Below are 57,671 nucleotides of genomic sequence, written 5' to 3' on the forward strand. Positions count from 1 at the left end.
ACGCCTCGACGACCGACACCCCCTCCGGACGCGCCGCGACGCAGCCGGAGGTGGACATCGATGACTGGACCTACTGAGCGGACCGTCGGCTGGACGGCCGCCGCGCGCACGATGCTCGACCTCGACCCGGAGAGAAACTCATGACCGCAGAGAACGCCCTCCTCACGTGGCTGGAGGAGAACCGCAACCGGGTCGGTGTCAGTCTGAAGGCCTCCCAGCTGCGACTGCTGGCTCGCGCGAAGACCTACTCGCCCGCCGAGATCGAGACGAAGCTGCCCGGCCCGGCCAAGCAGTTCGCCGCCGAGCTCGCCTCGGTGCTCCGCCCCTTCTCGGAGACGACGGAGGCCGGCGACGCCGCGCCCGAGCCGCAGCCGAGTACACCCTCGACCCCAGCGGTTCCCCCGCCTCCTGCGGCCGCGGCGTTCTCGGAGCGCCCTGCCGCGGCTGCGGAGGCGGCCGAGGAGTACTCGTTCGGCACGTACTTCCCCCGAACGCTCGCGACGGACCTCCCCGAGGCCGAGGTGCTGCAGGCCGAGGGCTTGCTCAAGCTCGCCTGGCGGGACAGGTCGGAGCACGACGTCGTGAGGTACCGCATCGTGTCCTCGCACGCCGGTCCGCCGTACCACCCGGATCGCGCCGATCCCGTTGCCGTGACGCGGACGCCGACGGTGGTGGACCAGGCCCCGTTCCTTCGCGCGGTCCGCTTCTACACGGTGTGGGCCTACGAGGGCCGCACCCTCGAGGAGGCGCTGGAGTCGAGCCCGCGTCAGGTCGCGCGAGCCACGGCCGTCGCGCAGGTGGCCGTCGAGCTGAAGCAGACCTCGCACGGTGCGGTGATCGCGAAGTGGACCGCTCCGGAGGGCGTGGAGGAGGTCCGGCTCTACCGGATGCTTCCGCACGAGGCGCCCTACGCCGGCACGGACCTGCAGTACCGGATCCAGGACTCCGACACCCTCCTGCGGGGCTTCGTCGACCGTGAGGTCGAACCCGGCCGGACGTACGTCTACCGGCTCGTCGCCGTCGCGCGGGATCAGCACGGCAACCTGCTGCGCTCCGAGCCGGAGGAGCTCACGATCGAGGTCCCGGCGCAGCTGCGCGCGATCGACGACCTGGGAGCACGGTTCCGCGACCTGGAGACCGGCGTGCGGGTGGTCGATCTCTCGTGGTCCACGCCCGGCAACGGCGAGGTCCGTCTGTACATGACGGACAGGGAGCCCGACGCCCGTGCCCTGGACGGGGAGTGGGAGGACCGCCCCGAGCTCCTGACCCAGATGGGCCTGTCCCCGGACGCGGTCCAGGCCTATCCGTTCGGGCCGACCGAGAGTGGCCTGACGGAGATGCGGGGCGTCGACTGGCGTCCCGGGAGCACTCGTCTCTACTTCACCCCGACCGTGAGCCTCAACGGCATGCTGCGGGTCGGGCGCTCCCGCTCGCTGGTGAACTCCCTCCCTCCCACCGGAGCCGAGCTGACCGAGCGCGTCTCGCGTCAGGTGGTCCGGTTCGAGTGGCCTCCGGGGGCGGCGTCGGTGAGCTTCACGCAGGGCCCGGTCGGGGGCATCCCTCCGAACCCGGCCGCCGGCGCGGCCTACGAGGTCAGCGCGGCGCAGTACGCCGAGCAGGGCGGCTTCACGTTCCCGCAGCGCCTCGCGCCGCGCGGGTGCCAGGTCTACCTCTGGGGCGTTGCTCACGACGCCGGCCAACAGTTCCCCAGCACGGTCGTCCGTCTGCAGTACCCCGGCCTCGCCGTCGCTCACTACCGGCTCGCGCTTCGTCGCGCCGCCGTGTGGAAGCCGGGATCGGTCACCGTGACGGTCTGGACCGAGGACGAGGTGCTGCCGCCGGCGCGCTTCCTCCTGGTGCACAACCCCGACCGTCTTCCGCTGTTCGACCACGACAGCGGGCCGAACGGATCGAGCATCCCGGTCCGTCTCGCGGTCGAGGACGGCGCAGCACCGCAGCCGATGTTGGAGACGCGAGCACCGATCCGGCGGGACGACCAGCCGACAGCCTGGGTCGGCGAGATCGGGAAGCGCACGGGCTGGTTCCGTCTGTTCGCTAGCACGCCTCCCAACCACCCGCCCCTGGCTCTGCTCGATCCACCGGCCAGCCAGCTCCGTCTCGCATGACGACTCGGACTGCTGCCCTCCTCTACACCTCGGCGGACGCCGAAGGAGCCCGAGGCGGGGGATTCAAGGTCACGTCCTCGCGCGGCGACCTCGAGGAGGGCGAGCTCGACGAGCTCGCCCGGTACCGGCCGGTGGCCGGCGGCCTCGACGACGAACCGCTGCCGCAGTTCGCCACCCCGGAGCAGGTGGCGGCGGGCCCGCGAGCGCTCGACTACCGGGCCGCCCTCGACGGCGTCGCGTGGTGGCACGTCGCTCCAGCGGGCTCCGACGCCACGGGACGCGGCTCCAACCAGGTGATGCACGTGGCGTTCGCCTCGGGACCCCTGCGCCATCGTCCCGTCGAGCTCTGGCGGTCGTCCGACTGGATGACGCCGTTCGGCAGCGACCAGGTCGCGGCGGCCTCCCTCGGGTCGGCGCTCCTGCCGACGGCGCAGGCCGGCCTCAGCCGCGAGGCCGTCCTCGACGGACTCGCCGGTGGTCGCGCCGACGCCCTCGAGACCCTCCTCGTGGTGGTGGACGTCGTCGTGCGTGCACTCGAGACCGGTGAGCTCGTGCTGCTGGCCGTGGACGACGCCGACGACGCCGCCTGGTGGGTGGCCGCGGTGACGCACCTCCTGCCGCTCGCGAGCGCGCAGCGCGTGACGTTCTCGATCCCCGCCGACGCGTCCCAGGGCGCCGGGCCGCTGATCCAGGTGCTGCGCGACGACGCGATCCTTCTGGGGTGTGTGGTCCGCTCCTCGCTGAACCTCGACGAGGTGCCCGCCGACGTCGTGCTGGTGGACACCGCCGCACCCGTGGTGCTCGGTCTCGGTGGTGAGGACCACCAGGTGGGTGCCCGGCGGGTCGTGGCGACGGAGATGTCGGCGCTCGCCCTGGAGCTCCTCGTGGACCCGGACCTCGCCGGCGCGGCGATGGACTGGGTCGACCAGACGCTCGCCCCTGCGGTCGAGCCGCGCTGGGCCCTGGCGGCGTCGCTGCTGCGCGATCCGGAGCGCTACGCCGATGCTGCCGCGGGGGCTGCTCGACTCCTCGTGATGCACGCCCCGCCGGCCGTCCCGGCAGAGCTGGCCGAGGTCGGGCGTCAGGCCCTGGATGTGCTCGTGTCCAACCGTGACGCCGAGCAGCTCTGGGCGCTCTACGCCCAGCTGGCCCCCACGAACGCCTTCCGCCCGTCGGTCGCTCTGGCCTATGTCCGACGCGCCCTGGTCGAGCCGTCGTGGCTGAACCGTTCCGTGGTCCCTGCCCCGGACGGTCCTCTTGAGGTCCCGGACGGGCGTGAGCTGCTCGAGGGGCTCGCCGACAGGAGTCGGGCCGATGCCGGCGCCGTTCCCCAGCTGGCGGTGCTGAATGCCGTCGCCCTGCTCGCCGAGGTGGGGGCGGTTCGACCTCAGGCGCCGGCGACGGTCGAGGACCACGCGGCCCTGGAGCTCCTTGCCGACATCGTGAGGCCGCTCATCGCCGTCGATGTCTCGTCGCCGGCCTGGGATCTTCTGCACGACGCCCCCGCCCCGGTCGTGCTCCGCCGCACGCTGGCGACGCTCGCTGTCGAGCTCGTGCAGGCCGACGCCGCCGTGAGCGCATGCCCACTCGGCGAGCGGCTCGACGAGCGGGTGACCACGTGGTTGCTGCCCGATCTCCGTGACGTCCTGGCCACCCCGGATCTCGAGGATCAGCTGGTGGCCGAGCGGCTGGTTCGGGCATCGCCGACGTTCCCGCCCCGCAGCGTCGAGCTCGCGCACGCCTTCGAGGCCGCCGTGCTGGACCGCGAGCGTGGGGGTGCCCGCGCCGCGGTGCTCGACCGCTTCGGCGAGCTGGACGCACCGGTGGCAGCGTCGATCCTGATGCGGCGCTCCCTGTACCGGCGGCACTGGCTGACGGACAGGGCGTACGTCACGTTCCTGCTGACGGCACCGTGGGACACGACGGTCGAGACGCTGTGTCGCGGCATCGAGGGCCGCACGGTGAGCGTCGTTCGTGACGCCGCCTTCCTCCGGTTGAGGTCACGTCAACGCCTCTGGCTGCAGGGCGATCCGAGCGTCGAGCTCGTGTCCACCGTCACCACCGTCCTTCGCAGCGCACCGACGATCGTCTCGGCCGCCGACCAGCAGCTCCTTGCCCTCCTGCAGGCGGTCCACTGCTGGGCCGAGATCGGGTGGGCCGGGCGCTCCCTCGAGATCGGGACGGACGGGGCGATGATGCAGGTGCTCGACAGTCGGACGTCGATCGCCGTCCAGGATGAGCTGGTCAGGGTGTGCGGCGCCGTCCCGGTGCTGGTCGCCTATCTCAGCGCGCTGTGGCACATCCCGCCGACGCCGAGGATCGGGATCGTGGTTCAGGGTGACGACGGCGAGCAGCCGATGCTCGAGGTGCTCGCCCGCCGGACGCTGGCGGAGGCGGACGACCTGTCGGCCCTGATCGCGAGCGTCCAGGCAAGGTTTCGCCCCAGGATCGCAGGAGCTGCCGTCGACGAGGCGCTGCAGCAGCTGGCTCCGCGCGGCGCGCGGCTGGCGCAGGGCGGACAGAAGCTGGTCGAGGGGGTTCGCGGCCTGTTCGGCCGCCAACGCTCGGAGTACGAGGAGAAGAGCTGACGATGGTGTATCACGAGCTGGTGGCGGGGACCGGGGCCGATCTCTCGGCCGGTGCGCTGGAGATCCGGCTGCAGGTGACGCAGTCCCTCGCCTCGACCACACGTGTCGAGGTCCGGTCGACCGACGGCGGGGAGGCGGCCGGCCTGATCCGGCACCTCCCGCTGGTCGTGGCCTTCGCGCACCTGGAGCAGGGCGTGCGGGTGTCCGCGTCGAGCAGCAGCGGGTTCCCGGCCGGGGCCGAGGTGACGATCAGCATCCGCGTGGAGGCGCCCGGTCGACGCAGCGACGAGGTCGTCGCGGAACGTCTGCAGGTCGGTGGTCAGCGCGAGGCTGCTCTCGTCGACATCGCGACGACGGACGGCGGTCTGCGGATCAGCCTGCCCCGGGCGGATGCCGCTCTGGGGTCGGTGGCGGACCACGCGCGCGGCGTGGCCCGCTCGTCCGGGCTTCCGTTCGTCCGACCGACGCGCGTCGTGGTCGACGCCTCCGCCTCGATGGGCGTCTACGCCCGCGACGGCCGGCTCGCCACCGCGGCCGCGATGGTGCAGGGGGTTCTGGCGTCCGCCGACGTCGACGTGACCTGGGTGCTCGCAGGACGCGAGATCTCGGCCGTCGCCGCCGAGCCCGGTGTCGACCTGCCCGATCGCCTCGCCTCGGCCGTGGCCACCTCCGCCCTCGTCGGGAGCTCCAGCCTCGAGCAGGCGCTGACGGCCGACCCGACGTCGTGGGTCATCACGGACCTTCCCCCGGCCGGGTGGGAGGCCGACACCGGTGGTCGTGTCCTGACGCTCGCCGATGCGCTCGACTCCCGGCCGGGAGTCCACCACCTTCCGCCCACGCCCGCGGGCCCGGAGGGCACCGATCGCCGTCGCGACGCCGTCCTCGCCCTGCTCGCCGACCAGTCCGCCCGAGGAGAGGTCCGATGACCGCCAAGTGCCCGCAGTGCTTCCACGACAGCCAGCCCGGGCTCGGCGCGTACCAGTGCGCACGCGCCTGCACCCGAGTGCACAACCCGGGCTCCTCGAAGGTGCTCGGTTACGACGTGTACCTTCCGCCGGGCCTGCGGTGGTCGCCTCCGCAGGACAGGAAGCGGGCGGGTGAGCGGCCGGAGTGCCCCCGCTGCAAGGGCCCCGCTCGACCGGCATGCCAGACCTGCAACTTCGCCTTCCCCGATCGCTGGCTCGAGGGCTCGACCGCGTGCATCGCCCTCGCCGGCCCGCGGTCGACCGGCAAGTCCGTCTACATCGCCGTCCTGGTCAAGGAGCTCACGCGACTGGCGATCTCGCTCGGCGGGATGCTGCAGGCGCAGAACGAGTACACCCAGCGCCAGTACGAGTACTACGAGCACCAGCTGTTCAAGGAGCGCCACCTCATCCCGGCCACGAGGCCGATGGGTCCGAGGGACGGGGTGCACGCCCCGCTGATCTACTCCCTCGGTGTCATCGCGGGCAGGGAGCGCTTCGTCGCCATCCGCGACGTCGCGGGCGAGGACCTGGAGCAGGCCGCGGTGTCACGCCCGGAGTGGTTGACGTTCCTCGGGCGGGCCGACGGGATCGTCCACCTCGTCGATCCTTTCGCGGTCCCCGAGGTCCGCGACAAGCTGCACGGCATCGTGCCGACCACCGGACTCGCGGGGGCGGCCGTTCCGCCGGTCAACGTGCTGCTCAACGTGCTGGGTGCGGTGTCCGCCACGCCTCCCGGGGAGCGGCCGCGCTACGCGCTGACCCTGTCCAAGTTCGACGTCATGCACCGCCTCGCCGAGGTCGAGGACACCACGTGGCGCCGGATCATGACGAACCCCGGCTCGGCGATGTCCTGGGACGTCCCGCCGGAGGGGATCGCCTCCGTGTCCGGCAAGGGCCTCACCTGGAACATGCAGGGGGCGGACCTGATCGGTCAGGAGATCGCGGGAGTCCTGGGGCTGCTCGGGGAGACGAAGCTGCTCGGCGCCCTCCAGAACGCCCCCGGCGGCGCGCCGGAGTACCGGCTGTTCGCCGTCTCGGCGATGGGCGCCGCCCCGGAGGCAGCGCGGCCCAACCCGCGCGGCATCACGCCCTTCCGAGTGCTCGACCCGGTCACCTGGATCCTGGAGAAGGCCTGGGCCTGAGCGGGACGGTCAGGGGGTGGCGGCCAGGGCGGCGTCGATAAGCGGCTCGTCCGGGCACTGCCCGAGCACACGCTGCATCGCCTCCTGCTCGGCCTGCGTGACGCGGAGGCCGTAGGCGACCTTCACGCTGACCTGGCGAGCGACGTAGGTGCACCGGAACTCCCGGTGCGGCGGGAGCCAGGTCGCGGCGTCACCCGCGCCCTTCTGCTGGTTGGTCGGGCCGTCGACGGCGAGCAGGTTGAGGGGGTCGTTGCCGAACTGGTGCCGGGTGGCCTCGTCCCACTGCTGTGCGCCCATCGCCCAGGCGTTGCCCATCGCCACCACGTGGTCGATCTGCACCTCGGAGGAGGTACCGGACCCGCGCACGAAGGCGATCTCGACGCCGGTGTAGGGATCGAGAAGACGTCCGGACTCGACGACGCACCCCTGGGTCCCGTCGCGCAGGACGACGTCCACGAGGTCGCGGCGCAGGACGTCGTTGCGGACGTCGCATCCGTTGCGATCGTGATCGACCGACCGGTAGGCGAAGAGGTCTCGGTCGTAGCCGGTCATCGGCGCCCTCCCCGCGACCTCCAGCGACGCGACGGCGGACAGCGCACTGGCGGGGTCCGGAGCCGGGTTCGGTTCCGGGGCGGGCTCGGGCGTCGGGGGAGCGACGACCTCGGGCGCGGCGTCGGGCGACGTCGTCTCCGCCGGCGACTCCGACAGCGAGGGATCGGGGACCGCTTCGGGAGTGGTGGGGGCGACGTCCGGCGTCGCGGGCTCCGCGACGGTGGACGACGGCGCGGAGGGCGCCGTGTCGACGTCGTCGCCGGGCAGCGCGACGGCGATGAGGGCACCGACGGCGGTCGCGCCGGCGATCGCGGCGGCTGACCGTCGCCACCACGTGTGGCGGGGAGCGGGCGGCGGGGAGGTGGGCTCATGCTTGGAAGTCATCGCACCATCAGGGATCGAGTTGAGGGGCCGGCTCGGTCGTCGTCATCGAAGCGTTCTCGCCCCCAGACGGGGGAGCCCACGCTGGGCCAGTGACAGGTAGTCGGAAGGTTCGAGCAGCTTCTTGGGGTCGAGGTCCTGACGGAGCTCGGCGACGAGGTACTCGAGCGCTCGGCCCTGCCAGAGGCCGTTGTGGACGAACGCCTCGACGGCGCGGTGACCGAAGGGGTGCGTCTCCTGGTGCCGGTAGGGGAGGTCCTCCTTCAGCAGCGCTCCGTCGAACACTCGCGTCCGCCGATCCATCAGGTCACCCGGAGGTCGACCCGCGTAGACGTAGAGCTTGAAGTTGTGCGATCCCTCGACGAGGAAGAACTCCCCGCAGTCGACGACGATGACGGCGGTGTGGCGATCGGTCGGGTAACGGCTGATGTCGGCCTTGTAGCCGCCGAGCTGGCGATTCACGGAGTCGCGGGCGTTGTCCCCCATGATGAGGCGGGTCTCGAGCACGACCTCCGACTCGTACAGACCGAGCAGGAACGTCTTCCGCGCGGGGAACATCCGCTGCAGGTCGTAGCGACCCTCAGATTCCCCGAAGCGTTCCACGGCATCGAGGAAGACCTTGAGGTCCTCGATGCTGAGCCAGCGCCGCATCGTCCGCACGCACTCGGAGGGGAGCGGTTGCCACCACCGGGCCCAGCGCGGCGTGTGTTCGAGCCTCGGGTCGCCTGCGACGTCGAGGATCGTCCTGAGCCACCGATCCGACGGACGGGTCGAGGTGCGGCTGGTCATCGCCTGGACGACGAGATGCCCGAACTGCAGCCCGTCCATGCCGGCGGCGTGGACGAGCGCCGTGTCGGAGAAGTCGTCGAGGAAGTCGAGGTCCTCGGGTCGAGCAGGATCGACGGTCCGGATCCGTTCGAGGTAGATGGCCTGGCGCAGGAGCTGTCCGAAGCGGCCGTCGGTCGCGCCCAGCAGGCCGTGGCTTCGGAGCCACTCGTCTAGCGAGACGTCCCGGGCTATCACCTCGCCGGCGACGGTCGACGGTCCGCGCTCGTCGGTCATCACGTCGCCCCGACGCCGGAACGCGGTGAGGAGGTCGGCGCCGCTGGGCTTGCCTGCAGGGACAGGAAGCGCGCCGACAGCGGCCCGAACGATCGCACCGAGCTCGGCGAACAGCCCCACCTCCCACTCGTCGAGGAGGTCGAAGTACGTCAGGTGCAGGTGTGCCAGAGCGATCGTGAGGAGTCGTCGGGGTCGATCGTGGGTCGGTGTCACCATCTCCCGGACGAGGGCGCCCCGCATCGTTCGGGCGGCCAGCTCGCCGTCGTGCTGCCAGACGTCGACCAGGGCGCGGGCAGTCTGCCGCTCGTGGAGTCGTGCGCGGAGGCCGTCGATCTCGCCTCGTTCGAGGAGGGACCTCACCTCGGCGACCCGCTCGTCGAACCCCCGGCCCGTCCCGGCGGTGCGGGCGACCTGGCGCGCTCCCGTCGTCAGGACACCCCAGCCGGCCGGCGTTCGCGCCGGCCACGCGGGAAGGTCACGAAGCGCTGGGGTGGCGAGCCTCACCCGTCCTCCTCGGCACCGGCCACCCGGGCGAGGTCGTCGGCGCTGGGCTGCTGGACGGTGAAGCGGATCTCGATCCGACGGTTCGCCGCCTGCTCCTCGGGGGTGTTCTGGGCCGCGGTGGCGGGACGCGTCTCGCCGTATCCCGACACGGAGAAGAGGGGGCTGCCGTCGGCCCGCTGCATGACGGACAGCTGCGAGGTCGGCCCCGGGTCCAGGCGCCACAGCTGCCACAGGGAGATGGCACGGAAGGCCGACAGGCCCCAGTTGCCGGTGCCGTCGAGGCCGCCGAACGCCCGGTTGTCGGTGTGCCCCTCGACGAACACCGTGTCGAGGGAGCGGAAGCGATCCCCGGAGGCGAGCGAACTGGCGATCGTCCTTCCGATCGCCAGGGCCGTCGGCTGGAATTCCGGCTTGATCTCGTGCGCACCGTCGTCGAAGCCGAGGACCTCGGTGGGGATGCTGAGCACGGCGTTGTTGTCCGAGACCGAGACGGGTATCCCCTGGGACTGGAGGTCGTCCGCGATCTCGACGACGACGGCGCTCCTCACGTCCTCCGTGGCGCTGAGCGCCCCGATCTGCTCGGAGAGCGCGAGCTGCTGCTGGGCCGCCCGCTCCTGTTCGGCGACGAGCGCCTCCTCGGCCCGGGTCAGCTGGAGGACGAGCACGATGACGGCGAGGATGAAGACGATCAGGAGCGCCGTCATCAGGTCGGTGAACGAGATCCAGTAGGGATTGGACTCCTCCGCGGAGCCTCGGCGTGATCGGAGGGCCCTACGCACGGGCCGGCTCCAGCTTCTGCTCGAGGCCGTCCACGACCTCGGCCAGCGCCTGGCTCGTGGTCAGCATGTGGCTGGCGAACTCGCGCGAGTGCGTGTCCCACTCGGCCATCCGCTCGCCGGTCTGCCTCGAGACCTGCTCGCTGTAGGCGGCGAGCCAGTCGCCGGTCGCCTTGTTGAGCTGCTCCACCTCGGACCGAAGGCCAGTGAGGAACTCGCGCTGCGACTCGCGCAGCAGCTCGAAGGTCGTCCCCGCCTCGAGAGCGGTCTTCTCGACGCCGTCGAGGGTGCGCTCCGAGGCCGCGCCGAGCTGGTGGAGCCGCTCGGTGTACGTGGTGAGGGCGTCGGTGGCCTCCTTCTGGGTGGCGGCGATCTGCTGACTTCCGACGGCGACGGCTGTGAGGCTCGTGTCGAGCCGCGACGCCGTGCCTCCGAACGACTCCGCGGTCAGGCCGAGGGTCGACGTCGAGTCGGAGAGCGAGGCGGAGGACCGCTGGAGCTCGGAGGCAGCGGAGCTGAGGTTGTGGCTGAGAGCCGCGACCGACCCCTCTATCGAGGACACGAGCTGGGAGACGAGCGCCGTGAGCGCGTCCAGCTCGGAGCGGAAGGCCCGCGACTGCTCGGAGGCGGCGGCGGACTGGGCCGCCGTCGCCTCACGGAGCTCGCCCATCGCCGCGACGATGGAGTTGGATGCCTTCGTCATCTCGAGGGCCTGCTGCTCGCCGAGGGTGCGGAAGCCATCCGAGAACTTGCCGACGAGGTTCTCGAAGACGTACGCCGACTGGCTGGAGGTTCGGTCGGCGAGTGCTTCCATCGACGGCGCGATCGATGTCTCGATCGCGCGCGTGAGCGAGTCCTGCATCGCCTTCGACATGCCGGTGACCGTCTCGTGGAGCGCCGCGGCGATCCGATCGGGCAAGCCCTCGAGGGCGTCCGCCGAGCTCCGTGTGTTGCCCTGGATCAGGACCAGGGCGCTCTCGGGCGAGTGCTGCTGGAAGTACTGGTCGACCGTGTGCTGGAGCTTGCCCGCCCGACCGGCGAGACGTCCGGTGCAGAGCTTCTCCGTGATGTTGACGACCAGGCTCATCGCGACGCCCCAGACGGACGCCGTGAAGCCGAGCGCCGCACCCGCGACCATCGATTCGATCCCCGCCCGCAGGGATTCAGCATCCGGGTCACCCAGGTTGAGCCCGTTGAGCCCGACGGCGAGCCCGATGAAGGTCCCGAGGAGTCCGAGAGCGGTCAGGACGGACGGCATCGCGCCGAGCAGTCGACCGCCCTGGAGCTCGGGTGCGAGACGTTCGAGGGAGAAGTACTCGGCGGCTGGGACGGCGTTCGTCGTCACCTCGCCGTCGGTCACCAGGGTCTCGTCGAACTCTCCCCACAGGTGCTTGGACTGGGAGTCCTGCGAGGCGGCGATCGCGGCTGCCCGGCCCCGGGCTCCCGGTCGGTCCTCGGTCGTCAGCTGCTCGGTCACCGTCTCGAGGTCGCGCAACGTCGAGTGCGCGCGTCGATTCACGATCGCCAGGAGCACGATGGTGAGGGCGAAGACGGCAAGGATCAGGCCGACGAAGGACTGGATGATCCCGGCGTGGGACTCATCGGCGAACTCGCCGCTCCAGGGGAACAAGAGGGCGAAGATGCTGCCGAGTGAGATGTCAGGCATGAGTGAGGCTTTCGTCTGAGCGCGTCGGCAGGTGGGCCGTGAGCGCAGGGGCGAGTGAGGAGCAGGTGGGGACGACGAACGGCGCGCGCGCGGGTGAGCAGCGAGGGCGATCGTCGAGTCAACTCCATTCTCTCCGACGGGTCCGACATCCGCCCCTTGGGCCGCGGAAGCGGGCTTTGGTCCACGCACAGGAGTCCGAACGGCTACCCCTTTCGGCTCGGTCTTAGCTTTGCGAGGCAACAGCCACTGCCCGCTCAAGGAAGCCGATGCTCGCCGGCCTCATCGATGCCGGCCAGGACTCGAGCCTGGTGGTGCGCCGGAGCCTGGGCGACGGCGAGCGCGAGGACACGATGGTCCGCGCCTTCGCGGCGGCCGGGGCCCAGGCGCTGATCCTGCAGCCGAGCTCGTCGGAGTTCGTGCCGCCGGCGGTGCTGGAGCTCATCACGAAGGCGTTCCCCGTGGTGATCCTGGACCGGGTCTACGACGAACTGCCGGTCTCCTCGGTCTGCTCGGACAACGTGACGGCGGGGCGGGTGGCGACGGACTACCTGTTCTCGCTCGGACACGAGAGGCTGGGGCTGATCAGCTCGGACTCGGAGGTTCGACGCTGCGGGACCGGCGCACCGGGTTCGTGGCGGAGCACGCGCACCACCACGTGCCGCACGACCCGGCGAACGAGTTCCGCGCGACGCGCTCCACCGTGCCGGGCAGCCACGCGACGCCCGACGACGACGTGCGCGCCCTGGTCGGCTACCTCACCGACCGGCCGGACCTCCAGGCCGTGGTGGTGACGGAGTACCACCTCGCGGTGCTGGTGCGGGAGGCGGACGAGCAGGTCGGGCTCCGGGTGCCGCAGGACCTGTCGATCGTGTGCTTCGACCACCCGGGCCGGTTGTTCGACCGCGGCAGCTTCGAGTTCACCCACATCGAGCAGGACGAGGCCGCGATGGGGACCGAGGCGGTGCGGATCGCGCGCGAGCTCGTGGCGGATCGCGGGCGGGTGCAGCGGGTGGCGTTGGAGACGCGGTTGGTGGTCGGTGGGTCGACGGTGGACGTGCGGCGCTAACGTCGTCGCACGGAGCCTGCTCGACTGGGTCGCTGATCCCACGGTGAGACCGGGCAACGGGCCCGACGGCGAGCACGGCCCGCATCACCAGGTACAGCACGCTTTGTGACATCCAGGTGTAGGGCGCGAAGTGGATCGCGGCGGTGACCGTGAACATGAGCGGGAAGATGGCGTACCGCTGCGGGGTGACGAGCACGATCAGCAGCGGCCGCATGAGCAGCTGCGAGCGGAAGTCACGTTGCCAGGAGGACCAAGCAGACCCCCGGCTCTGTCGACAGCATGCGATCTTGGCCCAGAGCATCAGTCGAGTGAATCGTGGCGGGCGCACGAGCGCTGTGAGCGCGGGTGCTTGCTACGCGTCGAGCAATTCGTCCGACTCTCACGTGCACCCAATCCCGGCGCGCAGCCTCCGAACGGACCGGCAAGGTTCGTCCTTCGTTCGGACAAGTGCCGTCCTGGCGGGGCGAGTACCGAGCCACGCAATCACCGGACGGCGTGGCGGCACAGCCCGACTAAGTTCCAAAACGTATGAAGCTTTGCTGGCCAGAAGCCCCCCACCGTGGCATGCTGAACTAGTTCGGTCACATCGGCTATTTCCGGCGGCAGAATAAGGGGCTCGTTCGTGCGAATCGTAAGGTATCCAGCAGTTGGCCGCCCAACCGACACCGACCGCAAGAATCTCGACGAACTCGTCATGATAACCCAGGTGGCTATCGCGGGCGCCAGCATTGAACGCTGGGCGTTGGCTCAAGTGGCGAAGAATCAGCGACTCAAGTTGTCGAGTTCCGTTCCGGCCGACTTGCGTGAGTCCGCGAAAAAGCGGCAGTACGAGGTCGCTGTAGTCGAGGCATTCCTTCGCCTGGGCGCCCAGAGTTTCGCCGCACATGGCAGTGAGGCTCTGTGGGAGCGCCAGTTTCGGACTGGCCAGAGGGGAAGGCCCAAATCGGTCGATGTGGCTCTCTTCAACGAGAAGAGAATGGAGGAAGCGTGGATCGAGTTTGGGGAGTTTAGTTCGAGCAAACTACGGACGGATGCGGCGAAGTTGCTGGCGCTGAAGCCTGCTCAAGGATACTCCGCGGCGCGCTTTCTGATACTCTATGATGAGCATCCGAAGAGGGTGACAGGGGCGTTGGCCCAAGAGTGGGTCGAGGCGACGGCAAGCGCCGCCGAATCGGCCTCGACAGTAGAGATGAAAGTACAGTTGCGCGTAACCGCGGTGATGGACTCAGCCATAGTTGAGTCGGCCTCATCGGAAGGCTCAGTGAGAACGGCCGTCTTCTCGATAGGTGATGCAGTTCCTGTTCCGATCGTCGCTACTGATGAACACGATGGGGGATAGGGGCAAATCTAGGCGGCTGGCCGCGTGGACCGGGTGAACCCCTCGGCGTCCTCCGCCGCCTCAAACGCGGCAAGCGACCTTGCCAAACCACTCCACGCCTCGTCGAACTGCCCGAGTAGGCCTCGCGCAGAGATTGAGCCGGACTACCCTACGGCGCGCGGCCGTGACGAAAGGTGGGCGGGAGTCGTGCAGTAGACCTGGGTACCTGCCGTGCATTGCATCACCGCCCAGCCATCGCGGCCCAGACCCGGTCGGGCCGCTGCCTGAGTTCGCGCGCGTCGGTCCAGATCACCGTTCGACCAGTGGCCGCAGCCTCCTGCTCGGCTGCCGTCTGCGCCTCAGACCTGAGGGATCCAAGGCGTGGCCACAGCGGGTGACCGATGAGCGCGACCGCACCCTCGGACTCGACCGCATCCAGATTGGCGATCTGCGTTGGGTGAACTCCTGACAGGTAGCCGTCGAACGCCCGCGCGAACCTCTGGGCGCTCGGCCCCGCCTCGCTACGCCAACCTCCCGCGGGCAGCGGGCGACCGAGGACAAGGTGGGCAACATCGAGCGCCAGCCGCCAGTCGAGCAGACCGTGGAGCCGGTGGTTGTCCCAGGACCTGAGGCAATCGGGGCACGACGAGTCGCATGCGACGTGACCTGGGCTGCGCCAGGTGAGCCCGACGTCGTCGACAAGCCTTTCCACGACGTCGCCGATCCGTCCTCGGCCGAGCTCGATCGCATAACCCGCGCCGTTCTCCAACGTGTCGGCTAGGTAGATGAGTTCGGTCCTGTGTCCGTCGACCAGTCGCGGCTGGACCCCTGCCGTGAGTTCCGCCGGATCGATGTCGAGCTCGTGCTGTGCGCCCCGTCGCAACGCCTCGGCGAAGGATCGGATCGCCGCCGGCCCAGACGGGCAGAGATCGGGATCGGTGTGGATCACGCCACCCGGGAGATCGAGGTTCGTCCCGAGGAGCAGCACGGCGTCGGTCACCCTCACCTCGCCGATGACCAAGGGTCGAGCGAGAGGCGTTTGCGGCTTGGATGCGATGTAGGAGCCGTCACCCAGCCGCTTGAGATCGAACCCCGCTCCACCGTTGTCGTTGACGGTGACGAGCTTCTGCCGGGTGAGGGGCCAGACGTCGAGCCGCGCGATTCGGCTCGGCTCGGGAAGCCGACCGATCCAGCTCAGCATCGGCTCAGTCGCATGTGGGCGGGTGCCATCCGACACCTGGGCATCGATCTTGGCACGTGGGTCCGTGCGGAAGCCGAGAGGCTGGTGCAGTCGCATCTCTCGCATGGCACCTGAGCACACCGGGCAGGTGAGTTCGTCGGGTGACGCCGACGAGAGGAACTCTGCTGTCTCACAGTCACGGCATCGCCAGATGGTGACAGCAGGGCCGAGGGCGTCGGTTCGCCCCGAGCGGCGGACGGGCGGTGTGGTGAAGCCGTCGGCCGTGTGGACCCACCCGTCTCGGACTATCTGGGCCCCCGGTGCGAAGAGGGAGACCGCCTGGCCGAGCGGCCGGCTCGTGACCTCCGGCTTTCCGGGAGAGCCCTCGAAGAGCGACCGTACCCCTGTGGGGAAGCCGAACATAGGCAGAACGCCGCCGGCCGCGAGTTTCTCGCTCAGCGAGGGCTTGACCAGCCCGGGATCGTCGACGATCCCGTCTACAGCGCCGACAAGGTCCTCGCGCACCCACACGATCTCGCTGTCGACATCGACCCGGGTGTAGGCGCTCAGACGTCGAACCACAGGGTCTACTTCCGGCGACGTGGACAGCCAGCGAGCGATCTCGTCACGGCGTTGTGGCCATTCATCCTCAAACCCGAACTCACCGTGCACGCTGTCGCCGCGTGGAGGGGGCGGGCTCTCGATCGCCCGGAAGGCACGACGCAGGACCTCCGCAGCGATGACTCTCCGCACGACCTCGGTGCGTGAGACGTCGATGAACGGGGCCGGAGGTGCGTCACCCGTAATGCGCTCCGGCGCGTTGAAGTAGTAGTCGTCGTGCGAGCGGTCTCGACTCAAGGTCAGGGCGAAGGAGAAGGGCTGACCCGCCCGTCCGGCTCGACCGACCCGCTGCTGGTAGTTGAAGCGTTGCGGGGGCATGTTGCCCATGACGCTCGCGCGGAGCGTTCCGATGTCGACGCCTGCCTCCATCGTCGTCGTCACGCTGAGAACATCGAGCTCTGAAGTCAGTGCGTTCTCGATCGGTGCGGGGTAGAGCGCACCGCGGAAGACTCGCTGTCGCCGTCGTGCCTCCGCAGGGGGGCGAGTCTGGCCGGTCAGCTCAGCCACTGCCAGGCGATGTGGTGAGTGTCGGCTGAGCCAGCCGTAGTAATCGCCATCACGATCAGCAGCGGCGTCTCGTTCCGTCGGAGTCCCCGGGCATCCCGGCCGCGTGCAGACACCCCCGCTGGGCTGCAGGTGACGCCGCCCGCAGAACGTGCACTCCCATGTCGTCGCTCCTGCTGGGTGCACCTCGATCGGGACAGCCAGGCTGCTGAGCGCGACCATGTTGTGCTCCAGGAGGGGCTCTAGTAATTGTGTTACTCGGAGGACGACCGAGTCCGGATTCTCGCCTCGCCGCCTGGCGTATCGCTCGAGGTAGTCCTTGGCCGACGTGGCGAGCGGACTGCTCGGAGGATCGAAGTCGTCCTGTGGCTGCCACCTCCCGCCCATCAGGAGGAGCCGCAGTACCGAACTGATGGCCTGGTGGTCACCCTCGGGAGCTCCTGCCGGTGCCAGCCAGGCGACATGGGTCGACTCCAGGTCGCGCCCATCGGTACCGGTCAGCAGGCGTCCGAGTGAGCCAGCGAGCGCGGTTCGGTACAACGCTTGGTGCCGCTGGCGGACAGCGAAGTCGAGTGGTGTCCACAGCCCGGGCACGGGCGGTTCGAACGCGCGGAACCAGGGCGTGTCACCGCCGTCGAGCGCGTACAGGCCGGCTCGTGCGCCTCCCGGGGGCATCCCGATCTCCACCAGGCGCTCGCCCACGGCATCGATGAGCGGGGCCCAGGCGAGCACGGGCGTCGGGGTCGATCGCTCGAAGTCCTCGATGAGCTCATGGTCTGCCGCCGTCGCTCTCTCACCAGCGCGGAAGCGGTAGGCGTCGGCGACACTCGGGTGCTTGCGTGCAAGGTCGGCGGCCCGTTCGCGGAGGGATGGCGATAGCACGCGGGTCGCATCTTGGTCGAGGATGTCGGCGTCCGAAAGCAGAGGCCGCTGAGTCACTTGCTCGACGACCTGGCGAAGGACGTCCTGGTAGTGGTTGAGGTTGAGGCCGAGCGCCACGCGAGCGGCCTCGTCCCGACTGTCTGAGAAGACAATGGTCTTGCCGGAGCCCGTCGAGCTCAGTTCGTTGAACACGTTCTCGACGATGAGCTGCACGGCTTGCGAAGCACCCTGGGTGTGGGCTCGGATCGGAGAACGAACCTCGCCCTGCGACAGGCGGGTTTGGTGAGGTGCGGCAACACAGCGGGGGCACCGACTCGGGAGCGCCGGCGGAACCCAGCCGCGGGAGGTGGTTCCGACCGCTGTTCCTGTGCTCTCCTCGCCGCTGGTAGACAGCAGGCCGATCCGAGGGTCAAGGGCGGCCGGGACGAACTCGAACTCAACCTTCGCCTCGCCCTTGCGCGCATGCTTCCAGCTGCCACCGCTGGGAGCGACCCCGGGCCAGTACCAGCGGTACTCGCTTCGCGAGCGCTGGAACACCTGACGCTGCCGGCTCTCGGCGTCGCGGGCATCAAGTCCGAGGAACTGGGCGCCGTTGACCTCGTCGAGAACCCAGCCGCCGAGGCTCACCTCGCCGCAGGTGAAGCAATGCAGCGTCTCGAGGACCCGCCCTCCACAGGGGCAGAACCTCTGGGGGCGGGTGAAGAGCTTCCCGATCCCGGAGCGCTCCGTGGTCAGCTCACCGCAATGCGGGTCACTGCACGCCCACAGGCCGCGCATGGTTCGCGTGAACACGTGAGCTCGGAAGGTGATCGAGGGGCGCTCCTCGTCGGCGAGGCGTTCCCAGAGCGGCGTGAGATCGGAAGCCGGGTTACCGGTGAGACGGTCGGCGATGGTCGATTGCGAGGTTGCTCGGATTTCGCCGTCACCGCCGCGACATGCTGCGGCGACGAGGTCGGCGAGGTCAGGGTGTTCGACGAGCTCCTCGATCCGCTGGGGTCCAGGTGGAACTGGGCTGACACTCTCCTGCTCGCCCGGGATGATGCGGAAGGACTCGGCGGGCAGGCCGAAGAAGTCCGAGAGGTAGCTCTCACCTCCCTCACCGAGAGATGCGCTCGTTCCGATCACCCGGATCTGGGGCGACGCGGGCGCCAAGCCCAGCCGCAGCAAGAGGTTTCGCAGGATCAGGCCAATCTCGGTGCCCGTGGTGCCGCGGTAGAGGTGCAGCTCGTCGACCACCAGGGTGAAAACGTTGGCCGGGTCCTGCGCGAGCCATGCCCGGGTGCTTTCGAACATCGGTTGTTCGAGCGAGCGCATGAGCATCACGTTCAGCATGGAGTAGTTCGTGACGAGAACGTCCGGAGGGCTCGCGATCATGTCCCAGCGCGTGACGAGCTCGTCCCGACGAGGGTCCTGCAGCTGGTCCGCGAGAGCACTCTCGGATCCGAGGGTGTCGAACTCCTCCGCGAGCTGACGAAGGTCCTGCGCGACGGCCGCGACGCTGTTAGCACCAGAACCGCCCCCGCCTCGCGGCCCAGGGAGGGTTGTTCCACCAGGAGAGGCAGAGGTGTATCGGCCGAACCAGAGGGAAGGGCCGCCTCGACCCCGGATGCCGCGCACGGCGCGCCGCAGGCGCGTGATCTGGTCGTCGACCAGGGCGTTCGTGGGATAGAGCACGAGTGCCCTGACCGCGGCAGGCCGTCCCGTCGGGCGGAGAGGGCGCCATCCCGATGCATGCGACTCCCACCATGGAAGCGGCGGCGCCTCGCGAGGCCATGTCCGTGACTCGAGGATGAGGCGCGCAAGTATCGGGAGGAGGAAGGACTCGGTTTTACCTGAACCCGTCCCGGTGGTGATAACCGGATTGTGTGCCGGTGAACCGTGCAGTGACGCGCGAAGCGAGTTGGCCTGGTGCGTCCCGAGCAGCGTCTCACGTGGATCGGAACCGCCGAAGATTCCGCCGATGAGGGCGTGAGACTCTCGTTCCGTCAGCCCAGCGTCGAAGGCGGTCTCGACTCCGGGTGCTGTGCGCCGATAGGGGATGACTGGCTCGATGAGCGGGTCAATTACGAGTGCGTGATCACGGGTGAGGAGCCGGCGTCGTTCCTCCCGCAGGAGAGGATCCCGGAGCCAGAACGTGGTGTCGATGTACCGGAGCATCGCTTCACGAACAGCGTTGACGACAGTGCTGGGGTTCGGTGCAGTCACGATGCCCCTCCAAGGGCGCTATAGATGACGGCGGCGGCCTCGGCGGGGACGTCCCGGTAGACGGTGTAACTTCCGGCGGGACTGTCGCGGCGCATCGGTGGTTGCCCGGAGGCGAGCGTGACGGCTCGGCCGTACATTCCGGGCAACGGGGCACCGAGCGGTGCTACCAGTTCACGATCATTGGGGTGGTAGGAGATCAGCGGCCTCCCATGCGGCGCCAGAAGCGGGGCGGCGTGTTTGGCTAACGCCACGTTGGTGATGCGGGCAGTGCCGCTCTCGACGTCGGTCGCGGTCCGCACGAAGTACGTCCTGGAGTAGCCGCTGGTGCGATAGGAGCCGACCGTGTCGGTCGACGCGACCCGGACCCAGGCATCTGTGGAGGGTTCGTAGCGGTCGATCACGAGTGCCGAAGGGGCCGAGGTGGTGGGAAGGGCGGCGAGGACCTGTCGGAGGGCCGGGAGTACGCGGGCGAGGCCAATGCCTGGCTCGCTGACGACCGTGGCCCCGGGCACCACCTGGCGCAGTTCCTCTAGTGACGCAGTCGTGGTTCGCCGTGCGGGAGCACCGTCCCGGCCATGAGTGGTGATCGCAATGCCGCCCCGACGCATCTGACGCAGGAGAACACGCGGCCAGTGCCCGATGAGCTCGCTGGTCTGTTCTCCTGAGACGACGACGATGCTGGGGGAGGTCTCCCAGTGGGTGAGCTCCAGCGTCAGCGGATCGCGGACGATCTCGATGTGCCCGAGCCCTTCGAGCACGCGGACAACCTCGTGGAACGAACGGGCGGACGGGTCGAACTGCTGGGTGAGTGCGCGGAGATCGTCAGCATCGCCCCCTCCTACGCACACCACGGCATCCAGGAGAAGGTCCCAGTCAAGCGCTGAGGTGAGTTCGCGTTCCTTGCCGGTTTTGAGGGAGGGCGCGGCAACGCCCACCATCTGGAGCCGATTCCGCTCCCACGCGCGGTAGTTGCGGGCGTAGCTATTGCGGTATCGCTTGAGTCGTCCGCAGCCGCGACACACGCCGAGGCTTGTCCCTGTCGCGTATCCGCCCTTCGTGAGGGTCGCAGTCTCGACGTCCTCCACGTGCTTGCCGGTGAAGAGACACGAGTCGGGGATGGGATTGGAACCTCAACGCGAGCGATGGAGGCATAGTCTCGCTTTCGACGCCACCACGGGTGTGAGGGGACGTCAGCGACCGGATTCTCGTGGACCGCGTCAATCGTGTGAAGGAGAACCCCTTGCACGCCGGGCCGGTCGGCGGCTTCGTCGAAGATCTGTGCCGCTGCGAGAGCACTCTCCGTGGCGTGCCAGACCCCTTCGTCGACGCCCACGAGAGCTTCCCCGTCACTCTCATGCAGCGTGAAGGTGCACTCCGACGAGCGGCCCGAAGTGGTGTGCATTCGAACTCCGTACTCGCCCCGGTCGAGCGGCGGGTCTAGCTCGGTGAGATCGATCGCGAGTGCCTGCCCGTTCTGCGAGTGCCAGGGTTCGGTAACCGTGCTGAGAGTGCCGTCGGTGCGGTCGAACAGGTGCAGAGTGAAGCCTTCGCCATCGGCGTCCGCCGTGATGACGGGCGGACGGCCCCGGTGAAAGGTTGCCTCGCCGGGGAGGCGCAGACCGCCTGAGAGGCGAACGACCGCTCGAGAGAGCGGGATCAGCGCCGCGCGGTCGTCGAACTCTCCGATGTCACCGACGGGCCTGTTCAGGATCGTGACACCTCGGATCAACTTCCAACCCGATGGAAGGTCCGCGGTGTCTGAGGCGTTGTGAATGCTCCAGCTGGTTCCCGAGACCTCGGCGAGCAGATCACCGAGCTCGAGATCGTCCCGCACGAGCAGCGTCAGTGCATCGCCGACAGCGACCTGGCTCACCTCCTGCCAGACCCCTGTCATTTCTTCCTTGCGCAGCACGACGAGGCGGCGCGGGTTGTGCCGGAGACGCCCTGCGATGGAATCGTCGAGCTCGATCACACCGCTGAGGAGGTCTCTGGGTTCGACCAGGTGCTTGAGGTCCCGGATGATCATCGTCCCGAGGCGCGCGGGAAGAAGGTCGATCGCCACCGGGCCGGTCACGGTATGAAGGTGAGCGGCTCGCGGCTCGTCCGATCGCGGCAGTGTGAGCGACAGCCCAAGAGTGATCGATCTCGTCAGGGCTCGCTCGGCCAGAGTCAGCCGCACCCGCCCCTGAGAACCGGTCCGCGTTGACTCCGAGACCGTCCCGTCCCAAGCGGCGAGGACGTCGGCAACCGCTTCGACGAGGTGCTCCCGAACGTCGGCCTTCGCCCAGAGGGCCCGTAGGTGGCTGGTCGGCCGTCGTGACCCGACGATCCAGCTCTCGAAGAGATCTTGAAGTTGATCGAAGCTGATCTCGGATCGCGGAGGCAGGTCGAACTCAAGGAAGAAGTCCTCGAGCCGTCGGCGGTCGGTGTCACGGATCAGAGCCTGCGCAAGGGCACGACCGATGTAGTGATGTCCTCCCACCGAAAACGTGACGGGCCGTCCACGGGAGCCCCCCTGGTGGTCGAGCCAAGTGGCGAGCGAGTCCCACAAGGAGTCGGCGGCGGCGCGGTAGGACTCCGAGGCTCGGGTGCGATCGATCTCGAGCAGCCGGCCGAGCTGCCCGTGGTAGTTCGAACTCGACATGCCGTCGCGCTGGGCCATCTCCTCGGCTGCACGTTCGAAGACTGCGAGCAGACCAACTCCTGGGGGCGGTACGGTCGGATCGGTGTTCCGCCGCCAGCGCTGCGTTGCGTCTACGAACGTCGCGAATGCGGTCCGCTGTCCCGTGGACCTCAGCGCGGCCCGCACGCCGGCGATGAGGTCATCCAAGACATGGTCCTCGGGGATCGATCGAGCTTCGGCGAGCCGACCACGAGCGTCTCCACCGATATCCAGGAAGACGACACGGGGATGGTCGAGTCGCGGGTACACAGCCTCGACCACGTCTGCGTTCCAGGAGAGGTAGTTCTGCCAAGCGGTCGTCATCGTCCAGCCCTCGTGTCGTCGTTCACACCATCATTGCGAAGACCACTGACATCGGCGCGCGAAGCCGGCGGTACGGCTGCACGTCCTGGACAAATCGCTCAGACTAGTTACGCAGTCGCTCGAGCCTTGAGGTACTCGTACAGCATCGCCGGGAGCGCCTTGCTGAGCTCGGCGTACATCCCGCCGTCTCCGAGAAGGTCGTCGATGAAAGCGGGCGTCTCGTCGCGCACCCCTAGCAGCGCCTTCGCGAACGCCTTCGGCAGTGCGGGCGACTCGGCGAACTGGTGCGGACTGTTCACCGCTGCCTGATGCGCGAGGTCTGCGTCCAGCGCGAGCTTGCCGACTATGTGGTTCATCTGAAGGTCAATGACGCCGACACCGTAACGGTCTCCGAGGCGTTCGTTGAGCTTCTCGATGATCTCCTCGAGCGCGCTTCGGTGCTTCTCGTGAATCGCACCGGAACCGATCGCGGTGATCGGGTCAAGTTCGCTGCCCTGCTCGAGGGTGAGCTTGACCGACTCGCCCTTGCTGATGTTGTAGCCCACGAGCGTGACGTCGGATATGTCGACTGCTTCGGCGATGGTGGCGGTAGAGAGCTGGGGCAGGATGCGACGGAAGAAGTAGTGCCGCCTGGGCAGGTCTGTGTCTTCGAGGTTCCTGGCCTGGGAGATGAAGTCGTAGAAGGAGACGAAGTTGCCGACGTCAGCCTTGAGAAGGCGGAGCTCGTCCTGCTCGGCCTTGTCGTCGTCCAACACCGCCGCGACCCACCGCTTCGCGAAGCGATCCACCGCCGGGGCCGTGGCCGCAGACACCGCAGAGTTCGCGTTGACACCACCAGCGAGCGCGGCGTCGAACGCCCGCTCCACCTCGGTCATGTCGTAGATGCCGGCCGAGTCGAGTTTCGCCACAAGGTCGTAGATGAGGTTTGGGTCGGTCGTCGCGGTGAGCGCGGCCTTGCGGTAGTAGGGCAGGAACGCCTCCAGCACCTCGCTTGGCTCGTTGACGAAGTCCAACACATAGGTCTTGTCCTTGCCCGGATAGGTGCGGTTGAGGCGGGACAGCGTCTGCACCGCCTGCACCCCACCGAGCTTCTTGTCCACGTACATCGCGACCAGACGCGGCTGGTCGAACCCGGTCTGGAACTTCTCGGCCACGATCATCACGTTGTAGGTGGCTGGCGTGAAGGCCTCCGCGAGATCGGACTGCACCCCCGGGTTCTGCGTCCGTTCCGTCAGCGCCTCGCCCACGTCGTCCGGGTCCTCGACCGTGCCGGAGAACGCCACGAGCGAGCGCACGTCCTGCACGCCCGCTTCAGCGATGTAGCGGTCGAGGTACTTCTTCCACCGCACGGCCTCGACGCGTGACCCGGTCACGACCATCGCCTTGGCCTTGCCGTCCAGCAGCGGCTGCACGAAGGCGCGAAAGTGATCGACGACAATCTTTGCCTTCTGGCTGATGTTCGTCGGGTGCAGGCGCACGTACCGCACCAGCGCCTTGACCGCGGTGGACTCGTCCACCTCACCCGCGCCGTCGTAATCGCCGTCGGGGTGCTGCAACTTCCACGCGACCTTGTACGGCGTGTAGTTCGCCAGCACGTCGAGGATGAACCCCTCCTCGATCGCCTGCTGCATCGAGTACAGGTCGAAGGCCTCCGGGGTGGCGTCCGACGGCGATCCCTCCGGCACGCGGCCGAACAGCTCGAGAGTCTTGGCCTTGGGGGTCGCGGTGAAGGCGAAGTACGAGACGTTCGGTGCGGCAGCGGTCACCGCCATCGCCCACTGGAGGTAGGCCTCGGAGTCGATCGGCGCACCCTCCGCGACGGCGGCCTGCTCGGCGGGGGAGAGCACCTTGGTGAGGGCGCCCGCTGTCGATCCGGTCTGGGAGGAGTGAGCCTCGTCGGCGATGACGGCGAAGCGCCGGTCGCGCAGCTCCGGCAGCGTCTGGATCGCGGTGATGAGCGCCTCGAATGACTGGATCGTGACGATCACGATGTTCTTGCCACCCGTGAGCGCGGCGGCCAGCTGCGCGGACTTCGACTCGCCGCCGTCGCGGGTGATCGACGCGACGACGCCGGCCTGCTTCTCGAACTGGCTGATCGCGTCTTGGAGCTGCTTGTCCAGCACGGTGCGGTCGGTGACGACGACGACGGTGTCGAACACCCGCTCGTTCGTCTCGTCGAAGAGCTGCGAGAGTCGGAGCGCGAGCCATGAGATCGAGTTCGTCTTGCCCGAGCCGGCGGAGTGCTGCACGAGGTAGCGGTGGCCGGGGCCCTCGGTGCGGGCGGCCTCGACCAGGCGGGTGACGGCGCGCCACTGGTGGTAGCGCGGGAAAAGCACCTTCTGGATCTTGGTCTTCTTGCCGGTGTCGGGGTCGACCTCGGTCTCGACCTGCAGGTGCACGAAGGATCCGAGGAGCTGCAGCCAGGTGTCGCGCTGCAGGATCTCCTCCCAGAAGTACGACGACGCCGACCCGGCGGGGTTGGTCGGGTTGCCCGCACCTTCGTCCCGGCCGCGGTTGAAGGGGAGGAAGCGGGTCTTCCCGCCTGCGAGGCGCGTGGTCATGCGCACCTCGGAGTTGGAGACCACGAAGTGCACGAGCGAGCGCTTCGCGAAGGCGAAGAGTGGCTCTCCGGCGGGGGAGCGGTCGAACTGGTACTGCTTCTCGGCGTTCGTGATGGCCTGGGTGAAGTCGGTCTTGAGCTCGATCGTGGCGACCGGGATGCCGTTGACGAACAAGACCAGGTCGAGCGCCTTGTGCGGGTGCTTGGCCGAGTAGCGGACCTGGCGCATCACCCGCAGGCGCATCTTCCCGTAGGCCTCAACGGTGGCCGGGTTGTTCGTGGTGGCGGGGCGGAACTGGGCGAGCGAGAACTTCACCGCGCCGCCGTGCAGCGGGACCATCGAGAAGCCCTCGTGCAGGATGCGGATCGTGCCGCCGTTGCGCAGCGGGTCCAGATCGAGCGACTTCGCCAGACGGACGAGGATGCTGCGACGCGCGGCCTCCTGCTGCGCCGTCGTGTCGGTAGAGCGGACGACCTTCGCGAACTCGACAGGTTGGGAGTCCTCCAACCAGCCCAGCACGTCCTCGGGGAACAGCGCGAGCTCCTTGTCATAGCCTTCGTCCGAGGGCGAGTACAACCACCCGTGCGCCGCCAGGTGCTCAACGATCTCGTTCTCCAGCACGGATTCCAGGTGTGCTCCCGCGACGCCGCTCATGCTGCCGCCCCCACATCGATCTTCCCTGTGACAGCTGCTGAGATCAGTGCAGCGCGACGCTCACGAGCGAGGTCGATCCCGCGTTTTGCGGTCGCGATCGCCCCGTCAACGCTCGCCCAGGTCTCTTCGAGCTGATCCGCGATTGCCAGTTGCTCTCGGAGTGGTGGGACCGGCAGGCGCAATCCCCGAACTTGTGCCGCGTTCAGGTTGTCTTGCGTGTTGCTCCGGAAGTAGATCCCCAGCTTGGGTCGCAACGCCAAGAGCGTCCAGTACAAGTAGCGCTCGCTTAGGCGTGACGGGTTCGCGCGGATACCAAGGATGGCCTGGTTCCAAACTGCGGTGCGGTGCAGCATCGCCACCTCCCCGACGCTCGCGTACATCGCAAACAGAACCATCGGGCCTGATTGCGGCGTAAGTCCAGCGGCCATCATCCCTGCTACCGACACACGGCGTCCGCTGTGGGGGTGTCCAGCTTGGACTGCGCGCATGTCTCCGATCGCGATCCACTCCGTGCCGTTGGCATCATCGTCCGTCCAGTACTCATCAACGTCGCTTTTCGGCGTTCCTCCAGCGAAAGTGTCGGCCATCGTGTATAGCGGAGCGACGTCCCAGTTCTGCGGCACCGAGCGGAACCAGTCCGCGCTCACCGGCTTCGGCGAAACTCCGGTTATGTCGAGCCCCGTTGCGAGCCTGAACGTCGCTGCGGCGCGGCGTTCCGCGAGGAGGGTCATGAGCTCCTCGTTCTTCGCGATGAACGCGTCAATCTGCGCCGTCTCCCGATCTAGATAGTCCGCAATCGCCCGCTGCTCTCGGGTCGACGGCAGGGCGACTGGGATTCGTTTGATGTCGGACTGGAACAAGTGCGGAACGCCCATACCGTCCTGCCACGAACGCATCAACGCCTGGTACTCGCTGGACCGGAGAAGCCACAATAGATAGGCGCTGTCGAGCCGATCGTTCGGCGTCAGAACGGCGATTGACCCGTTCACTGTTGCGGGTGAAGGCAGCGAGCGAACAACATTCGCGATCCCGATTGTTGATCCGTCCTTCGTCAAGAGCGCGTCGCCCACTCGAAGCTTGATCTCGGGTGATTCCTCGTAGCGCTGAACTGTGATTCGGTTCGCACTCGCAAAGTCGATGTGCGCTCCCTTGATGTTGGGAGTTGCCAGCATCGGTATCCCAAAATCCACATACTCGTCGGCTGTTAGTCCCTTCCATCCGAGGCGCGCACGCACCCATGTCAGGTTCCCAAGCCTCTCCTTCCGCCAGGACGCCGGGAACGCTGAGATGACCGCTTCTTCGATCACGCCTCGACCGCCGAGAGCATTAGGCGTAGATCCGCCATCACGGCGTCGAGGTCGCGGTCGATCTCTTCGAGCGAGCGCGGCGGGACGTACTTGTAGAAGTGGCGGGTGAAGGGGATCTCCGCGCCTTCTTTCGTCTTGGTGTGGTCGACCCAGGCGTCGGGCGCGTACGGCAGCACCTCGCGAGCGACGTAGGCGTCGACGTCCTCGTCCCACGGCACGTTCTCGGTGTCGCGGAGCGACGCGTCCGGCTCGGGGTTGCCCTTGGCGTCGAGGCAGACCTCGGCGGTGTCGTCCTGCTCGCCAAGCTCCGCCGTCACCGTCTTGAGCAGGGGGGCGGCGAGGGTGAGGCCTTCGGCCTTTGCTGCTGCCTTGAGGGCCGTGTGGAACTCGGGTCGACTCGTCCAGACGGTCTCCGCATCGAGCCGGTCGAGCGTGGCGCGCAGCGCTGAGGCGTTTGCGTCGCTCAACTTCGCCACCGCCTTGGCGGCGAAAAGCGCATCGACGCGCTCCGCCGTCGTCTGCCAGTTGAGCTTGAGGGGCCGCTCGACGGTGATGGTGCGGTAGAGGAAGTCCTCGTTGCGGAAGATCTTCGAGTGCTCGCCGTCCGTGAAGTCGGCGTACAGGCCCACGATCGTCTCGATGTTCGCGGGCGAGAGCTCGTTGCGCTTGGAGCCGAGGCTTTTGCGGAGCTTGGTGAACATCTCGCGGCCGTCGATGAGCTGCACCCGGCCCTGGCGCTCCTCGGTCTTGCGGTTGGTGAGCACCCAGACGTAGGTAGAGATGCCGGTGTTGTAGAACATGTCCTTCGGCAGCCCGATGATCGCCTCGACGAGGTCGTTGTCGAGCAGCCACTTGCGGATGTTCGACTCCCCGCCGCCCGCCCCGCCGGAGAACAGGGGCGAGCCGTTGAGCACGATCGCCATGCGGGAGCCGCCGTCGGCGGGCGTGCGCATCTTGGAGACGAGGTGGAGCAGGAAGAGCATGGCGCCGTCGCTCACGGCGGGGGTGCCAGGGCCGAAGCGGCCGTTGAAGCCGAGGCGGGCGTGCTCGTCGTCGACGATCGAGCGCTGGTCCTTCCAGTCCACTCCGAACGGCGGGTTGGACAGGCCGTAGTCGAACCGCTTGTCCTCGAAGGCGTCCCCGGTGAGGGTGTCTCCGAGGGCGATGTTGTCGACGTCCTGGCCCTTGATGACCATGTCAGCCTTGCAGATCGCGTACGAGGCGTCGTTGTAGTCCTGGCCGTACAGGCTGAGCTGGATGCCCGGGTTCATCCGGCGCAGGTACTCGTCGGCCACGGAGAGCATGCCGCCGGTGCCGGCGGTGGGGTCGTAGATCGAGCGGACGATGCCCGGCTTCGTCAGGGCGTCGTCGTCGAGGGCGAACAGGAGTTGCACCATGAGCGCGATGACCTCGCGCGGGGTGTAGTGGTCGCCCGCCGTCTCGTTCGAGCGCTCATTCGCCCACCGGATCAGTTCCTCGAACAACAGGCCCATCTCGATGTTGCTCACCGTGCGGGGGTGGAAGTCCGCCTGCGCAAACTTCTCCGTCACCGCAAAGAGCTTGTTCTTCTCCGCGAGCTTGTTGAGCGTCTTGTCGAACTCGAACCGCTCGAAGATGTCGCGCACGTTGGCGGAGAAGCCGGCCAGGTAGGCGGACATGTTCGCGCGCAGATCGGCCGGGTCGGCCACGAGCTTGGCGAAGTCGAACGGGGACGAGTTGTAGAACTGGTGGCCCGCCGCCTCCTGGAGGGTGAGCTCCTGCAGCTTCTCCGGTAGCCCGCCGACTGCCTTCGCCCGCGTGACCACGTCACGCTTTGTGTCCGCGAGCACTGCGTCGAGTCGGCGCAGCACGGTGAACGGCAGCACTACCGATCCGTACTCCGAGGGCTTGAACGGGCCGCGCAGCGACTCGGCGATGCTCCAGATGAAGGAGACGTGATTCACCACGGGTGGGCACTCCAGGGGTCGAGCGAGCGAGGGACGGCAGCAGTGCCGCAGACCCGCCCATCTTGGCCCATCTCGTGATGACTTAGCCACCGGGCGGTACGTCGTACCAGGCCGGCGGTCCGCGAAGGTCCTCGCGCTTCGCTCGTGGTCTTTCTTAGTCCGGGCGACGCAGCCGCGTCGAAACCAGCCGCCTGGCGCTACTCCTCGCGTCCGGCGGATCGCCCTCCAGATCGATTCGGTCCGAGTGGACTGAACGGCGTCGCGGTTACCGTCCCAGACCCATGGCACCCACCAAGTCAGCTTCGCTGGCCGCCTCCGGCACGACCACGGCGTTTAGGAGCGACGTCTTCCCTCGCAGCTCCTTCGCCGGGTTCCAGGGCCGTTCGAGGTGGATCGCGCCAACCACCGTGAGGCCGTCACCGACCGCCAGTGGCGACATCACGATCACGTTGAACCCCTGTTTCGCCTCGCGGCTTCGAGCGCTCGAGGATGTACGAGTCTTGAGGAAGAACCCGTCCGGTCCCGATCGGCCCGGCAGCCAGGTCTCGGACTACTCAAAGAAGTCCTCGTCGACCTCGACGATGCGCAGCGTCTGCCTCACCTGAACCCCAACGCCGTACCGGATCATCAGCTGGGCAAGCCGCGTCCCGTCGATAAGGACGATCCGAGGCGAGACCGCATCGGCGAACGCGCTGGCTCCTGAGCTGAACCGGCCGGTGGTGATGAAGACGCCCTGGTTCGCCTGGTTCCCCTGCAGCGCACCCACGAAGCCCTGGACCTCAGGCCGTCCCACCGCGGACTCGGGTGCGTACCGCTTGGCCTGCACGTAGACACGGCTCAAACCAAGGGCGTCCTGGTCGATTACGCCATCGATTCCGCCGTCGTTCGAGAGCTGTGTTCGGGTCGCTCGTCCCTCCGCCCCGCCGTACCCCATGCCCATCAGCAGGTCGAGCACCGCCTGCTCGAAAAACGCCGGGTCGTTGGCGTGCAAGCGGGTGAGAAGCTCCGATGCGACGGCCGAGTGGATGCGCTCGATTCCCTCTTCCACCTGCTCCAACGGTGAGAGGGCCGATTCAGGCTCCTCGGCGAGCTGGGCTGCGGCGCTCGTCGTGGCGACGACGGAGCGCCCTCGCTCGTGAGGAGATACGTAGCCGTCGATCGTTCGGAGATCCTTCTCGGTGATACCCGTCGGATGCGAGGCCAGCAGGCCGCGGCCCGTCTCCGTGATGACGTAGTTTCCGCGAGCTGGCCGATCCACGGCCCCAGCGCGGAAAAGGTAGGACAACGCCCACAGCGTCCGGTTCAGGTACCGAGGCTGGCCGGAGGGAATCGCGCGGAGACGTTCCTCGTGGGTCACCCCGAGGATGTCTGCGGCCGATTCGCAGATGTCGCGTGCTCGGCGGATGGAGCCGTCTGCAAGGATGCGGAGTGCGGGAGCCATGTACTGGTCCCATGTGGGTTCGACCATTGCGAGCTCCCTGTCTGTCTGCGTTCTAGCTCGGCGCGAGTGGTGCTGCGCGGCGGTTACTGGTTTGAGGCTTCCGGCACGTCGACGTCGGTCGAGCTCCCGTCGCTTGCGGGGCGCCCGAGACGTCGGCGCGCGGATCCGACGGCCCTGTCGAAACCAGTGGCCACCTCGGAGGCCGCTTGCTTTCCCCGCCGCACGAGCAGCGCATCGGGCGTGGAGTAATCCAGCGTGGCCCCTGCCTTGGCGAGCAGCGCGTCTTCGTCTTCAGCAGCACCGAGAACGACGTACTCGCCAGCCGCGAGGAACTTCGCAGTCTCGCCGACAAGAACACGCTCGGACGTCTCGAGCCTGAAGCCGGGCTCCCCGTTGATGTTGACGGCGACCAGCGCCTCGATGTCGGCGTCCGGTTCGAGAACCCACCGCGCCTCCTGTAGGACCAACGCCGCAGCATCGGCGTCGAGCCCCGGCGTTCCGTCAGGCGTGCGGAGACGACGAGGTTCGACTTCGGGGAGTGCCGTCGCGAGCGCGTTCGAGACCCGTCGCGCGATCGAAGCGCTCCTGCGGTCGTTGCGCCTGAGAACGTTCGGTTCTTGAGCCGCGATACGGCTCAGGAGGCGCTGAACGTCGGTGAGCGTGTCGTTGGCCTGAGCCCGCCACGTGTCGGCGGTAGAGAGGGCGTGCCCGTAGACCCGCTCGCCGTAGCGTTGGGCGACCGAGTCGCTGTCCTGCTGGATGTGGAACGAGCGGAGCGTCTCCACTGCCATCCACGCATCCGCAGCCAGGGATAGGTCAACGGCATCGCGCGCGATCGCCTGGGCTTGGAGCTCGAGGCGTTCACGCTTGTCCCTGGCACGAATTCTCCCCGACAAGTCCTCCACCCGTGACGCGAGAAGTTCGGTGGTCGCGAGGGCGAACGCGTGAAGAGCGACGGCGTCGCCCGCGATGTTCTCGATGAGGTGCGCCGGCACGGTGCCGAGCTCAATGACCCAACCCAGCTCGCGGTTGATCCGATCGATTCGCGCCTCGACCTCGGCCCACCGCTCTGTCCGCGCTTCCGCGAGCAGAGACTGCGTGATGAGTTTGACCTCCCCGAGGAGGTTCTCGAGCCGGTTGAGCTGAAACTGGATTGCTGCCAGGGCGACGGCGGGACCGAGCGCAACAGCAACCGAGCCGACGGTCGCAGCCTGCCCCAGCGGAACGAACCGGGCATTCGCGACGACGACACCGGCGCTGTTGACCACCGTGCCCATCTGCTGGCCTGTCGCCGCGGCCTGCATCAGATGGTGGCCGTTGTTCAGGAGCGCCATCGTCTCGGGTGCAAACTGGACCACCCCTTGGAGCGAGGCCAGCGCAGTCGCAGCCGAGGTAGCGCCACTGACCGCGGCTCCGGACAACCCAAGCCCGTCCACGGCGGTGTCGAAGGCGAGTCGGGCGACGTTCGTTGACGCTGTCCCGGGTCGGAGGGTGTCGAGAACGGCGCGTGCGGACTCAGGCGATCGAGCGAACACAGCGACGGCGCCGTTCTCGTCGATCGGCACGAGACTCACCGATGCGTCATCGTCCAGGATGGTGCCGTCCTGCTCGGTCATCGCTTCTCCTCGGCCGGGCTGTGGTTGGTCGGTGGGCGCAGATCGATCGTAGGCACGGCACCCCCGTCGACCCCGCGCTTGCGCAGCAACTCCACCATGTCCTCCTGACGCGGCTGCCCGAGCGTCAGCCGATACAGCGTGAGCGCATCGCGAAGCCGGTCGTACTTGGCATGGTCTCGACTGAGCGGGTAGGTCGCGATCACCCGTTCAATCCTCGCCGGCCCGGGGTAGACCCACCACGGCGAGAACTCACCCAGGCCGGTGTCCTGTTCCAGCGCCGCGTCGAATACGACGCCCCAGGGATCGGGGCGAGACGACCTCAGCACATCAACCCAGTGTGCGGAGGCCACGTTCTTCCGCACGGCGTGCCCGGCGAAGCGATTGACCCGCCCCTCGCGCTGTTCGAAGTCCACGGGGTTCGACGGCAGATTCCAGTGCACGACGCTGTGGCTCCACCAGTGGAAGTCGATGCCCTCCTGACCGACGCTCGTCGATGCAAGGACGAACGGCGCGAAGGGACTGTTGAAGGAGGCTCGCACCTCCGCCTGGCGTGCGCCCGAGACGTCGTCGGTGTCGGACGCGTGCTGACCCCCGTATCGAAGGGCGAACCGCGCTCGCATCGGGATCTCACGGCGCTCCCTTGTCGCGTCGTGGGCGACGTACCGGGCCGGACGGATCTCGATTGCTCCGACGGACGCGGACGCGAGGCTGGCGAGCCCGGCGTCGTCGAGCTCGCCACCTCCCAGCTCGCTGTGCAGCTGGAAGGCGTATTCGTCGAGAACGGCCTGAAGATTCCCGTCGGCGCAGTAGTCGAGCACGCTGCGCCAGTACGGGCGGTCGCGGTCGTCGCCGTAGATCCCTGTCAGGAGGGCGATGGACTCCGGTCGGTTGAACAGCGCACGGACCCCGTTGGCGAGCTCGAGCGCGGCGGTCCAGAGTGCGCGGTCGCTGACGTTCTCGCCGGCGACGGTGCGCAAGGCGCGCAGCGCAACGTTCCCTGGCGCGTGGAGGGCGAGAAGCGGCAGGTCGTGGTGGGGCGTCGAGGCGGCGTCCATCTGCGCGACTGCCGAGCGCACGTGCTCACGGAATCCGATGCCCAGGCCCGACTCGTCGTCGTCGTCATTGCGAAGGCTGGCGACGAGCAGGTCCGGGTCGAGGTCGACGAGCTCTGCAGGGAGGGCGCCCCGCGTCCCGAAGTACGCCTCCCAGGCGCGCCCGTCATCTACGTCGTCGCCGACGTTTCGGAGGCGATCGGCGCCCAGACGTGCCCGGACGACGTCGAGCATCTCGTCGGCCGAGAGTCGTCGCCCGGCCGCGCGGGCAGCAGCCAGAGGGTCAGCCAAGGAGGCGAGGGCCGGGTGGGGCCAGAACAGGGAGAGCGCGGACATCGCCGTCGCCTGTCCGTCGCGCAGCGCGTAGGAGAGGCGAGGCGGGACCGCGCGCCTGGCCTCGGGCGTGTTGGCAGTCACCAGGTCACCGCTCCCGGCGATGTGTCGGTCCGTCTCGTAGCTGAGGAGCGAGGCGACGGCGGTCGGAACGCCCGACCACGCCGAGAAGATCACGCGCTTCGTGAGCTCGGCGCCCTCGAACTCGCCGAAGATCGAACCCGGCTCGAGGTAGGGCATCGAGGCCGGCATCCACAGCAGCCTCCACCACCCGGCGCCGACGGTTTCCGAGGCGAGAGATCTGAGATACCCGTTGCCGAGGTCGATCTCCCGGAACTCCTCGACGGCGTCGCGCGAGAGCGTGCGTGCCTCGGCCAGCACCCTCTCGACGCGCTCCCCGTCGGGGCCCTTGAGCAGGTCGCGCGCCTTCTCGGCTGGACGGTAGCCCTCCATGAAACTCGCAAAGTACGGAATCGACTTCCAGTACTCCAGGTCGATCGACGCACCCAAGACCTCGCCGAGGTTCTGCAGGGCGGCCCAGTCGGTGAGGTCCTCGGGCGTGGGAACCCCGCCGTCGAGATCTCGGATCCGCAGGAGGTCCTGGTTCTCTGCCAGCTGGGGCCGCTCCGACCGGGACATCAGCGGGAGGAGAGCGAGTCGCGCGCCCCGCGCGGCCTCGTCCATCCCGTGTCCGAGCACCAGCGAGGTGCGATAGCCGCGGAGCGCCGAGGCGACGCCGTCAGCGGCGCCGGGTCCTCCGCCCGCGAGGAACCGCACGGTCGAGAGGAAGTCCTCGTAGTGGTCCTCCTCGTCCTCGCCCGCGCGGGTGAACGGCTTGTACGGGGTGGCGGAGAGGAGGAGCACCTTCGCCTGGGGATAGTCGAACATGCTGTGTGCCAGCTCCGCTGCCTCACCGGTCTCGGGGTCGAGCAGGTTCCGGAATCGTTGGAACTCGTCGAGGATCACGAGGTCGGGCTCGAGGCTGTCCACGCCGGACTTCGCCAGGGTCCGACGGAGGCGGCCGGTGAGCCATCCAGCGCGACGACGCAGGTCGGTCGTGAGCCTGTTCAGGTACCGCGCGTCGTCGCGAAGAAGCAGGAAGTCGTCGAGGGTCCCGTCTGCCGTGATCGCGTCGTGGAACGAATCGACGATGCGGTCGTCGAGGTCGCCGGCCAGCTCGTGCGTGAGGGGCTTGACGTAGTGCTCGTCGAAGCGCTGACGCGTGCTGACCGTTCCCTGGAGGAGCATCCGGGTCACTCGACGGTCCGACGACGTCGCGTTCACCAGCTGATCGAGGATGAGCGTGAGCATGGCTCGCTCCGGCGCCGAACCGGTCTGCCAGCCGCCTTCCTTGAACGACGTACCCGGGGTGAATGAGACGAGGTTGACCCGCTTGTGCCCGTTCGTCGAGGGCAGCGCCAGGCGGGCGCTGTCGCGGGCGAGCAGGGACAGGCGCGTCGCCATCCCGATGTGCTCGTCGCCGGTCACGTTGAGTCGCTTGAGGTTCTGCTGCGCCAGATCGCGGTTGCTGCACACGTAGACGACGTCGATCCGGTCGACGGTGTCGTCCTTCTCGAGGTGCTCGATCGCCCGCGCGATCACGCCGCGCGCGATGATGCTCTTGCCCAGCCCGGTCTCGTCGGCCACGAGGAATCGGCCGGACCCGTCCTCGCTCCCCGCTCCGTAGAAGCGGTCGATGACGTGATCGACGGCGGCGCGCTGGAAACCCTTCAGCCCACCCATGACTGCGGGGACGTCGACCTGGCTCATCGGTTCCCGCCCGTCTGGGATGCGATCTGCTCGTGGGCCGCCCAGACCGAGGACCAGAGCGCGTCGAAGCCTGGCGGGAGGACGTCCTGCCCGTCGAGCGTGGCGAGATAGTCGACGAGGCGCCGGACATCCTCGAGGCCCGAGTGCCCGGCGCCGACCGCGCGGACCAGTGCCTCGAAGAGTCCCGCGCCCGACGTGGCGTCGACGTGGCCGAACACTCCGCCGGCCGACGGGGTCTCGGGGTCGGCGACGGGAAGCGCGACGCCGGAAAGCTCCAGTAAGAGCGTGAGCAGACGGATGAACGCGGCGGTGTCGGTCAGCTGGCGGGCGATGACCGCGTCATGGCGCCGCTCGATGTCGTCGAGCAGCGTGGCGACGACGATCGTCCGGCGCTCGCGACCGTGAAGGTCGCGTGCGACCAGGACGACGAACGGCGTTACATCGGCGAGCTCGTCCACCGTGGCTCGAGTCGGTGCGTCTGGGGGACCGGGGAGGCCGGTGCCCCCGATGTCGGGGCGGCTGAGCAGGTGCCACCGAAGGTCGTGGTCTCCTCCGGTCTCGTGAGTCGACTCGTTCCACACCTCGATCTCGAACGGATCGGAGTCGTGTAGGCGCATGGTGAGACGCGACCCTGCAAACCGTCGGAGATAGATCTCGAGGGCGTGCTCCGCCTCTGCCTCGGGGTCGGGCGAGGCGCCACCGTCGGTGGCGAACGGCTCGACCAGCGCACCGAGCGCCTCCAGCGTCGCGCCGACACCGAAGCGCGGCGCCGGTGCCGTCAGCTCCACCATCACCTCGACGTTGGACTGGAGCGCGGCCTCGGTGGCGTTGGCCGACCCGAGGAGGACGTGAGCGCCGTCGTGCCGATCCACGACGACCACCTTCGCGTGGAGTCCTGAGAGCACGCGGTCGACGCTGAGCCTCGCACGGGGTGGTGCGTCCGGAGCCACCGGGGCGACCACGCCGGGGTCGACCGTGTCGGCGGTGTCGTCCGGGAAGGTGGCGGCGTCGTCCAGCACGTAGGTGACCAGGGACCCGTCGAGCGAGGACGGCGCGAGCTGGTCGAGCGAATCGGGTCGCGAGACGAGATGCGTGGGGCCGTGGACCGCGTCGCGCAGGAGCCGCAGCCCGCCGTCCGTGACGAACGGTGAGATCACCAGCGCGCGTGGTCCGCGCAGATCGAGGGTCGGGCGCTTGTCGAGACCGAAGACGTGGAACGTGAGATCACGCATCTCTCTGGGCGTCTCGAGGTCGACGGAGCGCCACCGATCGGCGAGGGCATCGAGACGTGTGACGCGATCGGGCGGGAGCGGCCTGGTGGCGAGACCGGGGAGCGCCCGCAGGAGGCCAACCAGGGGAGCAATACGAGACGCAGCGTCCCGGCGTCGACCCGTGGCCGCGGGAGCGCCGTCGAACCGAGCGATCACATCCCAGCTGCGGTCGTTCGTGAGGTTGCGGCTGGCGCACAGGTATCGGTAGGTGAGGTCTTCGCTGTCGTCGAGGTGGCGGTACTCGAGGAACCAGACCTTGGGATGGAACAGGCCTTGACGCGCGACGACGGGATGGATGCTCTGCTCGAGGAAGGCCACGAGATCGGACGGCCTGCCCATCCCGATCTCGCCCGCCTGGGCGAAGATGTCGACCCGATCTGCGGCGCGACGGACGGCGTCCAGCACGCCCAGCGAGCCGTCGTCGCGGCTGATGCGGCGGGAGGCGAACGAGAGCGGAACGGTCAGGGCGGTCGCCAGATCGAGTGTGAAGGTGGTGCCGACCGCGTGGGACAACGTGTAGCCCGGCGGCGGTGCGAGCTGCTCGGTCAGTGCGGCGCGCGTCTGGGGCTCAAGCATCGCGTCGGAGTCCTTGGTGGATGTCGAGGAGGATGCGGCGCGCGGCGTTCCAGCGGTAGCCGAGCTCAGTGGCGCCGGACGAGCCACCCCAGGTGGCGAGCTTGCGGGGGCTCGTGAGGCGAGCCTGCGAACCCTTGTGCTGGCGCTCGCGACGAGCGACGGCGGCGCGGGCGTTCTCGTTGTCGGCGAGTGCCCCCAGATCGGCCGATCGGAGCAGGTCGAGCCATTGCTGGACGAAGAGCCGGGTTCCCGCATGGATCGGTGCTCCGCGCGCCAGCTCGACGCGCATGACGAGGTCGTCGAAGTCCCAGGTCGTGAGGTCGAGCTCAGTCGATGCCGTCGTCGCCCAGGCGGTGAGCTCGGTGCGGTAGTGCTCCACCGGCTCGTTGACGTCGGTGTAGCCGGCCTTCTTGTAGGCCTCGGCCAGCAGGAGGTTGTAGACGAGGCTCGCGCCACGGATGGCGAGGGTGAACGAGCGGGCGTGGTCGATCAGGTGCCGGGCGCCGCCCGGAACCGCGAGCGCGACCGGGTCTCGCCAGAACGCGTCGCTGTCGTGGTCGGGCTCGTGCGTCACCAGGTGGGACATGAGCGTGGCTGGGGCCTCGGCCAGGATGCGGTCACGGAGCCACTCGGCCTCAGGACGGGTCAGCGTGAAGCCGCCGTCGACGTGCGAGGGAAACCCTTCCGGCGCCGGCGGCATCGTGGGGTGCCAGGGCTTGAGGCCGTTCGGCGCGGGCGCGAGGGCTTGTGCGCGGCTCGTGCCAGGCGCTGCGAGGATGCCGTACCGCCCGAGGATTCCCCAGTAGATCGTCGACGGCAGATTGGCGAGCGTCGCGCCTGCCCGCATGCCGAGGAGGCCGGCGAAGTCCCCCGAGTCGCGCAGGACCGAGATGAGCTTCCGCTCGTACTCATCGGCTTTGGCGACAGGATCCGACGATGTGGCGGCTCGCTGGTAGCACCAGGGGACGAGAAGGAGATATCGGGCGCGGGTGAGCAGCGTCGACGTGCCGGGGAACAGGAGATCGGAGAGGGCGTCACGGATCGTCCCGATACCGAGCTCGTCGAGGCTGGCGCGGTCGGCGAACAGGCTGATGATCTCGCGCATCCGACGCTGCTCCTCGGTGGAGGCGTCGAGCCAGGCGATGAGGGAAGTCATGTGGATGAGCGGCGTCGGCTAGGAGCGCTGGTAGCTCCAGATCGCGTGATCGACCCGCTTGACGTCCAGATCGAGCTCCTCGCTCGCCGCGGTGAGCAGATCTACTGCATCGTTCTTGTCCTTCGGTGTGACACCGGCGTCGTCGAGGAAACGCAGGATCCACACGTCGGGCTTCACACCGGGGTGTCCCAGGAGCATGCGCAGGTAGCGCCACGTCACCGGACCACATCCCCGGACACTCCGGTACGCCTTTCCTGCGGCGTCGATGTTGGCCTCGAAGTCCTCGGCGGTGACGATGCCGGCGTCGACGAGGGCCTTCGCGGCCTCGATCACGATCTCGGCCTTGAGCCGGCCTGACGCCTTGGCGTTGTTGGTGAGCTCAGCGAGGTCGCCGACGGACGTGGCAGCGAGCACTGTCAGGTCGTTGGCCGCGCCTTCCCGATGCTTGCGCCAGCGAGTGACGGCACCGAAGACACCGGTCTCTCGCCCCTCGGACCTGTTGCCGTAGCGGGCGCGAATGGAGAAGACGGCATCGATCAGCGCGGATTCGATCTCCCCTGTCCAACCGCCCGGCCACTCCTTCGGCGTCGTTCCGATGGTCGAGCGAATGTGCTCGACGAGAGTGGCGACGCGGGGGTCGTGCGGCATGCTGAACTCCAAGGTGGGGGGATGACTTGACCGTAGCTGGACCCTCCGACATTCACCACGCGTGAGTCGGAGTTCCGGGGCTGGCTCGTGGACACCTTTCGAGCGTGTCGGCAGAACCAGCATCTCCACCTCGGCAGGTGAGGTCAGCAGGAGCGGGCCGCGACGACTGGCCCCACGTCCGCCCCGGTCGGTGTCGGACGTGCGCCGTCTCCGAGGACCGTGGAAACGGCGGTGGGAGAGTCCCCTCTTTACGAAGGTTTGCGCAACCGTTCCTCCATCAACTGGTGAGCGATGTGGTCTCGAACTCGCTCACCCGGACGAGAGTAGGCCAGCACAACGGCGGAATCGGCGGCGGCGGATTCACCGGCCGAGGGCTTCTGATATCGCACAACCCATCGGCTGCGCATCATGGGTTCGCGTTGTACGCCGTTGGTGGGGTAGGCATCGACAAGGCGAACGTCGGTGAAACCCGCGGCCCCAGCGAGGTTGATCGCCGCGTCCAGGGGGAGATTGATCGCGTCCGGAACCAGGGACGACGCGTCTCGATCCTCGTGGAGTGAGTCAGTGCCCGCAAGATCCGCTATGACCGCGTTCGTCGCTCGGAGGCGATCTCTCTCACCCTTTCGCGCGTGCTCCTGCGCGGTGACCTTGAGGTGACGCAAGACTCGAGTCGTGACACTGGGCTGAGCGTCGTGGAGCGCAGTCGCGTACCACCAGGCGAGAGCGAGGTCGCGATCTCGGTCGTCGGCCGCCTCGAAGAAGCCGATCAGAGCTCCCGAGCCCTTGTCGATCCACGAGCCCGCGATTCCGCCTGTAACCGTCGCCACATCGAGCATCCGCAGGGCCGTGGAGGACACTCGGATTGCGTTCATGGACATCGTCGATGTCTTGTGCCGAGCGATCTCGGCACACATCTCCGAGTATGAATCAGCCACCTCCAGCGGGGTGATCTCGAGCCCGAGCGCATCGAAGGCTCCCGCGGTGCGGAGGCCGACTCGGCCGGTCAGTGAGAGCGATTCTGGGAAGAGAGGGTTGTAGGCGACCATCTCGACTCCGATCAGGTCGACCCACTCTGGCTCCTCTGGTCTCAACCTCGACAGCAGACTGCGCCAACGATCGTCGGACTCCTGGCCCAACTTCCAAATGAGGCCGAGCGTTTCGATCTCGGAGGCGCTGGCATCGAGTCCTTCGGCCAACGCGTTGCCGACAGAAGCGCCAGTCAGCCCGAAACCCTGGAGCTGATCGGCGGTGAGGCTCGACGCGAGTGCAAGCAGCATCGCTCGCTGGGCCAACCGCACCGAGTGGGGTGGGTCGGCCAGGTCGAAGGCGACGGAAGTCTCGAGCAAGTTGACATTCCTCTCGAAGAAGGCGGGAGGCAGGTGGAACAGGACCGAATACGCATAGACAAGGTAGTGCGAGGCGGTCGGGTCAGCGCGGCGAGGCATCGGGAAGGGAGCCTCGGAGCGCGAGGAGCCGACGACGTGTCGGCGGTCCCGTTCTTACCCCGACTGCATACGGGTCTGCCCTGGCCCGCGACTGCCCGCCAGGGCGAGGTCTCGATGCCCAGGTCGCCAGGACCTCGGCATCAGCTAGTCCCATGTCGGCCGCTGGGTCGGACGAACGACGCTGGCGTCGGTGATCGCACGAGGTCGACAGTCCCCGTAGCCACGGCTTCCTGCTGAGCAAACGTCCTACGCGCGTCTGAACCGTCGGGGAGTCTGACGTTCCACATCGCCGAGCTCAGTAGATGGCCGTCCCGGACGTGCGCGAGCGGACCGAGGTTCACTTCCTCGCCAGTTCGGAAGCGGATGTCCACAGTGCCGCTGGCTGCGTGCTCGAAGGCGCACGCGACGACTCGGGCCTCGCTGCGTCGCGCGTTGAGCGCCACTCGGCAGAAATGGTGCGTGGTGAGCACGTAGTACATCTCCCAGAACGAATCGGTCACCCGCGCGACGAACAAGATGACCTCGTTCGGCAGAAGGAAGGTCTGCAGAGCGCGTTCGATCACGGAGACCACCTCCACGTCGACCGTCACCCCGAGAGCGAGGGGTAGGGGATCCCCAACGACCCGACCGTCGTGAGGGGGCTCGCTCAGGATCGGTCGTGGACGATCGAGGAAGAGCGACTGCTGGGACGCCTCGACATTCGACTCAACGCCGATGATCGACAACGAGATCGTCGCGCCGACGGCGTCGGGCGCGTTCGCGAGGTGCTTGCTTGCGACGATGCGGTCGATCCGCTCATCGTCTGCCTGCCGGTGCCGCCAGTAACCACCACGTTCGCCTAGCACGCTACCGAGGGCGTCGAGCGTCAGTTCGAGCAGGTTGTCGAGGTCCCAGCCGTGCATCGTCGAGCGAGCCGGAGGCAGGGCGAAGGCGACCTCGAGGTTGAGTCGTGCTCCGGGTCGGAGCACCCGACCGGTCTGCTCGGCCGATCTCGCAACCGCCGCCCTCCACGGGCGCTCACCTGCTGTCGCGAAGGCTGCGGGAAGCACCCCACGTACCTCGATGGTGAGGGCGTCGACCTCGAGGTGGCGAGCGACGTCGGCAGGTTCGGCGTCTGGACCAGGAGGAGGCGCTTCGCTCATGGCGACATTCCATCGCGAAGGTCCGACATCAACCCCCAACCCAACCCCACCCAAACCCAATCCCCACACCCCCCACCCCGCTGACTAGCCTCGATGGGACAAATCCCCCGCCCAGGAGGTTCCCGTGACCATCACGATCCCGCCCGTTCCGGTGAGCGTGCCGGAGCTGGAGGCGTCGTCGTCGTGCTCGGCGGTGGGCGACAGCGTGCTCGCGGCCGCGAAGGATGCGCGGGCGGTCGCGGACTCCGCCGGCGACGGTGCGCAGAGCCTGACGTGGGAGGGCGTGGCCGCCGACGCCGCCGACCACGCGATGACCGTGCTGACCAACGAGATCGGCGACGCGGTGTCGGCGCTGTGGGGAGTCGTGCAGGAGCTGGACGCCTACGCCGAGACGATCACCGATCTCGAGACGCGGCACGCGGACCTCGTCACGCTGCGCTCCAGCCTGGTCACCGATCGCGATGCCCTCATCGCGGACGCCGCCGCCGTCGGTGAGGACGAGGTCTCGCTCTGGCTGCAGCTGCGAGCCTCGACGCTCACGCTGTCGATCAGCACCTTCGCCCAGACCGTCGAGACGTGGTCGACAGAGCTCACGACGGCGGAGGACGCCGTGATCGCCGCCCTCCAGGCGGGGGACACCGCGGCCGAGGCGCGCGACTTCCGCGAGGCCCGTCCCCCCGAGCTGCAGGCCTCGATCGACGCGCTGGTGGACGCCGGCGTGCTCCCCGAGGCGATGCGGTACGCCTCCGCCGCCGACCTCCAGGCCTGGCTGACCGACAACCCCGAGGCGGCCGCGGGGCTCGTCGACGGGACCGCGCCGCTGACCGGCTCCGCGGCCGTGCTCAACCAGCTCGTCAACGGCGCCATGATGACCAACCCCGGGGCCGACGTGTCGGCCATCCGGATGCAGGGCGTGCACGACTTCTTCGCCGACCTCGACCCCGAGAGCGCCGCGCTCCTGGCGACCCTGTACCCGTCCCTGGTCGGGAGCACCGACGGCGCCCCGTTCGACGCCCGCGAGCTCGCCAACCGCGTGAAGGTCATCGACGCGCTCGCCGATGAGCGTGAGCTGCTGGAGGGCATGGAGGATCGCCACGAGCACCACCAGGGCGACTGGGACCTCTTCGGCCGCAACAACGACGACCTCGAGGGCCCGCTCGCCGACACCCGCGACCGCATCGCGCTGTACGAGTCGATCCTCAACGACGACCGCACGATCCTGTTCTTCGAGCCGGCCACCCACGACAGCGACTTCAACCGCACCTACGACGGCGGGATCGCCGAGCTGCACGGCGAGATCACCGCCGACACCCAAAACGTCGGCACGCTGGTGCCCGGCACCGGGTCGCACCTGGGCAACTACGACGGGAACGCGTCCCGGTCGGAGAGCTTCCACAACGCCGCCCCCGACCGCCTGGCGATGATCACGTGGATGGGCGGCGACCTGCCGGACTCGCTGCTCGACGCCAAGGGTGACGAGTGGTCCCGCGACCTCGGACCGAAGCTCGCCGGCTTCTCCGACGCCGTCCGGCTCGAGATCGAGAGCTCGGGCTCGTCGGCGTCGACGACGTACGCGGGCCACTCCTACGGCGGCGCCGTCGTGGGGCGGGCGGAGGCCGCCGGACTCGACGCCGACCGGGTGCTGCACATCGCCTCGGCCGGGATGGGCAACGACATCGGCGGACCGTCGGACTACCCCGACTCGCAGAACGACGTGCACCGCTACTCGATGACCGCGCCGGGGGACCCGATCGAGAACTTCCAGGGCCTCGACGCCGGCAGCTGGGGTCACGGCGCCGACCCCGACACCTTCCCCGGCACGGAGCGTCTCCACACCGGGAACGACGCCGGCCCGGACGGCGCCCCGCTCCAGGGCTCCTCGGCCCACAGCGACGTCTTCAACCACGAGTCGGACTCCTGGAACCAGATGCTGGAGGTGTTCGTGGGCGGCGAGGTCGAGACCTACCGCACGCCGACCTACGACGGCCCCGTCACCTATCCGTCCTCCCGCGGCCCCGTCTACAACTGGAACCGCAGCGTGGACGGCTGGAACGACGACGGCTCCACGATCGACGTAGAAGGATGAGGCACGTGCCCCGCTCGCCGTCCCGCTTCCACGCCCGCCACCCGGCCCGCCCGCTCGCCGTCGCGCTCGCCGCCCTCATCGCCCTGACCGCCTGCACCCCCTCGGAGGCCCCCGTGGACGACCAGACCCGCAGCTCGGTGGCTGCCACCACCCAGCGGTACGCCGAGAGCGTTGCCGCGCAGCTCGGCACGAGCTCGCAGGTGCAGCAGGAGGAGTGGGCCGACTGCACCGACGCCGCCACCGGCGAGGTGACCGGCGAGCAGTACATCTACAACGTGCGGGTCGACCTCGACGGCGAGGAGACGTTCGAGCAGCTCAGCCAGCGGCTGCGCGACCACTTCGAGGGCGAGGGCTGGACCTGGGTCGAGCCGACCGGCAGCCTGCCGCGGGTGCGCCTGAGCCACGAGGGCTACAACATCGGCACCACCCTGGAGGTCGAGCGTGGCTACGCCACGGTCGGGGTCGGCGCCGGGTGCCTCGGCTCGCTCGAGGACGTGCCCGAGCAGGACCGGGCGACGTCATGAGCTTCGAGGTCACCCCGTCCGAGCTGCGGGGCGCGGCCGGCACCTGGCAGGACCACGGCGAGTCCCTCGGGTCCGCGAACGCCCACCTCGGCACCGCGCAGGGCGCGACGACGGCGCTGGGGCCGCGCGTGCAGGCGGCGGCCGACACGTTCCTGACGCAGTGGAAGACGACGGTTGCGGACGCGGCTGGAGCTGCGGCGTCGAACTCGGTGGCGCTCTCGGGAGCGGCCGACGCCTACGACTCGATCGACGAGGAGCAGGGCGAGGCGCTGCGGCGCCTGCTGCCCTGGGCGGGCTGAGCCATGACCGCACCCGAGAACACCCGCACCATCGACGTCGAGGTCACCGGACCGTTCGGCATCCGAGGCAGCCTGAACCAGGCCGAGGCGCGGATCGTCGCCGTCGAGGGCCTCACCGTGGCGCACGTCGAGCTCGTCGCGACGTCGAAGCGTGGCGCCGACCTGCTCGACGACGCCATGACCCTCACCCCCGAGGGCCTCGAGATCCGCCTCCCCACCATGTCGGAGGCGATCGCCGCGCAGGGGCTCTGGCGCGGACTCGCCTCTGGGGCGTCGTGGGGGCTGCGGGTGGAGGCGCGCGTGCCGGCCGGGAGCTGGCTCGACCTGCGCTCGAAGGTCGCCTCGCTGAAGACCGAGGGGCGGTTCGGTTCGGTCCGCTGGGCCTCCAGCCTCGGCGACGTCACGCTCGAGCGGACCGAGTTCCTCAGTGCGGACATCGGGATGGGCAACCTCAAGGTCGGCTACTGCGACGCGGCGGAGATCACCGGCGGCGCGGGCGACGTCAAGATCACCGAGGTCGGCGGCTCGCTCACGATCGACGGCGGTGTCGGGGACGTGCGGGTGCGGACGCTGCGCGGCACCGCCGCGATCGTCACGGGGCTCGGGGACGTCACCCTCGGCGAGGTGAGCGCGAGCGGCGGCACCGCGAACGACGACGGGGGTCGGGAGGCCGCCGACGTCCGCGTTACGTGCACCGCCGGTGACATCAAGATCAAGGAGCTGGTGACCGGATCGGTTCGGCTCGGCACGACGATGGGCGACGTGACGGTGGGCGTGGCACGCGGGTCGGACCTCGTGGGCGCTGACCTCCGGTCGGAGTCCGGCAGTGCCCGGTGCAAGGTCCCGGTCGTCCCCGGTCCTCGGCTGAGCGGACCGCTCGACGTCCCGCTCGCGTGGGGGACGCCAACGCCCGGCGTGCACATCCACGCCGAGTCCAGCTCGGGCGACATCACCGTGCGTGACTCGCGTCGGGGCAAGCGCGACCGGACGTAGGTCCATACGTAGCGCCATGCCGCGCGCCGGCGGTGGATGGGCAGTTCTGCCCTTGCCCGCGCGGGGCGTGAACGGCAGGATCGGACGGCCGCACGCGCGTCCGCGCAGGTCAGAGGGGGAGTGGATGACCACCGAGAACGAGCCGCCCGTGGGTGACGAACCCGCGCAGGAGCCGCCCGCTCCTGCGCCGACCACCCCGCCGTCGCCGGTTCCACCGATGCCCGCCCCGATGGACCCGCGCGCCCGTCGCCGCACACTCCTCGTGCTCGCCACGATCGCCGTCGTCGCCGCCGGCACCTGGATCACGGTCTCCACGCTCACCGACCCCGAGCGTCAGGCGCGCGCCGCCGCGACGGACTACCTCCGGGCGCTCGAGGACGGCGACGCCGACACCGCCGTCGCAGCGCTCAGCTCCACGTTCACGCCCGGGTGCCCCGAGATCCTCACCTCCGACGTCTACCGCGAGGTGCCGGACCGGCCGACGGGCGCCGTCGTCTCCGACGTCACGGTCTACAGCTCGGTCGATGACGACCGGCCCCGCGCCGTCGTGGACGTGGTCTACCAGCGTGGAGAGGGAGGGGACAGCCGCTCGGCCGGGATCGAGCTCGTGCGCACGAGCGAGGGCTGGAAGGTCGACATCGAGTCGGAGCTCGCGGCCGGCGCCCCGCCCGTGGGCGCGATCGTCGGAGCCGGCGAGTTCACGGTGGACGACACGTGCTCGGTCCCCGCCAGCGAGAAGGTCGAGGTGCGGCTCCTGCCCGGGAGCTACACGCTCGGCTACGCCGATCCCTTCCACCTCGAGCAGGCGCCGACATTCCGGGTCACGCTTCCGGGCGCCTCCGAGCAGACGATCACGCCCGTGGTGCGCCCCGAGGTCGGCGACGCGGCCCGCGAGCAGGTGCTCGCGTGGGTCACCGCCTGCGTCGAGGGCGGCTGGGGCGGTCCGACCTGCGAGGGCGAGGAGGTCGACGTCCCGGGCTATCTCGCCCCGACCGCCGGAGGACTCGTGGAGGACCTCGGGGTCGGGTTCGTCCGCGACCCGGCCGGAGGCTGGCGGTTCGACGCGTCGGCGGCGCAGGACGTCGACGGCACGACCGTGTGCGGCCCCGACGCCACCTCGTGGTGCGTGCCGGACGAGCCGATCACGGGAACGGTCTACTTCCGCTACACGGGGTCGGTCGTCGTCGACGACGACGGCGCCGTCACCCTGACGAAGGAGGCACGATGACCCCCGGACCCTCGAGCAACGGGCTTCGCGCCCTGCTCGCGTCGCTCGCCGTCCTCCCGGTGCTGGCGCTCGCGGCCTGCTCGCCCTCGACCGACCGGTACGAGATCGGCGACCGGGACGAGGACCGGGTGCGCGACGTCGTCACCTCCTACCTCGACGCGCTCGCCGAGGGAGACGCGGAGACCGCGCTCGAGCTGCTCGGGGTCGCGGCGCACGAGACGGTCTGCCCCGATCTCGTGACGAACGCCGTGTACGGCGAGGTCGCCGGTCGCCCCGTCGACGGCGAGATCACCGACATCACCGTGACGGCGGGCAGCCTCCGGGTCGGGCGGCCGACGGCGACGGTCGCGGTCGAGCACGCGTGGGACGGCGAGGAGACCCTCCGTCGCGCGCAGGTCGCGCTGGTGCGCGGCGACGACGGGTGGCAGGTCGAGGAGGACGGCGCACTGGGCCTCCAGAGGGTCGAGCTCGGGATCGACGGCGGCGCCGTCCTGGCGCTGGACGGCGCGTGCCACGCGAGCCCCGGCGAGGCGAGCTCGGTCACGGTGCTCCCGGGCACGTACTCGGTCACGGTCGAGGACACGGCCGGGATCGGCACGGTCGAGCCGTTCGAGCACCAGGTGCCCGGATCCGACTACACGCTGGTCCAGCTGCAGCCCCGGCCCGAGGTCGTCTCCGACGTGACCGGTCAGCTCACCGCGTGGATCGACGCGTGCGCCGCCGACCCGCTGGCCGACGCCACGTGCCCCGACGGGGTCGACACGGTGCTCCGGCGTCTCGACATCACCGAGCGCGACCCGGTCGAGGACCGGGACGTGGGGCTGTTCCTGACCCGCGACGGCTGGGCCTACAGCCTGACGGGGAGCCAGGAGATCCGCGGCACCCTGCGCGCCGACGGCTGCATCGGTCAGGGTGAGCGGTGCGTCCCCGGGGCCCCGCGGAGCGACCTCGTCAGCTATCGCCTCACGGGCACCGTCACGCTCGACGACGACGGCGCGGTGGTGCTGACACCGAGCTCCTGAGCGGGGTGCGGCGCCCAGAGCGAGGCGCCGAGAACGCTGACGCTCGCGGCTGCAGCGCTCCAGGCGCGAGCGACGACGTTCGCGTGGCCCGGTGCCTGACGCGCTCGACCTGCACATACCTGCACATGCTACGGTCCGCGCATGTCCACTCTCGAGCGTCGTCTTCAGGTCCTCCTCGACCAGGATCGTTTCGCGAGACTCGAGGCCGAGTCGGCAACGACCGGGCGCTCGATCGGCTCCATCGTGCGCACGGCGATCGACCAGCACTTCTCGACGGCGGGGGTCGAGCTGGCTCGCGCCGCTGCCGCCAGGCGCATCCTCGACGCCACCGCCGAGACCGACGGGAGAGAGCCGGACTGGGCGGAGTCGAAGGCCGCGATCGTCGGCGACGCCGACCGTTCGGTCGGGGCCGATGGCGCCGGCCGATGACGGCCGAGCGGCTCTTCCTCGACACCGCGGTGCTCGCCCTGGCGGTCGGGGGAGAGCGCCCGCTCCGGGAGGCCTGCCGGACACTGCTCGAGCGGGCGGCGCGGGGTGAGGCGGAGATCCACGTGAGCGTCGAGGCCCTGCAGGAGCTGCTGTTCCACCGGATGCGGCGCGGGTCCCGCCCGGACGCCGTCGCGCTGGTCAGGGACGTGCGCGAGCTGTGTCACGTCCACCCGTTCGAGGACTCGGTCCTGCTGCGGACGCTCGACCTCGCGGCGACCACGTCGCTCGGGGGCCGCGACGCGGTGCACGCCGCCACCGCGCTCGTCGCAGGGTTCGAGGAGATCGTGACGCCGGACCACGACTTCGACGCGGTGCCGGGACTCCGCCGTCGGGACCCGGTGTGAGGTGAGCGCCCGGCTGCCCCGGTCGCCCCGGACGGGCCGACGACGCCGACCGGGGTTAGGGTCGCTCCGGCGCACCACCGGGCGCGCCCCTCGGGCACACGGCCGTGCCTCGCTGAAGGAGCCCCGATGCCACCGTCGACCGCGGCGGCCCCTGCACTCGCCGCCACGGAGAAACCCGCCGTCGTCTGCGAGTCCGTCGTCCGCATCCACCGCCACGGCTCCATCGAGGTGCAGGCCCTCCAGGGCCTGGACCTGAGCGTCGAGCGCGGCGAGATGATCGCCGTCGTCGGCCCCTCCGGCGCCGGGAAGTCCACGCTCCTGTCGATCCTCGCGGGCTCGGACGCCCCCTCCGCCGGCCGCGTCCACGTCGACGGTTGGGACCTCGGCGCCCTCTCGACGGCCGGCCGGGTGCGGTACCGGCGCGGCGTCGTCGGCGTCGTGCGCCAGCAGACCTCCCGCAACCTCGTGGCCCACCTCACCGCGGAGGAGAACGTCGCGATGCCGGCCGCGCTCGGCGGCACCTCCCGCAAGGTCCGCCGCACCCGTTCCGCCGAGCTGCTGGACCGGCTCGGGGTCGGCGACTGCGCCCGGCGCCTGCCGCACGAGATGTCCGGCGGCCAGCAGCAGCGGGTCGCGCTCGCCGTCGCCCTCGCCAACGGACCGAGCGTCCTGCTCGCCGACGAGCCCACGGGCGAGCTCGACACCACCACCGCGCACGAGATCCTCGGCGCCCTGCGCACCGTCAGCCGCGAGGACGGCATCACCGTCGTCGTCGTCACGCACGACGCCACGGTGAGCGACTCGGTCGAGCGCACCGTCGCGATCCGGGACGGGCGCACCAGCTCGGAGGTGCTGCGCACCTTCTCGGACGACGGCGCGGGCGGCTCCCACGTCGTCGCGCAGGAGTACGCCGTGATGGACCGCGCCGGGCGCGTGCAGATCCCGCGCGAGTACCGCGAGGCGCTCGAGCTGACGCGCCGCGTGCGGCTCGCCCTCGAGGCCGACCACGTGTCGCTGTGGCCGGACGGCGAGCGATGAGCGCCGCCGTCGAACGCAGCACCCCCGAGCCCGCCCCCGAGCCCACCGTCGTCGTCGACGACCTCCACCGCTCCTACGGCACCGGCCCGGCCGCCGTCCACGCCCTGCGCGGCGTCTCCTTCACCGCCCACCGCGGCGAGCTCGTCGCGATCGTCGGCCGCTCCGGCTCGGGCAAGACGACGCTCCTCAACATCGTCGCCGGCCTCGAGTCGGCCGACGCCGGCCGCGTCAGCGTGGCCGGCACCGACGTCACCGCCCTGGACGAGGACGGCCGCGACGGCCTGCGCCGCCAGGGCGTCGCGATGATCCTGCAGGGGTTCGGCCTCGTGGAGGAGCTCACCGCCGCCGAGAACGTCGGCCTCCCGCTGCGGCTGCAGCGCTGGCGACCGGCCCGGCGCGAGCGACGCGTCGCCACGCTGCTCGGCCTCGTCGGCCTCGAGGGGCACGCCGCGCACCGCCCCGACGAGCTGTCCGGCGGCCAGATGCAGCGCGTCGCCGTCGCCCGCGCGCTCGCCGCCTCCCCGACCCTTCTCATCGCCGACGAGCCCACCGGCCAGCTCGACACCGACACGGGCCTCGCGGTCATGGCCCTCATCCGCGGCGTCGTCGAGGCCGAGGGCATGACGGCCCTCCTGTCCACGCACGACCCCGTGATGATCGCGCTGGCCGACCGCGTGCTGCACCTGGAGGACGGGCGCCTCACCGGTGACTGATGCACGTCGCCTGCCGCCCGCGCTCAAGCGTGCGCTTGCCCAGTGGCCGCTGCTCGCCACCGTCACGCTGGCGCTCGTCGTGTCCGGGACGCTCGCGGCCCTGTGCGCGCTGCTCGCGACGGCGGGCGTCGCGGGCGGTCTCGCCGACCGGTTCCGGGGTGGTGACGACGCGGCCGTCGTCTCCGCCTACCTCGTCATGGAGGACGACGGCGCGGCGTCCGGCGCGGCCGCGCTCGCCGCTCTCGCGGGCATGACCACCGACGCCGCCGGCGACCTCGCCCTGCCCGCCTCCACCTGGGCCGTCTCGGACCTGTCCTACCTCCCCGGCTCTGACCCCCGCGCCACGTACCTGCTCGACGCCGACACCGCCGCCGACCACGCGACCCTCGAGGCCGGGCGGTGGCCCGAGCCGTCCGCCGCGTCGGCCGGGGCCGACGACGCCGGCCCGCTCGAGGTCGTCCTCCTCCGCCCGACGGCGGACGCGCTCGCCGTCGCCGTCGGCGACGAGCTCGTGCTCGCCCCCCACGCGGGCCGCGAGCCCGACGGCGGGGAGGGCGCGCGCCGCGTCGCCGTCGTCGGCATCGCCGTGCGGGACGTCGACGCGCAGTGGCAGCGGGACCAGCTGAACGGCGAGGGGACGGGCACGGTGCTGGGGCGCCTCGACGCGTTCGGGCCCCTGCTCGTGGCGCCCGGCACGCTGCTCGACGCCGGCGCCCCCGTCACGCGCGGCAGCGTCCGCGTCGTCCCCGACCTCGCGAGCGAGCCCGAGCGAGCGCAGGCCATCGCCGACGGGGTGGCCGGCCTGCGGGCGCGCGCCCTCGACTCCCTCGGCGACGACGTCCGCTCCGTCTCCGTCCAGTCCGATCTCGGCAGCGAGGTGCGGGCCGGGCTGGCCGAGCAGAGCGTCACGCGTTCGCTGGTGCTCGCCGTCCTCCTCGTCGTGGTCGCCGTCGCCGCGACGGTCCTGGCGCAGGTGGGCCGCGCCCTCGCCGCCCGACGCCGCGCCGAGTGGGCGCTCGCGAGCGCGCGCGGCGCCACGCGCTGGCAGGTCAGCCGCGGGACCGTCGCCGAGGCGGTCGTCGCCGCGGTGGTCGCGGCCGGGCTGGCGACGGCGATCGCTCCCTTCGCGTACCGCGCGCTGGCCTCGTCGGGATCGGCGGCGTGGTGGCCCTCGGCCTCGGGGGCGGGTGCCGTGGGCATCGACGCGGTGGTGATCGCCGCCGTCGCGATCGGGACGCTCGTGCCCGCGGGGGTCGTCGCGGCCGAGGCGTGGCGCATCGCGGGCGGGCGCGGCTCCGGCCGGACGGCCCGCCCGGTGGTGCGCCTCGCGGGCGAGGTGCTGCTCGTCGTCCTCGCGGCGGTCGGCGTCGTGCAGCTGCGCACCCACGCCCCCAGCCCCGGCCTCGACCCGCTCCTCGTGCTGGCGCCCGGCGCCGTCCTGGCCGCCCTCGTCGCCGTCGCCCTGCGCGTGGTGCCGCTCGCCGCCCGCGCGGCCGACGGCGTCGTGCACCGCGTGCGCGGCGCGGTGCTGCCCCTGGCCGTGTGGCGGATCGCGCGCGGCACGCTCGCCGGCGCCGCGGCCGCGGTGGTCTGGGCGGCGGCCACGCTCGCGTTCGTCGTCCCCGTGTCCGCGACGTGGTCGCAGTCGCGGGTGGACCAGGCCGAGGCGTCCGCGGGTGCCGACCTCACCGTCATCGACGCACCGGGCGGGGACACGGGCGTCGTCGTCGCCGACGCCGTCGGGGCCTCGCCCGCCGCGGTGCTGAGCCGGCCCGTGCAGCTCGGCTCGCGGCCCGGGTCCGCCCGGCTGGTCGCGCTCGACGCCGCGCGTGCGGACGAGGTGGTGCTCGGGCGGCTCGACGGCGCCGGGTCGGTTGCCGCCGGGTCGTGGTCGGAGGTCATGGCGCCGCTCGTGGACCGCGGCGACGGCACCGGCGCCGAGCCGGGCACCGTCGCCGACCCCCTCGGGGTGACCGTGACGGGGGACGCCGTCGGGATCGAGGGCTACCTCGCGCAGGCCACGGTGACCCTGGTGGTGCAGGCGCCGTCGGGGGAGAGGTCGTTGGTGGAGGCCGAGCCCGTGATCCTCGACGGCACCCCGCAGCGGCCGGTGCTCGCGGCCGAGACCGCGCTGCCCGACGGCGCGACCGTCCCCGCGGTGATGCTCGGCTTCGACCTGATCGCCGAGTCTCTGGACGCACCCTTCCTCAGCGGCGGCGCGACGGCGACGGTCGCCGTCGCGATCGACGGCGCCCCCGTGACCAGCTCGTGGACGGCGTCGTTCCGCGGGGTCGAGCAGTTCGGCGCGCTGCGCTTCGATGACGGCGCGATCGTCGTGACGGCGGGCGTCGACCTGCTGCTGGACCGCGGCACCCGGCTGCTGGTGAGCGCGTTCCCCGTGGCGGCTGCGCCCGAGGTGCCCGTGCTGGCGTCGGCGGAGCTCGCCGCGGATCTCGGGCTCGCCAACGGCGACCTGCTCGACCTGCGGGTCGGGGCCGCGGCCGTCACCGCGCGCGTCGCCGGCGTCATCCCCTACGTGCCCTCCGAACCCGGCGCCCCCACGCTGCTCGCCGACCGCTCGACGATCGCCGACGCGATGCTCGTGGCGGGCGAGACCGGGCCCGTCGTGGACGAGTGGTGGGTGGCGCAGCCCGGGGCCGACCCCGCGGACGCGGTCGCGCAGCTGGAGGCGGCGGGCCTCGAGCCCACGGAACCCGAGCGGATCGCGACGGCGGACGCGGCGCGCGCGCCCCTGAGCCGCCCCGTGCTCGCCGCGCTCGCGCTGCTGGCCGCCGGCGCCGTCGTGCTCGCGTGGGCCGCCGTCGGCGCCGACGCCGCCGCCACCGCGCGGGCGCAGGCGATCGTCGACGCCCGGGTGCGCGCGCTGGGCGCCCGCCGCGCCGACGTGCGGCGCATGACGATCGTGCGGATCATCGGCACGACCTTCGCCGCCGTCGTGGTCGGGGCGGTCGCCGGAACGGGCGCCGCGCTCGCCGTCGCCCCCTCGATCGTGGCCGGCGACGGCGGAGCGCGCCCGGTCCCCGACGTCGCCCTGGTGACGCCGATCGGCGCCGCCCTCGCGGGCCTCACGCTGCTCGCCGCGGGGGCGGCCGTGGTCGGGGCGGTGCTCGGGTCGCGGACGGCATCGTCGACCGCCCGGTCCTCGACGGCCAGCCTGCTGCGCTCGGGGGACGCGGCATGAGCGGGGTGCTGCGCGGCTCGGTGCTGGCGATCCTCGCGCGGACGAGCCGCGCGGCGGCGCCGCTGCTCGCGCTGAGCGCGCTCGTCGTCGCCCTCGTGAGCGTGCTGAGCGTGGTCGTGCCGCGGATCCAGAGCGACGCGACCACCGCGTCGGTGCAGGTGGCGGTGGCGGATCCGGGCGCCGTCGTCAGCGTCGCGGTGCCGCTCACAGGGGACGACGTCGTGCCGCGACCGCTGTGGGACACGACCGCCGACACCGTGGAGTACGTGCTCGGCAAGGTCACCGACGCGCTGCCTGACGCCTACGGACCGCCGATCGCGACGCTCGTGAGCCGCCCCCTCACGGCGGAGCGGATCGACTACGTCGCCACCGAGCTGCGCCTGGCCTACCTCGACGGCGAGAACGCGCCGCAGGTCCGGTGGGTCGAGGGTCGCAAGCCACGCGCGACGGCGGTGGCCGAGGACGTCGTCGGCACGGACGCGCCGATCCCGCCGGTCGAGGTGGCGCTCACGCGGGCGAGCGCGGACCTGCTGGGCGTCGGCCTCAAGGACGACATCGAGACCGCAGCCACAGGGGGCGGGCCGGTCACGGTGCGGGTGGTGGGGATCTTCGAACCGGCGGACGCCGAGGACTGGGGCTGGAGCCTCGTCCCGTCGATCCTCGAGCCGCTCGTCGTGCGCGGCGGCGACCCGCGCAACGCGGTGGTCGGGCTGCTGAGCGACGAGTCGGTGCCGTTCGCGAGGTTCGCGATGCCGCCGCTGTCGCTGGACCCGCGGTACGTCGCGCGGCCGGAGGTGGGGGAGGTGACCGTCGCGACGGCGCAGCGGCTCGCCGACGACGTGCGCGCGCTCACGGCGGCACCCGACGCCGTCGACATCCCCGGCGTCCCGACCTCGCTGACGACGCAGGCCGACGTGGTGGTCCAGCGGTCGCTCGACCTCGCGGCGGAGGCGTCGGCGCGGGCCACGGTGGTGCTGCTGGGGCTGCTCGCGGCTGCCGGTTCGCTGCTGGGGCTGGCGGCGAGCGTGCTGGCGCGACGGCGTGGTGCCGCGGTGGCGCTGGCCAGGTCGCGCGGGGCCTCGCGCCTGGTGCTCGCGGGAGTGGCGGCGGGGGAGTCGGTCGTGGTGGCTGTCGTGGGGGCAGCGGTGGCGGCGGGGGTCGTGGTGTGGGGGTTCGGGTTCGGCGCGGGGGCGGGAGCCGTCGGGCTGGGGTGGGTGGCGCCGGTGCTCGCGGCGGTGCTGCTGCCGCCTGTCGCGGTGCTGGTGGCGGTGTCGTCGGTGGAGGCTCCGCCGTCGGGGGCGGCGCGGTCGCGGTCGAGGCGGGTACAGCAGGCGCTGCGCGCGGCCGCCGAGGTCGTGGTGGTGGCGCTCGCGGTCCTCGCGACGCTGACCCTGCGGACGCGCGGGGACGCGGCTGCCGCGGGCACGGTCGGTGCGGATCTCGTGGTGCTGGGTGCCGCGCCGCTGATCGCGGGGGCGTGCGCCGTCGTCGCGCTGCGGCTCGCGCCGTGGCTGCGACGGGCGGCGGTCGCGACGGCGCGACGCGGGGTCGGGGCGGTGCCGCTGCTGTCATCGGTGCGCGCCGGGCTCGGCGGGGTGGCGACGGTGACGATCCTGGTGAGCGTGGCGATGACGGTGCTCGCGGCGGCCGAGCCGCTGCCGGGTGCCGGGGGTGCTGGCGGTGCTGGCGGGGCTGGTGATGGCGCGGAGCTCGACCCGGTGCTGGCGCCGTTCGTCGACGCCGCGACCGTCACCCGCACCGGGGTGGTCGGGGCGCTGATCACGATCGCGCTGGTCGCCGTCGTGCTCGTGGGGATCGCCGACCGCGCGCGGAGGGATCGCGACGGCGCTCGAGCCCGCGCGCTCGGGCTGACGGCGGAGCGGGCGTCCCGGGTGGCGGTGCTCGCCGCGGCCGTGCCGGTGGCGCTCGCGGCCGCCGCCGGGGTGGCGACGGGGCTGCTCGCGGTGGTGCTGGTAGCCCCGGGGGTCGCGGTCGGACCGCTGATGGCGTGGTGGGCGGCGGTGCCGGTGCTCGCCGTCGTGGCCGCCGCGGTCGCGTGGGCGCGGCCGCCGCGGTCGTCGTTGGCGTCGCGGCTGCGGGCGGGCTGACGCCGGACCAAGGGGTGGACCCGGCATCGACTGCGTCGAGCGCCGGCTGCCCGACAAGGTTCGCGTGACGTTAGTGTCGAATACCGGGTACGCGTGTGGGCGCTGGGCCAGGAGGAGATCGAGATGGAAGTTCGGTTCGGCGCAAAGGTGAAGAACAAGCGTCAGGACGCTGTGCTCGAGCTGTTGAGCGTCACGCTCCTGCCGGGTGAGCGCGTGGCGCTCGTGGTCAAGACGAACAAAGTTCGTGGGCTCCTGGAGTTCCTGGCCTTCACGCAGTGGCGCATGCTCAGCCTCGGCCGCAACCCTCTGGACGTCGTCCACGAGATCGACAACGTCGACGTCGTCTCCGCCTTCTTCCAGAACCAAGCCTTCTCCGGCAACAGCGTCCACATCTCCACCCGGGACGGCGCCCTGGACCTCGGAGCACTTCTCGAGGTGTCCGACAAGGGCGAGGTTCGGTCCCTCCTGGACGCGGCTCTCGCCTGCAGCGATCCGCAGCCGCTCGCCGCGGCGCGGGCGCAGGCGCTCGGGGGCGGCGGCTACACCGCTCCGTACGGGACGCCGGAGCCCCCGGAAGCGCCGCACGTCAGCGACAGGGTGCCGCCCCCGCTGACGACGCCGACCGCTCTGGAGCTGGCGGAGCTCGGGGCGCTCCACGCCGGCGGCATCCTGACGGACGAGGAGTTCGCGATGGCGAAGGCGGCGGTGATCTCGCGGATCGCAGGGTGATCGACGTCCCGGGCCCGCCGGAAGCCGGGGTGGGACGAGGGTTGGCCCGTCCGTGCTCTGCGGCTTCCGGATGTAGCACGTCGGCGGGCGGCTTGAGATGATGCGGCAGTGACACAGTGGGAACCCGGTCAGCACGTGCAGGGGCACCAGCAGGCCGAGGAGATGGCTGCGCACCACATGCGGCGCCTCGGTCACCCGGACGCTCGGGCGACGCCGGTGGGCCCCGACGGCGGGATCGACGTCCGAGCGCGGTCGGCGATCGCTCAGGTCAAGATGGAGTCGACCTACACCGGCCGTCCTGCCCTGCAGCGCCTCTACGGAGCGCGAGCCGACGACCGACACCTCCAGCTGTGGTTCTTCTCGGCCACCAACTACACGCGCGACGCCCTGACGTACGCCGACGGCGTCGGGATGATCCTGCTCACCTGGGATCACCAGGGCAGGCTCACGGCCCGCAACGCGGCCGCCGAGCGCGCTCTGGCGTGGCGGTCCGCACCTCCGACGGCCCACCCCGTCGCGGGCCGAACGGCTGGGCCGGTGGTGGGGTCGACGGGCCGGCCGAGGCTCGTCCCATCGCCCGACACGAGGATGCGGGCGTCCTCGCGAGAGCGCCGACGTCCTGGTCTGCGAGGGTGGTTGCTCCACCACGCGCTTCGTGTCGTTGCGGTGCTGCTCCTGCTCGTCCTGGTCGGGATAGGGAGCAATGCCGCGGAGCTGGACGCAGCCTCCCCCGTCTTCCGTGATGTCTTCGCAGGGGTGGGGACGGCGTTCGTGCTGACGGTTCTGGCCGCGATCGGGCAGGGCGTCTACCGGTCCCGACGGGACGAGGGCCGACGCTAGACCTCGAGCGGAGCGGTAACGAGACGTTGCGTCTCGTTACCGCGTAGAATCGCAGCCATGACTGGACGCGTGTGGCTGGTGACCGGAGCGAACCGCGGCCTGGGCCGGGCGATCGCCGAAGCCGCGGCGAGGGCCGGCGATCAGGTCCTCGCGACCACCCGGCGCGAGGGGACGACGCCGCGGATCCCGGGCGTCGTCGAGCACGTGCTGGACGTGCGCGATCGCGACGGTACGCTCGCGGCGGTCGAGCGGGCCCGGGTGGAGTTCGGTCGCCTCGACATCCTCCTGAACAACGCGGGCTTCGGTGTGGTCGGAGCCGTCGAGGAGGTCGACGAGCAGCTCGTGCGAGACGCGCTGGAGACGAACGTCCTCGGGCCGTGGTGGCTCGTTCAGGCGGCGCTGCCCGTGATGCGCGAGCAGGGATCCGGCCACGTCGTGCAGATCTCGACGGTGGGCGCTGCGGGCACGATGCCGCTGTTCGGGCTGTACAACGCGTCGAAGTGGGCGTTGGAGGGGATGAGCGAGGCGCTCGCGCAGGAGGTCGCCGACCAGGGCATCCGCGTCTCGATCGTGGAGCCCGGCTCGATCGACACCGAGTGGGCGATCGGAAGCAT

41 protein-coding genes and 1 pseudogene (2 of these 42 running past the window's edge) are annotated in these 57,671 nt (G+C 70.1%); 24 read left to right on the plus strand and 18 right to left on the minus strand.

Translation table 11 applies throughout. The annotated features are described in order from the left end of the window. The 5 genes from C8046_RS11695 to C8046_RS11715 all read left to right on the plus strand — a co-directional run. Nucleotides 1-77: the end of a hypothetical protein gene (locus C8046_RS11695; protein WP_146197140.1), read on the plus strand. It extends 1,291 nt beyond the left edge of the window; only the last 77 of its 1,368 coding nucleotides appear in the window; its start codon lies beyond the left edge, outside the window; it ends in the stop codon at nucleotides 75-77. Between the two features lie 63 nt (nucleotides 78-140). Further along, nucleotides 141-2,126: a hypothetical protein gene (locus tag C8046_RS11700; protein ID WP_109229595.1), complete on the plus strand. Its 1,986-nt coding sequence runs from the start codon at nucleotides 141-143 to the stop codon at nucleotides 2,124-2,126. Continuing rightward, nucleotides 2,123-4,714: a hypothetical protein gene (locus C8046_RS11705; protein ID WP_109229596.1), complete on the plus strand. Its 2,592-nt coding sequence runs from the start codon at nucleotides 2,123-2,125 to the stop codon at nucleotides 4,712-4,714. The genes C8046_RS11700 and C8046_RS11705 overlap by 4 nt, the downstream gene beginning before the upstream one ends. 2 nt (nucleotides 4,715-4,716) lie before the next feature. Continuing rightward, nucleotides 4,717-5,640: a hypothetical protein gene (locus C8046_RS11710; protein ID WP_109229597.1), complete on the plus strand. Its 924-nt coding sequence runs from the start codon at nucleotides 4,717-4,719 to the stop codon at nucleotides 5,638-5,640. Continuing rightward, the gene (locus C8046_RS11715) at nucleotides 5,637-6,821 is read left to right on the plus strand and encodes a hypothetical protein (RefSeq protein WP_109229598.1); all 1,185 of its coding nucleotides are present in this window, start codon (nucleotides 5,637-5,639) and stop codon (nucleotides 6,819-6,821) included. The genes C8046_RS11710 and C8046_RS11715 overlap by 4 nt, the downstream gene beginning before the upstream one ends. 9 nt (nucleotides 6,822-6,830) lie before the next feature. Here C8046_RS11715 and C8046_RS11720 read toward each other — a convergent pair whose 3' ends face one another. From C8046_RS11720 to zorA, 4 genes are read right to left on the minus strand one after another with little or no spacing between them, the layout of a single operon-like run. Next, on the minus strand, nucleotides 6,831-7,757 hold the full coding sequence (locus C8046_RS11720) for an HNH endonuclease family protein (RefSeq protein ID WP_199224456.1): 927 nt from the start codon (nucleotides 7,755-7,757) through the stop codon (nucleotides 6,831-6,833). A gap of 42 nt (nucleotides 7,758-7,799) precedes the next feature. After that, nucleotides 7,800-9,320 (minus strand): EH signature domain-containing protein, encoded by a 1,521-nt coding sequence (locus C8046_RS11725; protein WP_109229599.1) that lies wholly within the window; start codon nucleotides 9,318-9,320, stop codon nucleotides 7,800-7,802. Further along, nucleotides 9,317-10,099, minus strand: coding sequence for an OmpA/MotB family protein (locus tag C8046_RS11730; RefSeq protein WP_235866304.1), 783 nt, complete (start codon nucleotides 10,097-10,099; stop codon nucleotides 9,317-9,319). The genes C8046_RS11725 and C8046_RS11730 overlap by 4 nt, the downstream gene beginning before the upstream one ends. Further along, a complete protein-coding gene (gene zorA, locus C8046_RS11735) occupies nucleotides 10,092-11,762 on the minus strand; it encodes an anti-phage ZorAB system protein ZorA (RefSeq protein ID WP_109229601.1) in 1,671 nt (556 codons plus the stop codon). The genes C8046_RS11730 and zorA overlap by 8 nt, the downstream gene beginning before the upstream one ends. A gap of 266 nt (nucleotides 11,763-12,028) precedes the next feature. Between zorA and C8046_RS20220 the strand changes: the two are divergent. From C8046_RS20220 to C8046_RS11750, 3 genes and pseudogenes are all read left to right on the plus strand, one after another. Next, a pseudogene (locus C8046_RS20220) lies at nucleotides 12,029-12,346 on the plus strand (hypothetical protein); the annotation flags it as partial. A gap of 23 nt (nucleotides 12,347-12,369) precedes the next feature. Beyond that, nucleotides 12,370-12,828: a substrate-binding domain-containing protein gene (locus C8046_RS20225; protein WP_419183578.1), complete on the plus strand. Its 459-nt coding sequence runs from the start codon at nucleotides 12,370-12,372 to the stop codon at nucleotides 12,826-12,828. A gap of 622 nt (nucleotides 12,829-13,450) precedes the next feature. Continuing rightward, nucleotides 13,451-14,167, plus strand: a complete 717-nt coding sequence (locus C8046_RS11750; RefSeq protein WP_146197141.1) for a hypothetical protein — start codon at nucleotides 13,451-13,453, stop codon at nucleotides 14,165-14,167. Nucleotides 14,168-14,387: 220 nt separating this feature from the next. Here the strand turns inward: C8046_RS11750 and C8046_RS11755 are convergent, their stop codons facing one another. From C8046_RS11755 to C8046_RS11800, 9 genes are all read right to left on the minus strand, one after another. Continuing rightward, complete coding sequence (locus C8046_RS11755; RefSeq protein ID WP_109229604.1) at nucleotides 14,388-19,490, minus strand: DEAD/DEAH box helicase; 5,103 nt, start codon at nucleotides 19,488-19,490, stop codon at nucleotides 14,388-14,390. 44 nt (nucleotides 19,491-19,534) lie between these two features. Then, a complete protein-coding gene (locus tag C8046_RS11760) occupies nucleotides 19,535-20,296 on the minus strand; it encodes a hypothetical protein (protein ID WP_158277206.1) in 762 nt (253 codons plus the stop codon). A gap of 80 nt (nucleotides 20,297-20,376) precedes the next feature. Continuing rightward, nucleotides 20,377-22,524, minus strand: a complete 2,148-nt coding sequence (locus tag C8046_RS11765) for a hypothetical protein (protein ID WP_109229606.1) — start codon at nucleotides 22,522-22,524, stop codon at nucleotides 20,377-20,379. Between the two features lie 107 nt (nucleotides 22,525-22,631). After that, complete coding sequence (locus tag C8046_RS11770; RefSeq protein ID WP_109229607.1) at nucleotides 22,632-25,739, minus strand: type I restriction endonuclease subunit R; 3,108 nt, start codon at nucleotides 25,737-25,739, stop codon at nucleotides 22,632-22,634. Beyond that, nucleotides 25,736-27,046: a restriction endonuclease subunit S gene (locus tag C8046_RS11775; RefSeq protein ID WP_146197144.1), complete on the minus strand. Its 1,311-nt coding sequence runs from the start codon at nucleotides 27,044-27,046 to the stop codon at nucleotides 25,736-25,738. Before C8046_RS11775 ends, C8046_RS11770 begins: the two co-directional genes overlap by 4 nt. Further along, entirely contained in the window at nucleotides 27,043-28,992 is a 1,950-nt protein-coding gene (locus C8046_RS11780) for a type I restriction-modification system subunit M (RefSeq protein ID WP_109229609.1), read from the minus strand. The genes C8046_RS11775 and C8046_RS11780 overlap by 4 nt, the downstream gene beginning before the upstream one ends. A gap of 550 nt (nucleotides 28,993-29,542) precedes the next feature. After that, entirely contained in the window at nucleotides 29,543-30,460 is a 918-nt protein-coding gene (locus tag C8046_RS11790; RefSeq protein ID WP_109229611.1) for a restriction endonuclease, read from the minus strand. 56 nt (nucleotides 30,461-30,516) lie between these two features. After that, complete coding sequence (locus tag C8046_RS11795) at nucleotides 30,517-32,049, minus strand: hypothetical protein (RefSeq protein ID WP_109229612.1); 1,533 nt, start codon at nucleotides 32,047-32,049, stop codon at nucleotides 30,517-30,519. Then, nucleotides 32,046-34,400 (minus strand): helicase-related protein, encoded by a 2,355-nt coding sequence (locus C8046_RS11800; RefSeq protein WP_199224457.1) that lies wholly within the window; start codon nucleotides 34,398-34,400, stop codon nucleotides 32,046-32,048. The genes C8046_RS11795 and C8046_RS11800 overlap by 4 nt, the downstream gene beginning before the upstream one ends. Here C8046_RS11800 and C8046_RS18795 point away from each other — a divergent pair. Next, a complete protein-coding gene (locus C8046_RS18795; RefSeq protein ID WP_199224458.1) occupies nucleotides 34,380-34,811 on the plus strand; it encodes a hypothetical protein in 432 nt (143 codons plus the stop codon). The two genes, C8046_RS11800 and C8046_RS18795, sit on opposite strands and share 21 nt — an antisense overlap. A 389-nt stretch (nucleotides 34,812-35,200) precedes the next feature. Here C8046_RS18795 and C8046_RS11805 read toward each other — a convergent pair whose 3' ends face one another. From C8046_RS11805 to C8046_RS11825, 5 genes are all read right to left on the minus strand, one after another. Continuing rightward, nucleotides 35,201-37,051, minus strand: a complete 1,851-nt coding sequence (locus C8046_RS11805; RefSeq protein ID WP_109229614.1) for a phospholipase D family protein — start codon at nucleotides 37,049-37,051, stop codon at nucleotides 35,201-35,203. After that, nucleotides 37,044-38,207: a DUF6361 family protein gene (locus tag C8046_RS11810; RefSeq protein WP_199224459.1), complete on the minus strand. Its 1,164-nt coding sequence runs from the start codon at nucleotides 38,205-38,207 to the stop codon at nucleotides 37,044-37,046. Before C8046_RS11810 ends, C8046_RS11805 begins: the two co-directional genes overlap by 8 nt. Nucleotides 38,208-38,225: 18 nt before the next feature. Next, nucleotides 38,226-38,855 carry a hypothetical protein gene (locus tag C8046_RS11815; RefSeq protein WP_109229615.1) on the minus strand — a complete coding sequence of 210 codons (630 nt, stop codon included), beginning with the start codon at nucleotides 38,853-38,855 and terminating at the stop codon, nucleotides 38,226-38,228. Between the two features lie 248 nt (nucleotides 38,856-39,103). Beyond that, nucleotides 39,104-40,201 (minus strand): PASTA domain-containing protein, encoded by a 1,098-nt coding sequence (locus tag C8046_RS11820; protein ID WP_146197145.1) that lies wholly within the window; start codon nucleotides 40,199-40,201, stop codon nucleotides 39,104-39,106. 239 nt (nucleotides 40,202-40,440) lie between these two features. Further along, nucleotides 40,441-41,442 (minus strand): hypothetical protein, encoded by a 1,002-nt coding sequence (locus C8046_RS11825; protein WP_146197146.1) that lies wholly within the window; start codon nucleotides 41,440-41,442, stop codon nucleotides 40,441-40,443. Nucleotides 41,443-41,566: 124 nt separating this feature from the next. Here C8046_RS11825 and C8046_RS11830 point away from each other — a divergent pair, with 124 nt between their 5' ends. The 15 genes from C8046_RS11830 to C8046_RS11900 all read left to right on the plus strand — a co-directional run. Then, nucleotides 41,567-43,528 (plus strand): alpha/beta hydrolase, encoded by a 1,962-nt coding sequence (locus C8046_RS11830; protein ID WP_109229618.1) that lies wholly within the window; start codon nucleotides 41,567-41,569, stop codon nucleotides 43,526-43,528. A 5-nt stretch (nucleotides 43,529-43,533) separates the two neighbouring features. Then, nucleotides 43,534-44,052 (plus strand): hypothetical protein, encoded by a 519-nt coding sequence (locus C8046_RS11835; RefSeq protein WP_109229619.1) that lies wholly within the window; start codon nucleotides 43,534-43,536, stop codon nucleotides 44,050-44,052. After that, entirely contained in the window at nucleotides 44,049-44,351 is a 303-nt protein-coding gene (locus C8046_RS11840; protein ID WP_109229620.1) for a type VII secretion target, read from the plus strand. Before C8046_RS11835 ends, C8046_RS11840 begins: the two co-directional genes overlap by 4 nt. A 3-nt stretch (nucleotides 44,352-44,354) precedes the next feature. Beyond that, entirely contained in the window at nucleotides 44,355-45,344 is a 990-nt protein-coding gene (locus C8046_RS11845; protein ID WP_109229621.1) for a DUF4097 family beta strand repeat-containing protein, read from the plus strand. A 124-nt stretch (nucleotides 45,345-45,468) separates the two neighbouring features. Continuing rightward, a complete protein-coding gene (locus C8046_RS11850) occupies nucleotides 45,469-46,572 on the plus strand; it encodes a hypothetical protein (RefSeq protein ID WP_109229622.1) in 1,104 nt (367 codons plus the stop codon). Then, nucleotides 46,569-47,594: a hypothetical protein gene (locus C8046_RS11855; RefSeq protein WP_109229623.1), complete on the plus strand. Its 1,026-nt coding sequence runs from the start codon at nucleotides 46,569-46,571 to the stop codon at nucleotides 47,592-47,594. The genes C8046_RS11850 and C8046_RS11855 overlap by 4 nt, the downstream gene beginning before the upstream one ends. A 141-nt stretch (nucleotides 47,595-47,735) precedes the next feature. Further along, entirely contained in the window at nucleotides 47,736-48,023 is a 288-nt protein-coding gene (locus C8046_RS11860; RefSeq protein WP_109229624.1) for an antitoxin, read from the plus strand. After that, nucleotides 48,020-48,427, plus strand: a complete 408-nt coding sequence (locus C8046_RS11865) for a type II toxin-antitoxin system VapC family toxin (RefSeq protein WP_109229625.1) — start codon at nucleotides 48,020-48,022, stop codon at nucleotides 48,425-48,427. Before C8046_RS11860 ends, C8046_RS11865 begins: the two co-directional genes overlap by 4 nt. Before the next feature lie 126 nt (nucleotides 48,428-48,553). Further along, nucleotides 48,554-49,465 (plus strand): ABC transporter ATP-binding protein, encoded by a 912-nt coding sequence (locus C8046_RS11870; protein ID WP_109229626.1) that lies wholly within the window; start codon nucleotides 48,554-48,556, stop codon nucleotides 49,463-49,465. Then, nucleotides 49,462-50,178 carry an ABC transporter ATP-binding protein gene (locus C8046_RS11875; protein WP_109230910.1) on the plus strand — a complete coding sequence of 239 codons (717 nt, stop codon included), beginning with the start codon at nucleotides 49,462-49,464 and terminating at the stop codon, nucleotides 50,176-50,178. Before C8046_RS11870 ends, C8046_RS11875 begins: the two co-directional genes overlap by 4 nt. Then, nucleotides 50,171-53,380 carry a hypothetical protein gene (locus tag C8046_RS11880; protein ID WP_109229627.1) on the plus strand — a complete coding sequence of 1,070 codons (3,210 nt, stop codon included), beginning with the start codon at nucleotides 50,171-50,173 and terminating at the stop codon, nucleotides 53,378-53,380. Before C8046_RS11875 ends, C8046_RS11880 begins: the two co-directional genes overlap by 8 nt. Continuing rightward, on the plus strand, nucleotides 53,377-55,488 hold the full coding sequence (locus tag C8046_RS11885; RefSeq protein ID WP_109229628.1) for a hypothetical protein: 2,112 nt from the start codon (nucleotides 53,377-53,379) through the stop codon (nucleotides 55,486-55,488). The genes C8046_RS11880 and C8046_RS11885 overlap by 4 nt, the downstream gene beginning before the upstream one ends. 123 nt (nucleotides 55,489-55,611) lie before the next feature. Further along, nucleotides 55,612-56,217, plus strand: a complete 606-nt coding sequence (locus tag C8046_RS18800; protein WP_199224460.1) for an SHOCT domain-containing protein — start codon at nucleotides 55,612-55,614, stop codon at nucleotides 56,215-56,217. A 108-nt stretch (nucleotides 56,218-56,325) separates the two neighbouring features. Then, nucleotides 56,326-57,057 (plus strand): restriction endonuclease, encoded by a 732-nt coding sequence (locus C8046_RS11895; protein ID WP_109229629.1) that lies wholly within the window; start codon nucleotides 56,326-56,328, stop codon nucleotides 57,055-57,057. A gap of 57 nt (nucleotides 57,058-57,114) precedes the next feature. Then, nucleotides 57,115-57,671: the 5' portion of an SDR family NAD(P)-dependent oxidoreductase gene (locus C8046_RS11900; protein ID WP_109229630.1), read on the plus strand. Its footprint extends 286 nt past the window's final position; the window shows 557 of its 843 coding nt (coding positions 1-557); it begins with the start codon at nucleotides 57,115-57,117; its stop codon lies off the right edge, out of view.

The organism is Serinibacter arcticus (assembly GCF_003121705.1).
Taxonomy (GTDB): domain Bacteria; phylum Actinomycetota; class Actinomycetes; order Actinomycetales; family Beutenbergiaceae; genus Litorihabitans.

Excerpts from the sequence above, each read along its gene's own strand:
- C8046_RS11715 (WP_109229598.1), top strand. The coding sequence starts at position 5,637 with ATGACCGCCAAGTGCCCGCAGTGCTTCCACGACAGCCAGCCCGGGCTC.
- C8046_RS11755 (WP_109229604.1), bottom strand. The coding sequence starts at position 19,490 with ATGCTCCGGTACATCGACACCACGTTCTGGCTCCGGGATCCTCTCCTG.
- C8046_RS18800 (WP_199224460.1), top strand. The coding sequence starts at position 55,612 with ATGGAAGTTCGGTTCGGCGCAAAGGTGAAGAACAAGCGTCAGGACGCT.
- C8046_RS11805 (WP_109229614.1), bottom strand. The coding sequence starts at position 37,051 with ATGCTTGAGCCCCAGACGCGCGCCGCACTGACCGAGCAGCTCGCACCG.
- C8046_RS11865 (WP_109229625.1), top strand. The coding sequence starts at position 48,020 with ATGACGGCCGAGCGGCTCTTCCTCGACACCGCGGTGCTCGCCCTGGCG.
- C8046_RS11875 (WP_109230910.1), top strand. The coding sequence starts at position 49,462 with ATGAGCGCCGCCGTCGAACGCAGCACCCCCGAGCCCGCCCCCGAGCCC.
- C8046_RS11825 (WP_146197146.1), bottom strand. The coding sequence starts at position 41,442 with ATGAGCGAAGCGCCTCCTCCTGGTCCAGACGCCGAACCTGCCGACGTC.
- C8046_RS11815 (WP_109229615.1), bottom strand. The coding sequence starts at position 38,855 with ATGCCGCACGACCCCCGCGTCGCCACTCTCGTCGAGCACATTCGCTCG.
- C8046_RS11795 (WP_109229612.1), bottom strand. The coding sequence starts at position 32,049 with ATGACCGAGCAGGACGGCACCATCCTGGACGATGACGCATCGGTGAGT.
- C8046_RS11790 (WP_109229611.1), bottom strand. The coding sequence starts at position 30,460 with ATGGTCGAACCCACATGGGACCAGTACATGGCTCCCGCACTCCGCATC.
- C8046_RS11840 (WP_109229620.1), top strand. The coding sequence starts at position 44,049 with ATGAGCTTCGAGGTCACCCCGTCCGAGCTGCGGGGCGCGGCCGGCACC.
- zorA (WP_109229601.1), bottom strand. The coding sequence starts at position 11,762 with ATGCCTGACATCTCACTCGGCAGCATCTTCGCCCTCTTGTTCCCCTGG.
- C8046_RS11870 (WP_109229626.1), top strand. The coding sequence starts at position 48,554 with ATGCCACCGTCGACCGCGGCGGCCCCTGCACTCGCCGCCACGGAGAAA.
- C8046_RS11700 (WP_109229595.1), top strand. The coding sequence starts at position 141 with ATGACCGCAGAGAACGCCCTCCTCACGTGGCTGGAGGAGAACCGCAAC.
- C8046_RS11720 (WP_199224456.1), bottom strand. The coding sequence starts at position 7,757 with ATGACTTCCAAGCATGAGCCCACCTCCCCGCCGCCCGCTCCCCGCCAC.
- C8046_RS11765 (WP_109229606.1), bottom strand. The coding sequence starts at position 22,524 with ATGACGACCGCTTGGCAGAACTACCTCTCCTGGAACGCAGACGTGGTC.
- C8046_RS11810 (WP_199224459.1), bottom strand. The coding sequence starts at position 38,207 with ATGACTTCCCTCATCGCCTGGCTCGACGCCTCCACCGAGGAGCAGCGT.
- C8046_RS11885 (WP_109229628.1), top strand. The coding sequence starts at position 53,377 with ATGAGCGGGGTGCTGCGCGGCTCGGTGCTGGCGATCCTCGCGCGGACG.
- C8046_RS11705 (WP_109229596.1), top strand. The coding sequence starts at position 2,123 with ATGACGACTCGGACTGCTGCCCTCCTCTACACCTCGGCGGACGCCGAA.
- C8046_RS11860 (WP_109229624.1), top strand. The coding sequence starts at position 47,736 with ATGTCCACTCTCGAGCGTCGTCTTCAGGTCCTCCTCGACCAGGATCGT.
- C8046_RS11845 (WP_109229621.1), top strand. The coding sequence starts at position 44,355 with ATGACCGCACCCGAGAACACCCGCACCATCGACGTCGAGGTCACCGGA.
- C8046_RS11855 (WP_109229623.1), top strand. The coding sequence starts at position 46,569 with ATGACCCCCGGACCCTCGAGCAACGGGCTTCGCGCCCTGCTCGCGTCG.
- C8046_RS11770 (WP_109229607.1), bottom strand. The coding sequence starts at position 25,739 with ATGAGCGGCGTCGCGGGAGCACACCTGGAATCCGTGCTGGAGAACGAG.
- C8046_RS11710 (WP_109229597.1), top strand. The coding sequence starts at position 4,717 with ATGGTGTATCACGAGCTGGTGGCGGGGACCGGGGCCGATCTCTCGGCC.
- C8046_RS11850 (WP_109229622.1), top strand. The coding sequence starts at position 45,469 with ATGACCACCGAGAACGAGCCGCCCGTGGGTGACGAACCCGCGCAGGAG.